Source organism: Paraburkholderia sp. 31.1 (assembly GCF_014397645.1).
In the GTDB taxonomy this organism is placed as follows: domain Bacteria; phylum Pseudomonadota; class Gammaproteobacteria; order Burkholderiales; family Burkholderiaceae; genus Paraburkholderia; species Paraburkholderia tuberum.
Map to the genome: position 1 here is coordinate 1 of NZ_VZQN01000032.1, position 57,671 is coordinate 57,671.

Sequence of the window (57,671 nt, forward strand, 5' to 3'; positions counted from 1 at the left end):
TGGAAGCACGCCAAGCATCACTGGCGCCGCTTCGTCACTTGGACCAAGGAAACCATCGATGCCGAGGTCAAAAAACTGCTCGACGGATTCGGCTCAGATTTTCAAATCAGATTTTCGTGAACACTTAGGAATGTGCCGATTTTTATGGGGAATCGTGCAATTGCAGGTGCAGGCGCCCGGCGCAGGGCATGGCATTCGACGCGTGACGCAGCCTCGTTGCAAAGGTGAATGATTGATAAATTCATCTTATCCGGAAGCGTGGGCGGCGCATGTCAGCGAAGGGCGGAGGGTTGATTCAGAGGTGCGGCCCATAACACTCACGCTGTGGCTTACAGGCCCGCACAAAAAAGCCGACCCGCGAGAGTCGGCCTTTGCGTATCAGTCGAAAGACTCAGGGGCGACCGCGCCCCCCTCAATCACCAGATGTGCTGCATCGTTGCCCGGCGCGAAGAAGCGCCAGTCCTCGTCATCTTCAACGCCGTCCGGGACCACCACAAGGCGATACCCTCGCGAGAACGAAACGACGATGCCGCCTGCGTCATCTGCCGATGCATCCTCGACCCTGATAGGCCCTTGCCCTACGAGTATTTCATGCAAGCGCCGGGCCGTGGCGTGCGCCTTTTCATCCGAGCCCCGCAGATCCTCTCTCGTCGCTACGGTGAAGCCCTCTCGTTCGAGCTGCCAGGCACATTGCACATGAAGCGCCCACGCTCCATCCTCCCGACTTCTTCCCCTAAGTGTGTACCGTCGCTGTGGGCCAAATTGCATAGTGACCATGTCTCCCGCATGGCTAACCCAGCTCACATCAAGCCCGACGAGCACAGCAAGCCGCCCCGCAATTTCTGTCCTTGTATCAATCATCACCACCTCCAAACATGTGCTGCCCCCGCTCCAACATTTCGTGATACCCGAGGCCTTGCTTACTGATATCGTCATGGAGTTGCCTAGCCTGATTTTTATTCAGCCCCAGCGCCTTTACAACAGCCTTGAACTGCTTGTTTTGCGCCTGATTGTTGCGAGGTGTTCCCTCACTACCCGCGACCTGCATGGCGTCCACATTAGGCATGTCCGGCTGATAGTCGAACGGCTGCGCATCGCCAGGCAGCGTTGATGCGCCTCCATCGCCAGCCCTGGTTGCGCGCGCAGCGGCCAACCGGGCTTGCGAGGTGGCCGGATCATACTGGACGGACAGAATGCGTTCGCCGTCCGGGTGACTGCCGGTCCTCGCTACGGGATTCCTCAACGGCGTGCTGCTGTAGGGTGACGGAAACAGGCCATTACGCGGGCCTTTGATGGCAAGCAAGTTGCCCCGGCGAACCTCTTCGAGAAGAGCAAGAATGACCCACCAGCCATCGGTGTCAGGGTTCCGGTCCCGTACACCATGAAAAAACAGCCAGTGACAGCCAATGAGATCCTTGACCAGCTTCCGGTCCTCCTGCCACGTCCTACCATTCAGTTGGGCAATGTCAAGAAATTCCCTGGTCTCTGCCTTGGCCCTCTGAAGGTCTGCGGTCTTGCCGAGGCACGCCTTGTAGTGCCATTCGTCGCAGATGACATAACGGGCACCCGGTGGCCGCTGGCAGAACAGCTCCACGGAGTGCATCTCAAATACGGACTGGGACATAGGTGTGTCGATGATCTATCTGAAGTCGCTGCCGGGGTTGACAGCAGTCAGATGAATACCTTGTGACAGGCAGTCCGTACATGGGCGACAGCCCAAAATCTCCGCGGCTTTCGATGAAACAGAAAAAAGCGCTTCACGAATCTTCGGTACTTCGAACGGAGCGGCATCCGGAAAATGCCCAACCTTGTCCATCAGCGCGACTATGCGTAACATCACCCCCGCCAACCTCACTCCGCCTTCATGTTCCCCCTCAAATACCTCACCGGCTACCCCGCACCGCTGCAAGACAAGGTGAGAAAGCTGATCGCCGCCGATCAGCTCGGCTCCTACGTCGCGCAGAAGTACCCGAGCACGCACGAGGTGCAAACCGACCGCGCGCTCTACGAGTACTGCGCGGAACTCAAACGCGAACACCTGCGCAGCGCGGATCAGATCGACAAGGTCACGTACGACAGCAAACTCGACGTGATGCGTCACGCGCTCGGCCTGCACACGAGCGTTTCGCGCGTGCAGGGCAGCAAGCTGAAAGCGAAGAAGGAAATCCGCATCGCGTCGTTATTCAAGGCCGCGGCGCCGGAGTTTCTGAAGATGATCGTCGTGCACGAACTCGCTCATCTGAAAGAAAGCGACCACAACAAAGCGTTCTATCGTCTGTGCGAGTTCATGCAGCCGGGTTACCAACAGATCGAATTCGATCTACGTCTGTATCTGACACATCGCGATCTGGCGAAGAAGACCGTGTGAGGTACGCCGCGCGGCGGGCGCGGCAGGCGCGACAGGCGCGACAGGCGCGACAGGCGCGACAGGCGCGACAGGCGCGACAAACGGAGCTGACTTCAAGCCGCCAGTTCCGCGGCATCCTCCACCATCGACGCCGTCAACAACACCGGAATCGACTTCGACGTCGGCGTACCCGCGCCATCGGCGACCGAGGAGAGCGGCACCAGCGGATTCGTCTCCGGATAATAAGCGCCGAGGCAGCCGCGCGGAATGTCGTACTCGACGAGCAGAAAACCGTCCACGCGTCGCTCGATGCCATCGGCCCACACGCTCGTGATATCGACGCGCTGACCAGCCGCGAACCCGAGCATCGCGAGATCGTCCTTGTTGGCGAACAGCACGCGCCGCTGTCCGTAGACGCCGCGATAGCGATCGTCGAGACCGTAAATCGTCGTGTTGTACTGATCATGTGAGCGGGTGGTCATCAGCGTCATCAGGCGTTCGCCATGTTGCTTCTTCGCCTGATGAATCGGCGTGTCGAGCGCGATCGCGTGGACGATGAACTGTGCCTTGCCGCTCGGCGTTTTCCAGATGCGATCGCGCGATGCGACGCCGAGATGGAAGCCGCCCGGCTTCTTCAGACGCTCGTTGTAGTCGTCGAAACCGTCGATCACCTTCGCGATGCCCTCGCGAATCAGCGCGTAGTCGGCCGCATGGGCGAGCCAGTCCACCTTGCCGCTGCCCAAACTCGCATGCGCCATGCGCGCGACGATCGCCACTTCGGAAAGCAGATTGTCCGACGCCGGCTTGTTCATCCCATACGAGATGTGCACCATGCTCATCGAATCCTCGACGCTGACGCCTTGTGCCACGCCGTTCTGAACATCGATCTCGGTGCGTCCGAGCGTCGGCAGGATCAGCGCGTCGCGGCCATGCACGAGGTGGCTGCGATTGAGCTTCGTCGTCACGTGCACGGTCAGATCGCATGCGCGCATCGCGTCCCACGTGCGCGGCGTGTCCGGCGTCGCGATCGAGAAATTGCCGCCCAGCCCGATGAATACCTTCACCTTGCCGTCGAGCATCGCCTGAATCGTGTTGACGACGTCGAGTCCGTGCTCGCGCGGCGGCGCGAAGTCGTAGGCTGCGCCGAGCTTGTCGAGAAACGCTTCAGTAGGCTTTTCTTCGATACCGACCGTGCGGTCGCCCTGCACGTTCGAGTGGCCGCGCACCGGGCACAGCCCCGCGCCGCGCCGGCCGATATTGCCGCGCATCATCATCAGATTCGACAGCAGCTGTACCGTCGCGACCGAGTTCTTGTGCTGCGTGAGACCCATGCCCCAGGTCGAAATCACCGCGCGGCCCTTCACGTAGATATCGGCGAGCTTCAGCACCTCGTCGAGCGGCACGCCTGCCTCGGCGACGATCGTGTCCCAGCGCTCGGCGCGCAGATCGTCGGCGAAGGCAGCGAAGCCGACTGTGTGCTGGGCGATGAAGCCGAAGTCGAGCACGCGCTCGAGGCCCGACACGAGCGCTTCGTCATCCAGTTCGAGCACGCGTTTGGCGACGCCCTTGATCAGCGCGAAATCGCCGCCGACCTTCGGACGGATGAATGCCGAGCTGATTTTCGTGCTGCCCATCGTCAGCATTTCGACCGGATGCTGCGGGCTCGCGAAGCGTTCGAGGCCGCGCTCCTTCAGCGGATTGATCGACACGATCGTGGCGCCGCGCTTCGCGCATTCGCGCAGCTCGCCGAGCATGCGCGGATGGTTGGTGGCCGGATTCTGGCCGAAGATCAGCAGCGTATCCGCGTGTTCGAAGTCATCGAGCGTGACCGTGCCCTTGCCGATGCCGACCGTGTGCGGCAGGCCACGGCTCGTCGCCTCGTGGCACATGTTCGAGCAATCGGGAAAATTGTTGGTGCCGTACATGCGCACGAACAGCTGGTACAGGAACGCGGCTTCGTTGCTCGCGCGGCCCGAGGTATAGAACGCGGCGCGGTCAGGATCGTCGAGACGCTTCAGATGGCTCGCGATCAGCGCGAATGCGTCGTCCCAGCCGATCGGCACATAGCGGTCGCGCGCGGCGTCGTAGACGAGCGGATCGGTCAGGCGGCCGTGCTGCTCGAGTTCGAAGTCGGATTGCGTCATCAGCTCCGTGACGCTGTGCCGCTCGAAGAACGCGGGCGTCACGCGCTTGCCGGTGGCCTCGGCGGCCACGGCCTTCACGCCGTTTTCGCAGAACTCGAATGTCGACGCGTGCTCGCGATCCGGCCACGCGCAGCCGGGGCAGTCGAAGCCGTCAGGCTGGTTCTGCTTGAGCAGCGTGCGGTAGTTGCCCCCCGCGACCTTTTCCTTGAGCAGGTTGATGGCGACATACTTCAGCGCGCCCCAGCCAGCGGCGGGGTGCTTGTACGGCTCGATGCGGGCTTCGGCTTGTGTTTCGTTCTTCATGACGTGGCGGTGGAAAGATTCGACAGGGTTTGCAGACCAATGCCGGAGATCGTACTGTGTTCCACAAACTACGTCGGATACAGAAAATCGGAAAGAATAGGAGTACAGTTGCGCAACGATGCCTGAAGCCGCCCGAATCCAGCCGAATCGCATGAAGCTCTACGAAAAACTCGCCGACGAAATCACCGAAGCCGTGCGCCGCGGCGTGTTCGCGGCCGGCGAGCGGGTTGCGTCGGTGCGTCAGGCGAGCCAGCAGCACGGCGTCAGCATCAAGACGGTGCTGCACGCGTATGCGCTGCTGGAAAGCCGCGGCATCGTCGAGAGCCGGCCGCAGTCGGGCTATTTCGTGCGCGATGCGGCCGCGCGGGCGCCCGCCGCGGCCCGCGCGGGCCGCAAGTCCGCGCCGCCGCCGGTGCCCGCGACGGTCGATGTGAGCCGGCTCGTGCTGTCGACGCTACGCAGCATCCGCGCGCACGACGCCGTGCCGTTCGGCTCGCCGTATCCCGATCCGTCGCTGTTCCCGTGGCGGCGCATCAACCAGTACGCCAACGCGATCGCGCGGCGGCACGCGAGCTGGAATCTGATCGACGATCTGCCGCCGGGCAACCCCGAGCTGATCCGGCAGATCGCGCGGCGCTATGCGGAAAACGGTCTGCCGGTCGATCCGGGCGAAATCGTGATCACGCTCGGCGCGACCGAGGCGATCAACCTGAGCCTGCAGGCGGTCGCCAAGCCGGGCGACACCGTCGCGGTCGAGTCGCCGACCTACTACGCGATGCTGCACGCCATCGAGCGCCTCGGCATGCGCGCGATCGAGGTGGCGACGCATCCGGTCGACGGCATCGACATCGACGCGCTCGCGAAGGCGATCGCGCGGCAGAAGATCGCCGCGTGCATGGTGATGCCGAATTTCCAGAATCCGCTCGGTTTCTGCATGTCCGACGAGCGCAAGCGGCAACTGGTCGAACTGCTGGCCGCGCACGAGATTCCGGCGATCGAGAACGATGTCTACCAGGAGCTGTATTTCGGCGACACGCGGCCGTCGACGCTGAAGACCTTCGACACCCAGGGGCTCGTGCTGCACTGTGCGTCGTTTTCGAAAAGCCTGACGGCGTCGTACCGGATCGGCTGGGCGCTGCCGGGGCGCTATCGCGCGCAGGTCGAGAAGCTCAAGTTCCTGAATACGCTGACGACGCCGTCGGTGCCCCAGATCGCGGTCGCCGATTATTTGCGTCAGGACGGCTACGACCGCCATCTGCGGCACCTGCGCCGCGTGTACCGGCAGCAGGCGAGCATCATGAGCGCGCTGGTGCTGCGCTTTTTCCCGGTCGGCACGCGCGTGTCGACGCCGCGGGGCGGCTACGTACTGTGGGTCGAGTTGCCCGTTGCGATCGATTCGATGCGGCTTTATCAGGCGGCGCTCGAACGCGGGATCACGGTCGGGCCGGGGATGATGTTTTCGACGCGCAACGATTTTCGGCACTTCATCCGGCTCAACTACAGCTATCCGTGGACCGCGCAGGCCGAAGCGGCGTTGAAGACGCTCGGTGAGCTGGCTACGGCGATGGCGTGACAGACGCTACGGCGATGCAAAACGACACATCACGACAGGTAGACCGACATGGATGACGACGACATCGACCCGCAACTCGCCGCGATACTGGCGCAGCTATGGCGCGCGCATCGCGAGACACCCTGGCGCGCGTGGTCGCTCGCGAAGCTGTCGAAGCAGGCCGGCGTGCCGATGAGCAGCTTGCGGCGGCAATTGACGGCGCTCTCGGGAAGCGGTCTCGCCGATACGATGTTCCACGACGATGGCACCGGAGCCGCGTCGCTGAGCGAAATCGGCGCGCAGCTTTGCGCGGAGCTGTTCGGCACGAGCGAGGGCGGCGAGCCGTCGGCCGCCGGCTGAGCGTCCCGGCGCAACTGCCGCCGGCGCGCAATTGCGCGTCATGCGCCGCCCCCGCCGCCGCGACCGGGCGCCGGGCATCCGCCGCCGAACCAAATGGGCCGTCGCAGTCTGCCGCGGCCGGCCCAGCGTCGAGCCGCTGCGGCGCCTGCGGGCCACGAACAGACGGCGCCCGCACTGCAGTCGCCCGTCGTACCGGCATCAACCGATGCTGGCACGCCACCCCGGAGCCGTCCGCACGCGATGCGTGGCAGATTTTCGCGCTGGACTTAGCGTAAACCCCGGTGTGCCGCGTACACTAACTTGCCGATGTTGGGTTTGGGGGGCGCAACTATGCTTTGCGAAGCAACATCACGTGGCACGACGACAGCTGCGCCGGAGGGCGCCCGCTACCGGCCGGAACGGGCCGAGGAGGTACTCGCGTCCGAGCGCAGCGTGTTGCGGCTGATCACCCGCAACACGCCGCTGCCCGAGCTGCTCGACGAAGTCTGCCGTCGCGCCGAGGCGCTGCTCGGCGACGGCGCGTGCTGCTCGATCCTGCTGCTCGACCCGGACGGCGTGCATGTGCGCGTCGGCGGCGCGCCGTCGCTGCCGCCCGCGTACAGCGCCGCGATCGAGGGCGCGGCGATCGGTCCGCGCGTCGGCTCGTGCGGCACGGCGATGTTCGAGCGGCGTCTGGTGATCGTCGACGACATCGAATCCGATCCGCTGTGGGAAAACTTCCGCGATTTCGCGTTGCCGCACGGCTTGCGCGCTTGCTGGTCCGTGCCCTTCGAAAACGACGCGGGCATCGTGCTCGGCGCGTTCGCCGTTTACTACCGCGCCACCCGCTGTCCGACCCCCGAGGAAGAGGCGATGCTGCGCGACATCGGCAGCAGCGTCGGCCTCGCAGTCCATCAGGACGCGATGGCGCAGCGCCTCGCGCATAGCGAGGAGCGTCACCGGCTGGTCGTCGATCATCTCAGCGAGGGCATCGTCGTGCAGTCGCGCACGGGCATCGTGCTCGCCTGCAATCCGAGTGCGCAGCGCATGCTGCACGTGACACCGGAGGTCGTCGGCAGCAGCATGCGGACCGTGATGACACGCGCGTTCGGCGAGGACGGCTCGGTCATCGGCGAAGTCAACCGTCCGGTCTCGCAGGTCTTTGCGACCGGCAAGCCGATGCTCGGCGTGACGGTCGGCCTCGAACTGATCGGCGGCGAGGTCGTGTGGATCACGCAGAACGTCGTGCCGATCCTGCGGCCCGGCGACAGCGAGCCGGACTCCGTGCTGATTTCGTTTTCCGACATCGGGCCGGTGCGCGAGGCGCAGCGCCAGCTGAAGTACCTCGCCACGCGCGATTCGCTGACCGGCCTCTACAACCGCGCCTACCTGACCGAGCGGATGCGCGACCTGTTCGCGCCGCGCGCCGCCGGCCACCATGACGGCGAACTCACCAGCGTCGCCGTGCTGTTCGTCGATCTCGACAGCTTCAAGAAGGTCAACGACACCGCCGGTCACGAAGCCGGCGACGCCTTGCTGTGCAGCGTCGCCGAACGGCTGTCGGCCTGCGTCGGGTGCGGCGACACGCTGGCGCGCGTCGGCGGCGACGAGTTCGTGATCGTCGCCAGTGCGTACGGCAATACCGGCGAGCTGATCGGCCTCGCGCACCGCATTCTGGACATGATCGCGGTACCGTTCGCGGTGGCGGGCAACGAGTACTACCTGGGCGCGTCGATCGGCATCAGCCTGTTTCCCGAAGACGGCCAGGACGTCGCGACGCTGATGCGCAACGCCGATTCGGCGATGTATCACGCGAAGCAGCGGGGCCGCAACAACTTCCAGTTCTTCACCGCCGAGCTGAACCAGCATCTGCAGCGGCGTTTCACGATCGAACAGTCGCTGCGGCGCGCGCTCGCGGCCAACGAGCTGAGCCTCGTGTACCAGCCGATCGTCGATAGCCAGAGCGGCCGCACGATCGGTGCGGAAGCACTGCTGCGCTGGTACAACAGCGAGCTCGGCAACGTGTCGCCGGGCGAATTCATTCCGGTCGCCGAGGATGCCGGGCTGATCGTCGAGATCGGCGACTGGGTGCTCGAGCACGCCTGCCAGCAGGTCGCGCAGTGGCGGCGCTCGCTCGCGCCGCATCTGGTCGTCGCGGTCAATCTGTCGCCGCGGCAGTTCAACGACGGGCTGCTCGAGCGCATCGAACGTTCTCTTGCGCAGTCCGGGCTCGAACCGGCCGCGCTCGAACTCGAGATCACCGAGCGGTTGCTGATGAGCGACAGCGATACCGTGCTGCCGATACTGAGCGCGCTGAACGCAATGGGCGTGCGCGTCTCGGTCGACGATTTCGGCACCGGTTATTCGTCGCTGTCGTACCTGAAGCGCTTTCCGCTGCATAACCTGAAGATCGACCGGTCGTTCGTCGCGGGGCTGCCCGATCATCGCGATTCGGTCGCGATCACCCAGGCGGTCGTCGCGATGGCGCACTCGCTCGGCATGAACGTGACCGCCGAGGGCGTCGAGACCGCCGAGCAGGCGGCGTTCCTGCGCGCGATCGATTGCGACAAGCAGCAGGGCTATCTGTACAGCCGGCCGGTCGGCGCGAGCGCGTATGCGCGCACGCTGTACGACGCGCAGTTGATCGGCATGGCGAAGGCGTCCTGACGCGATTGTTCAGATTGCCGAACAAGTGACTTCGCGTTGCCGCTATTTATCGGCGGCGACGCACTCCCTAAAATTCCCCCATCGAAACATTATTGGTGCGCGGTGCCGAAGCGGCGCCCCGCGTTTGGGGGTCGTGATGTCAGAGTTGATCAGAAACCAGCTTTACCGGCCAGCGGTCGTACTGCCGATGGTCGCGCTGATGCAGGTGATGGTGTCGCAGGACTTCAATCTCGGCCAGGTCGGCTGGGTGTTCGCGGCGCGCGGCGCGCAGGCCGCGCTGCAACGTTCGCGCGAGTTGATTTGCGCGGTTCATTGCCACGCCTGAGATTTCCCGCGCAGCATACGCAGTAATCCCAACTGATTGGCGCCGCCTCGCGCGGCGCGTGGGAAGACCGGCCGTCGCCAAAGCGCCCGCGCAATCAGACATGACATGGAAGCGCGTGGCACTAAGCGTAAGATGCTACGACCTGCACCCAGCCGGGGAGAGTTGCCATGCCACAGCACTTCGACGCAGTCGTGATCGGTACCGGACAAGGCGGTTCGCCGCTCGCCGTGCGCCTCGCTCAAAGCGGGCGCCGCACCGCGGTAATCGAACGCGCGGAGTTCGGCGGCACTTGCGTGAACGTCGGCTGCACGCCGACCAAATCCTATGTGGCGAGCGCCCGCGCGGCGCACGTTGCGCACCATGCGGCGGAGCTCGGCGTGCAGGTGGGTTCGGTCGGCGTCGATCTGGCGGCCGTGAAGGCGCGCAAGGACCGGATCATCGGAGAGTCGCGCAGCGGCGTCGAAAAATGGCTGCGCGGCACGGAAAACATCACGGTGTTCGACGGCCACGCGCGCTTCACCGGCGCGCGCACGCTCGCTATCTGCGGGCGCGACGGGGAATTGCTGAACGAGTTCAGCGCGTTCGAAATCTTCATCAACACCGGCACGCGCGCCGTCGTGCCGCCGCTCGAAGGCATCCAGCGGATTCCGTACTACACGAACTCGACGCTGCTCGAACTGACCGTGTTGCCGGATCATCTGGTGATCGTCGGCGGCAGTTATATCGCGCTCGAATTCGCGCAGGTGTTTCGCCGCTTCGGGAGCCGCGTCAGCGTGCTGGTGCGCGGCGAGCGCGTGTTGAACCGCGAGGATGCCGATTTCGCGGAGTCGGTGCAGAAGGTGCTCGCGCGCGAGGGCGTCGAGTTTCATTTCGGCGTGCAGCCGACGCGCGTCGAGCCGCATGCGCATCACGCGAACGACGTGTGCATCGGCTTCGAGCAGAACATCCCGGCCATGGAGGCGTCGCACCTGCTGTTGGCCACCGGCCGCCGGCCGAATACCGACGACCTCGGCCTCGACGTCGCCGGCATCGAGACCGACCGGCACGGCACGATCATCGTCGACGGCCAGTTGCGCACCAGCGTGCCGGGCGTTTGGGCGATCGGCGACGTGAACGGTCGCGGCGCGTTCACGCACACGTCCTACGACGACTACCGGATCGTCGCGGCGAACCTGCTCGACGGCGGCGCGCGCAGCGTCGACACGCGGATCATGACGTATGCGGTGTTCGTCGACCCGCCGCTCGCGCGCGTCGGCATGTCGGAGGAGGAGGTGCGCAACAGCGGCCGCGAAGCGCTGATCGCGACGATGCCGATGTCGCGCGTGGGCCGTGCGCGCGAGCGTGGCGAGACCGACGGCTTCATGAAGGCGCTCGTCGATGCGAACAGCAAACAGATACTCGGCGCGGCAATTCACGGCATCGAGGGCGACGAGGCGATCCATACGTTCGTCGACATCATGACGGCAGGCGCGCCGTATCCGACTTTGCAATACGCGATGCACGTGCATCCGACCATCAGCGAACTGGTGCCGACGCTGCTCGATGGGCTCAAGCCGATGCAATGAACTGCCTTGACGCTGGCGCGACACGCTGATGACAAGCTCGCTCAAACCCGCACGTAACAGCGGCAATCTTTTCGACCTCGTCGCGCAGTTGGGGACGACGCCCGAGGAGCAGGTCGACGCGCTCGTCGAGCGGGGCGGCGTGACGATCGAGCGGATCGTCTCGACCGGGCAGGCGAGTTCGCCCGGCTTCTGGTACGACAGCCCGCGCGCCGAATGGGTCGTGCTGCTCACCGGCGCGGCGATGCTCGAATTCGACGGCGACCCCGAGCCGCATCGGATGAAGCCCGGCGATCACGTGCTGATCGAGGCGCATTGCCGCCACCGCGTCGCATGGACGAGCGACACCGAGCCGAGCGTGTGGCTCGCCGTCCATTACCCGTGAGCCGCGGCGGATCGAGCCATCCGCGCGTCCGGCTCTCGCGCATCGACAAATCCTCACACCATCACCGATAATCGGCAGCGGCGCGGCCCGCGCGCAAGGCGAAGGCGGGCTGTGCGCCCCACCGCATTGATCTTCGGGACTCGCATGGGCAAGGGACGCGTCGAAGCCTTCAGCGATGGCGTAATCGCCATCATCATCACGATCATGGTGCTCGAACTGAAGGTGCCCGAAGGCCACGATCTCGCGGCGCTGCGCCCGGTCGTACCGGTGTTCTGCGCATACGTGCTGAGCTTCGTCTACGTCGGCATTTACTGGAACAATCACCATCACATGTTCCATGCGGTGCAGAAGGTCAACGGCAAGGTGTTGTGGGCGAACCTGCATCTGCTGTTCTGGCTATCCCTCTTGCCGGCCGTGACGCACTGGGTCGGCGAAAACCATCTGGCCGCGTGGCCGACCGCGATGTACGGCATCGTGCTGTTCATGGCGGCGATCGCGTATTTCATCCTGACGCGCACGCTGATTTCGCAGCATGGACACGACTCGACGCTGGCCAAAGCGCTCGGCAACGACTTCAAGGGCAAGGTCTCCGTCGTCATTTACCTGACCGGCATCGGGCTCGCGTTCGTCGTGCCGTGGGCGTCGGCCGTGCTGTACGCGCTCGCCGCCGCGTGGTGGTTCGTACCGGACCGTCGCATCGAACACGTGCTGGAGGCCTGAGCATGCTGCTCGCGCTGAAGCTCGTGCTGGTGCCGGCCTTTCTCGCCGCGCTGACGGCGGCCGCGCGCGTCTGGGGGCCGTCGGTCGCGGGATGGCTCGCGGGACTGCCGGTCGTCGCCGGACCGATCATGCTGCTGCTCGCAGTCGAGCGCGGGCCGGCGTTCGCGGCGCAGGCGTCGGCGGCGTCGGTTGCGGCGATCGCCGCATCCGAGGCATTCAATCTTGCTTACGGATGGAGCTGCCGACGCTTCGACTGGCCGCTCGCACTGGTCGCGGGCATGGCCGGCTGGCTCGGCGCGGGACTGCTGATCGTGCGGATGCCCGGCTCGCTTGGGTGGGCGCTGCCGGCGGCGTGCGCGGCCGTCGCGGTGTCGCAGAGCTGCTTGCCGCGCGCGACGGGCCATGTGCCGGCGGCACGCGTCGGGCGCGCGGATCTGGCCGTGCGGATGCTCGCGGGCGCATTGCTGACGCTCGCGGTGACGGCTGCCTCGGCATCGATGGGCGCGGCGTGGAGTGGCGTGGTGTCGGTGTTCCCGCTGCTCGGCATCGTGCTCGCGGTGTCGGCGCAGCGTGCGCATGGCGCGGACTTCGTGGCGCTCTTGATGCGCGGCATGGTGGTCGGGCGCGGCTCGTTCGCGGCGTTCTTCGCGGTGACGGCGATGCTGCTGCCGCAGTACGGTGTGGCGACGGGGTTTGCGTGCGCGGCGGTGGTGTCGGTCGTCGTGCAGGGGTTGACGCGGCGCATGCTGGCTGGGCAGCGCCGTGCCCAGGCGGCGGCGCGAGAGTTGGCGCAGCCGCAGACCGAGTGAGACTGCGCATGGCTTCACATCGCTCACCTTCGACCGCTACCCGCATCGGGCTCATCTCGGATACGCACAACCTCGTGCGTCCCGAAGCGTTGCGCTATCTCGACGGCTGCGACGCGATCATTCACGCGGGCGATATCTGCAACCCGGAGGTGCTCGACGCGCTCGCGCGGATCGCGCCGCTGATCGCGGTGCGCGGCAACAACGATACCGGTGACTGGGCCGCGTCTCTACCGACGCATGCGCGGCTGACGATCCAGCAGGTGACGATTCTGGTCGTGCACGACATCGCCGAGCTGGGCTGCGTGCCGCAGCACGATGGCATTCGCGTCGTGGTGAGCGGCCACTCGCACAAGCCGTCGATCGCCGAGCGCGACGGCGTGCTGTACGTCAATCCTGGCAGCGCGGGGCCGCGGCGCTTCAGGCTGCCGGTGTGCGCGGGCACGCTGACCGTCGAAGGCGCGCAGGTTGGCGCGACGTTCGATTCGCTGTTGACGTAAAAAAGCGGGCCGGCGAATGTCGCCGGCCCGCTTCAGAAACTACGCCTGACGTGATGACTGCGCAGGTCAGGCACGCGCGGTCGCAGCCGCCGCGAACCGTTCATCCATCTCCTCGGCCTCGCGCTCACCGCGCAGCACCGCGTGCGCTTCAGCGCGCGTCGCGACGCACGGACCCGAGCCGAGCAGCGGCTTGCGCGCGGTTTCGCGCAGCGCGAGCACCGACACGATGCCGATCAGCGATGCGCCCATCAAGTAGTACGCGGGCATCATCAGATTGCCGGTCCGGTCGACGAGCCATGCGGTCACGAGCGGCGTCGTGCCGCCGAACAGCGACACCGAGATATTGAAGCCGATCGCGAGCGCGCCGTAGCGGATCCGGGTCGGGAACAGCGCCGGCAGCGCCGACGGCATCACCCCGGTGAAGCACGACAGCAGCACGCCGAGAATCATCAGACCGCCGAACACCGGCAGCACCGTGCCCATCCGAATCAGCAGCAGCGCGGGAATCGACAGCGCGAACAGACCGACGCAGCCGAGCAGCATCACGGGCTTGCGGCCGATCGCATCGGACAGACGGCCGGCGGCGAGCGTCATCGGCATCATCAGGATCATCACGAGCAGCACGAGGAACAGACCGTGCGTTTCGTTGAAGTGCAGCGTGGCGGACAGATAGCTCGGCAGATACGACAGCGCCATATAGTCGGTCACGTTGAAAATCAGCACGAGGCCGACACACAGCAGCAGCGGCTTCCACTGCTGCACGAGCAGCTGGCGCAACGACTGGCTGGGCAGCGCGCGGTCCTCGGCTTCGCGCTCTTCGGCCTGTTTCTTGAACGCGGGCGTTTCCTCGAGCTTCATGCGGATGTAGAGACCCACCAGGCCGAGCGGTCCGGCGATCAGGAACGGTACGCGCCAGCCCCAGGACAGCAGCGCGTCGTTCGACAGCGTCGCCGTCAGCAGCGCGACCGTGCCCGCGCCGAGCACGTAGCCGATCAGCGTGCCGAACTCGAGAAAGCTGCCCATGAAGCCGCGGCGCTTGTCGGTCGAGAATTCGGCGATGAAGGTCGCGGCGCCGCCGTATTCGCCGCCGGTCGAGAAGCCCTGCACGAGGCGCGCAAGCAGCAACAGCGCCGGCGCGAGAATGCCGATCGTCGCGTAGTTGGGGATCAGGCCGATCGCGAAGGTGCCCGCGGCCATCATGATCATCGTCATTGCCAGCACGCGCTGACGGCCGATGCGGTCGCCGAGCGGCCCGAATACCATGCCGCCGATCGGCCGCACGAGAAACGCCGCGGCAAACGTGCCGAAGGTCGCAATGAGTTGCGCCGAAGGGCTCGACGAGGGGAAGAACACCTTGCCGAGCGTGACCGCGATGTAGCTGTATACGCCGAAATCGAACCATTCCATCGCGTTGCCGAGCGCCATGGCGCCGACGGCCCGTTTCAGGAGGGAGTGATCGACGACGGTGATGTCGTCGAGGGAAAGACGCTGTTCCGGTTTGTGATGTCGCCAGAAGCCGTTGCTGGAAGCGGTCAAGGTTGAAACTCCAATGACTGCGACGAAACTCGTGATGCGTTCCGCCACGGTTTTGCTGGGAAGTGTAATTTCGTGAGCAAGGCGAGGCTATTCGCGGCACCGGTTATCCGGCGGCGCAACGGATGGCGAAAAAAAGCAAACGCCCGTGCCTCGCGGTAAGTTCGCGAAAAAACACTCGACTAGATTGTGCTGACTGTTGCACCTGCGTGGCCGTGGAAGGGGGGCAGATGCATGAGGGACGCGGGGCTGGCGGGAAACTGACCCATGCGCCACTGAAGGCTTGAAACGAAAAAGGCCGGTCTTGAATTTTCCGCTTTAGGCGGGGAAACGACCGACGAGCCTTCTTGTTTAAAAACAGTTCAATTCAGGATGGCGCGTGCGCGGAAAAACACACGATGAACCAACTTGAAAGAACACGAATGAAGGTGAATTGCTGCTGAAACGAGGGCACATGTTAGCACGATGCCAGAGGATCATGCAAATCGGCGGTGCGAGGCAGAGCCCCCAATGGGACTCGATCCGTTGCGGGACGGGAGATCTGGCGGGGTCGGAACGGCCCTGAAAAACGGACCGCTTAGAACATTGGCGAGCGCTTTTTGAGGCGAAGACGACGCGAGCGGCGGGCGCGATGCGCGGCCGATGTTGGTGCGAAAAAAATCCGCGCTCGCGGCGCGGACTTTCAGGCGTGTGTTGGCTCGGTTTGGGCGACGCGTTGTGTCGTGTCGTCCTCGACGAGGCAAGCTCAGGCCGACGGCGGCACGTAGCCCGACGCGGTATCCGCGCCTTCGCCGAAGAAGAACTTTTCGGTCTGCTTCATCAGGTACTGCCGCGCGCGCGGATCGGCCATGTTCAGGCGGTTTTCGTTGATCAACATGGTCTGCTGCTTCAACCAGCTCTGCCAGGCTTCCTTCGAGATACTTTCGTAGATCCGCTTGCCGAGTTCGCCCGGCAGCGGCGGGAAATCGAGGCCTTCGGCTTCCTTGCCGAGCTTCGCGCATTGAACCATACGAGTCATGCTGTGCTTCTCCTGTAATCGATGTGGGGCGGGCAGACGCCGGTTCGGATCAGATGGGGGCGATCACGAAGTACTCAAAGCTGTTTCATCAGCACGAGCGATTTGCGCTGCCAGTTATAGAGTCGGCGGCGGTCTTCGGGCAAGTCGTCGACCGTAACCTTGACGAAGCCGCGCTTCAGGAACCAGTGTTCGGTGCGCGTGGTGAGCACGAAAATGCGCGTGAGGCCGCGTGCCCGCGCGCGCTGTTCGATGCGTTTGAGCAGGCGCTCGCCGTCGCCGGTGCCTTGAGCTTCGGGCGCGACGGTCAGGCACGCCATTTCGCCGATGCGCTCCTGCGGATACGGATACAGCGCCGCGCAGCCGAACAGCACGCCGTCGTGCTCGATCACCGAGAAATGGTCGATATCGCGTTCGATCTGGTGACGGCCGCGCCGTACCAGCGTGCCGTCTGTTTCGAGCGGCTCGATCAGCGCGAGAATGCCGCCGACGTCGTCCGGCGTTGCTTCGCGCAGGCTTTCGAGGTTTTCGTACGAGATCATCGTGCCGACGCCATCGTGCAGGAACAGTTCGAGCAGCAGGCTGCCGTCGAGCGCGTACGGGATGATGTGCGCACGCGGCACGCCACCGCGGCAGCCGCGGATCGAATGCTTCAGGTAGAACGCGGCGTCGCCAGTCACTTCGCCGCTTTCGTGCAGCTTGTAGGCGTCGTCGAGCGACAGTTCGCGGATCAGCTCGGTGCCGCTTTCGCCGGTTTCCATCAGGCCCGGCGTTTCGGTCAGGAACACGATCTTGTCGGCGCGCAGCGCGATCGCCGCGGCCGAGGCCACGTCTTCCATCGACAGATTGAATGCCTCACCGGTGGGCGAGAAGCCGAGCGGCGACAGCAGCACGAGCTTGCGGCTCGCAAGCGAGTGTCGGATCGAATCCGCGTCGATCTTGCGCACGAGGCCCGTGTGCTGGAAGTCGACGCCGTCCAGAATGCCGACGGGGCGCGCCGTCACGAAGTTGCCCGATACGACGCTGATGTGCGCGTGCGCCATTGGCGTGTTCGGCAGACCCTGGCTGATCGCGGCTTCGATGTCGAGACGCACTTCGCCGGCCGCCTCCTTCGCGGACTCGAGCGCGCGCGCGTCGGTGATGCGCATGCCGTGTGAAAACTCCGATTCGACGCCGTGCAGGCTCATCTGCTCCTCGACCTGCGGGCGCGAGCCATGCACGAGCACGATCTGGATGCCCATTGCCTGCAGCAGCGCGATGTCGGACACGAGCGCATTCAGCAGCCCTTGATGCACCACTTCGCCGCCGAAACCCACGACGAATGTCTTGTTTCGGAACGCGTGGATATACGGGGCGACGGAACGCATCCAGTCGACGAATTGCGCGTGCTGGGCGAGGGTTTCCGGCGAGTCGGCGGGGGCCGGGACGCTCGCGGGCGCGGGGACGAGGTCGGTTTGGGAATTCATGCCGGGGATTATAATGCGCCCCCATGTCGAATGTACCCAAAAGTCCCGCTGGGGCGAACGAGAAACCGGCGTCGGCCGGCGAGCCGGCCAACCCCGGCGACACGATGCGCCGGCCAGCGCAGGATGCGAGACCCGATCAGGCGCGTGACGCGCGTCGGGGGGCGGGCGCGTCTGCGCGAAAGGTGCCGCCTGAAGGGGGCGGTGCAGGTCGAAAAGGTCGCGAAGAGCACGCTGGCGCGCGTGACGAACGGCGCGGTGAATCCCGCGATGAATCGGATGACGCGTCTGGTGCGAAGCGGGGCGGTGGGGCTCGTGGCGAGCAGCGTCACGGATCGCGCGACAAACAATCGGGCGAGCCGCGCAAGGAACAACCTCGCGCGCCGCGCGAAGCGCGGCCGTCGCGGGTCGTCGAGCCGAATCCGATTCCACCGGTCACGTTCCCCGAAGCGCTTCCTGTCTCCGGTCGTCGCGACGAGATCGCGCGGGCGATCGCGGAGAATCAGGTCGTGATCGTGTCGGGCGAAACCGGCTCGGGCAAGACCACGCAGTTGCCGAAAATCTGCCTCGCGCTTGGCCGTGGTTTCGGTGCCGGCGGCAATGGTCTGATCGGCCATACGCAGCCGCGCCGGATCGCCGCGTCGGCGACCGGGCGCCGTATCGCCGAAGAACTCGGCACGCCGTTCGGCGAAGTGGTCGGCTATAAGGTGCGCTTCAACGACAACCTCGCGCCGGGCGCATCGGTCAAGCTGATGACCGACGGCATTCTGCTTGCGGAAACGCAGACCGATCCGCTGCTGAATGCCTACGACACGCTGATCATCGATGAAGCACACGAGCGCAGCCTCAACATCGATTTTCTGCTCGGCTACCTGAAGGAGATTCTTCCCAAGCGTCCCGACCTGAAGCTGATCGTCACCTCGGCGACGATCGACGCCGACCGTTTTGCGCGTCATTTCGGCAGCGACGACAAACCCGCGCCGGTGATCGAAGTGAGCGGCCGGATGTATCCGGTCGAGGTACGTTACCGTCCGGTCGTCGAGGACAGCCCGGCGGTCAAGGCGGCGCAAGGGACCTCGGGTGCAACCTCGTCTGGCCGCGAGCGCCCGAAGACGCAGCGCGAGACTGATCGTGATCTGATGGAGGCGATCGTCGACGCCGTCGACGAACTGTGCCGCGAAGGCCCCGGCGACGTACTGGTGTTCCTGCCCGGCGAGCGCGAGATTCGCGACGCCGCCGAGGCGCTGCGCAAACATCATCCGCCCCACACGGAGATCCTGCCCCTGTTCGCGCGGCTCTCGGCCGCCGAGCAGGAGCGCGTGTTCCGCGCGTCGAACGCGCGCCGCATCGTGCTCGCGACCAACGTCGCCGAAACTTCGCTGACGGTACCCGGCATCCGCTACGTGGTCGACACCGGCCTTGCGCGCGTGAAGCGCTACTCGTATCGCAACAAGGTCGAGCAGTTGCAGGTCGAGTCGATTTCGCAGGCCGCCGCGAACCAGCGCGCAGGGCGTTGCGGCCGGGTCGCCGATGGCATCTGCATTCGTCTGTATGAGGACAGCGACTTCCAGGGCCGCGCGCGCTTCACCGATCCAGAAATTCTGCGCTCGTCGCTTGCTTCGGTGATTCTGCGCATGAAGTCGCTGCATCTGACGGCGATCGAAACCTTCCCGTTTATCGAACCGCCGCCGGGCCGTGCGATTTCCGATGGCTACCAGTTGCTCAACGAGCTCGGCGCCGTCGACGACGACACCCACCTGACGCCGCTCGGCCGCGAACTCGCGCGACTGCCGCTCGATCCGCGCGTTGGCCGCATGATCCTCGCCGCGCGCGACCAGCAGGCGCTGAAGGAAGTGCTGATCATCGCGAGTGCGCTGTCCGTGCAGGACCCGCGCGATCGCCCGATCGAAGCGCAGGAGCAGGCGGACCAGGCGCATCGCCGGTTCGCCGACGAGCGCTCCGAATTCCTGCAGTGGCTGAAGATCTGGAACTGGTTCGACGAAGCGATCGCGCACAAGAAATCGAACCGGCAGCTGCAGGACGAGTGCCGCAAGAACTTCCTGTCGCAACTGCGGCTGCGCGAATGGCGCGACGTCCACTCGCAGCTGCTGACGGTGGTGCGCGAGCACGGCTGGCGGCTGAACGAAGCGGAGGCAACATTCGAGCAGATCCATCTGGCGCTGCTGACCGGTCTGCTCGGCAACATCGGCCTGAAAGCCGACGACGAGCCGTACTACCTCGGCGCGCGCGGCATCAAGTTCTATTTGTGGCCCGGCTCGGCGCTCGTGAAAAAAGCAGGCAAGTGGGTGATGGCCGCCGAGCTCGTCGAAACGAGCCGTTTGTACGCGCGCTGTATCGCGAAAATCGAGCCGGAGTGGGTCGAGAAGGTCGGCGCGCATCTGCTCAAGAAGTCGTTGTCCGAGCCGCATTGGGAAAAGCGCGCGGCGCAGGTGTCCGCGTTCGAGCGCGCGATGCTGTACGGCCTGCCGATCTATCACCGGCGGCGCGTTGCATTCGGCAAGCAGGACCCGGCGCGGGCGCGCGAGCTGTTCATTCGCGGTGCGCTCGTCGAAGGTGAGTTCGACACGAAGCTTGCGTTCTTCGCGCACAACCGCAAGTTGCTCGCCGACATCGAGCAGCTCGAGCACAAGTCGCGCCGCCAGGACGTGCTGGTCGACGACGAATTGATCTACGCGTTCTACGATCAGGCGCTGCCGGACGGCATCCATACCGGCGCCGCGTTCGAGCGCTGGTATCGCGACGAGGTCGAAAAGAGCGGCCAGGCGGAGGACAAGCTGCGGCTGTTGTATTTGTCCCGAGACGATCTGATGCGGCACGAGGCGGCGGGTGTCACGACGGATCTGTTCCCTAAGCGGCTGACGATGGCGGGCATCGAGATGGCGCTGACCTACCACTTCGAGCCGGGCACGCCGCGCGACGGCGTGACGCTCGCAGTGCCGCTGTACGCGCTGAACCAGGTCGACGCGCGCCGCTGTGAGTGGCTCGTGCCCGGGATGCTGAAAGAAAAGGCGCAGTTGCTGCTGAAGTCGCTGCCGCAAAAGCTGCGTCGGCATTGCGTGCCGCTCCCCGAGTATGCGGCGGGCTTCGCCGAACGGCACGGCGCACAGCGCTTCGGAGGAGGAGGCTTGCTCGAGGCGCTGATCGCCGACCTGCGCGAGCAGACCCAGGTCGCGATGAAGCAGTCCGACTTCAAGCTCGAGACGCTGCCCGCGCATCTGTTCATGAACTTCAAGGTCATCGACGAACATGGCCGGCAGCTCGCGATGGGGCGCAATTTGTCGCAACTGCGCGCCGAGCTCGGCGCTCAGGCGCAGCAGCATTTCCAGAAGCTCGTTTCGGGCGCGGCGGGCGCCGCCTTGGCCGACGCGGGCGGCGGCGGTGTTGCGGCACCTGCACGCTCTCAAGATTTGGCTCAGAGTGGCGCGTCGCGCGGCAAGGGCGCGGCCGCGCCGCAACCCGCGACACCCGAAGGCGTACCAGCCACCGCTCTGTATGAAAACCTGACCACGTGGAATTTCGGCAAGTTGCCCGAGTTGCTCGAAATTCGCCGTGGTGGTCAGACGCTGTTTGGCTACCCGGCGCTCGTCGACCGTGGCACCCATTGCGACGTCGAGGTGTTCGATTCGCCGGAAGAAGCCGCGCGGATTCATCGGGCGGGCTTGCGTCGGCTCTTCGCGCTGCAGTTGAAGGAGCCGATCAAGTATCTGGAGAAGAATCTGCCGGGCCTGCGCGAAATGGCCATGCAGTTCATGCCGCGCGGCACGCAGGAGGAACTGCGCGATCAGCTGATCGACACCGCACTCGACCGCGCGTGTCTGCAGGATCCGCTGCCCTACGACGATGCGAGCTTCCATGTCCGCCGCGACGAAGGGCGTAGCCGCCTCACGTTGCTCGCGCAGGAAATTTCGCTGCTGGTCGGTCAGATTCTTGGCGAATACGCGAGCCTGACGAAGAAGCTCCTGCAGGCGAAGCCATTCGCGGCCGCGTACACCGATCTGCAGAATCAGCTCGATGCGCTGATCGGCAAGCGTTTTGTCGTCGATACGCCATATGCCCAACTCGCACATTTCCCGCGTTATCTGAAGGGGATGGCGCTGCGTATCGACAAGCTGCGCGCGGACGCCATACGCGACGCGCGCCAGTTCGCCGAATTCCAGCCGCTGCTGCAGCACTATCAGCGCGCGGTGTCGCAGCGCGGCGGCGTCGTGGATCCGCGGCTCGCGGAATTCCGCTGGCTGCTCGAAGAATTGCGCATCTCGCTGTTTGCGCAGGAGTTGCGCACCCCGATGCCGGTTTCGGTGAAGCGCCTGCACAAGGTGTGGGAGTCGATGCAGCGCTAAAGCCAGGGCGCTCGCTCGCGGACGCTGGACACTGGGTGTGCACCGCGGCCGATGAGCGGGCCCGCGCACCGGTGCGCGCGGGGTACACCGAGCGTCCTCTGAGCGCCGTCGCGGCCGGACTCGGTCCGATACGTTCGCTCGAGCTGATTTCACCAATGCATCCCCGCGCCGATCGATGCACCGAACTGTCGGCGAGAGTCGGTGCTGCCTTGGACCTTGTAGATCCATTTGCCGGTGTCCGACAACTGCGACACGCTGATTGCGAGCGCAGATTGACCGCCGTACGTGCCACCCGCCATGGCGACCATGCCGTGTCCCGGCAGGACCGCTTGCGGCAAAGCTGCCATTGCGAGCGCCGATGCCGTGCCCCCGTAGCTGTCCCGACGGGCGGAGCGGATCTGGTCGTCGGTATAGCGATTCGACGCGCTGATCGCGCCGCTCACGCTTTGCTGCAACTGATCGACGTTGACCGCGTCGGTGCCTCGCACGCCGGCCGCGACGTTGGCGATCTGGCGTTCCTGGCCCGCCGCGCCAACCGATACCGTGTTCGCTCGGTCGGCGACGGAGCCCTGGCCTAACGCCACCGAGTTGTCGGCGCTCGCGCTGGCTGCGGCACCGACCGCCGTCGCGTTGTTGCCGCTGGCGATGGCGTTCGCTCCGATGCTTGCCGCGTTGGTGCCGCTTGCTTGTGCATTCGCTCCGACGGCAATCGCGTTCGTGCCGGCCGCCTCTGCGTTCGCACCCTCGGCGACCGTGTTGACGCCGCTCGCCCGCGCGTTCGCCCCGGCCGCAATCGCGTGCGCGCCGGACGCCTGCGCGCTCTCAGTCGCGCTATCGCCTGCCGCGCTGAACAACGCGTCGGCCGTGCCGATCGTCGCGTTATTGATCGCGCCTTCAAGCGCCGCGTTCAGCTGACCGAGGTTGACCGCGTCGGACGCCTGTACGCCGTCCGCGACGTTGTGGATGACGGTGCCCTCCGTGGTATCGCCGCCGAGCGTAACGCTGTTCCGGTTGATGCTGCCGTCGGCGTTCGTGTCGTACATGACCGCGCCGTCGAGCTTCGCTGCGGTCGCGCTGCTCTGGTCGCTCACCGCTTTCAGCTGGGCGACGTTGACCGCATCGGTGTCGGCGGTGCCAGCCGCGACGTTGGTGATCTGGCGCTCGTTGCCCGTTGAACCGACCGACACGGTACCCGCGCGATCGGCGATCGAGCCCTGGCCGAGCGCGACGGAGTTTGCAACTAGCGCGCTCGAGTTAGATCCGAGCGAAAGTGCGTTGTCGGCGGCTGCGCTGGCACCGGAGCCGAGCGCGAGGGCGCCGGCGCCGTTCGCCGTGGCGTTGGAGCCGAGCGCCGTCGCACCGGAGCCGTAGGCCGACGCTGAGGCGCCCAGCGAGGTCGCGTCGGCCGTGCCGGCGATGGCGCCCGCGCCGATCGCGGTCGAGTCGGTTGCGCTGGCGCTGGCGCTGGTGCCGAATGCGGTTGCGTTGCTGCCCATAGCGCTGGCGTTGCTGCCCGCGGCAAGCGCGTGCGTGCCGTCTGCGAGCGCCTCGTTGGAGCCGTCGACCGGGTCAGCAGCGCTGAAGTAATGCAGCGCGCTGCTTTGAGCGAGTGCATCGACCTTGTTGTCGACCGCGCTCAACTGGCTCACGTTGACCGCGTCGGTGGGCGCGGCGCCCGCGGCGACGTTGGTCAGGCGACGCTCGTTGTTCGCCGAGCCGAGCGAGACTTCGCCCGTCGCGCTGGAGGCCGCGATCGGGGTGGCGCCCGTTCCCACGGGCACAAACGCGCTTTGCGACAGGTCCGTCGTGGTGCTGGCGTTGGCGCCTAGCGCGACGCTATTGTCGGCGCTCGCGTTTGCGTTGCTGCCGAGCGCGATCGCGCCGGCTCCCGCGGCCGTTGCGCCGAAGCCGATTGCGCTGGCGTAGGCGCCGCGTGCCTGCGCGGCAACGCCGAGGGCGATGGCGCCGACGCCGCTGACGACGGCATTACTGCCAAGCGCGACGCTCGAGTCCGCGAGCGCCGAGGCCCATGCTCCGGCGGCGAGCGAGTTGGCGCCTCCGGCCTGCGCGACATAGCCGAGCGCGGTCGATCCGACGCTGGTTGCCGTGGATAGGGAGCCAAACGCGGAGGCGGCCGAGTCCGCCGCTATTGAACCGGAGCCCGCTGCGACCGAGTCGACGCCAAGCGCCGACGCGTTCAGACCGACCGCGGTCGCGCGTTCCGCTTGCGCATTCGCATAAGGCCCGAAGGCGCTCGCGCCTTCGCCTTGTGCGGAAGAGGAGAGGCCCATGGCGACGGCGCTATCGCCCTGTGCCGTGGCGTTCGCCCCTAACGCGATCGCGCCGTCGTTTTGCGCGTTCGCCTGCGAGCCGACCGCCAGCGATGAGTTGCCGCTTGCGGTGGCCTGTGCACCTATCGCGACCGCGATGTCGCCGGGCGCGCTGGCCGTGCCTACCTCGACGGAATCGACGCCGGCGCCTGTCGCTTCCGTGACATAAAGGGCCGCCGCCGCTATTGCAACACCCGCGGTACTTCGAACCGTCCGGGCGATGCTTTTCTGGCGCGCGGAAGCACGGTGTGTTTGCAGGCAGGCAGTTCGCGGCGCTGCGACTTTTATTTGAGACGTGGTATGGCGAATTATCGAAATATTCTTGTTCATCAATTAAAAATCCTCCGCATTATTGTAGTTAGTGGCACGTAGTTAGTGGCACGTAGTTAGTGGCACGCAGCGCGTATTCCGACTTTGACGTGAAGTTATTGCCTGGTGGGTTTGAAAATATTGAAAATACAAAAACGCCGGTCATTGGTAAGGCTTGCGTTATTTGGCCGAGCGCGCGTCAGCCCGGCGATGTACGCTCGGGATTCATGGGGGAGGCGCTACCGGGGTGGCGCGTATGGAGAATTCTCCGATGTCCGCGTGCAATTCAGATATCAGCAAACTCCGAAATTCAATTGAGCTAAAAAATATATTAATACGGCTAGGTTTTTATTGATAAGGAAAGAGGAGTATTCTTATTGTTCCCGCTAATCATTTGCGCGATTTTAACGTGTGGCTGATGCATGATTGACCCTGACAGGGAGAGCACATTGATTCCTCACTCGAAAACCCGCGGCGCGAGCATCAAACCGGACGTGGCAGACGAAACCTCCCGCACGCGGCCGCGCTTCATCGCACCCGTCATTTTTCGGTCGTCGCCAGTGACTTACGTCAACCGCCCGGACCGGCAAACGTTTTACAATGACCGTTGTTCTCCGAAGCGAGTTTTCATGCGTAAATTTTTTCTTCCCGGCTTGAGTGCCACGTTCGCCGCGACCGCGGCGCTGGTCGCCGCCGCAGGCTTTTTTTCTCCAGCGGCGCACGCCAATAACGTGATCGTGCTCAATTCCGGCGAGGCCACGCTGAGCCTGATCGACGAGAACAGCCACCAGGTCATCGGCACCGTGCCCACGGGCAAGGAACCGCATCACCTGATGGCCACGCCGGACAATTCCTCGCTGATCGTCGCCAATTCGGTGTCGAACAGCCTGATGTTCGTCGATCCGAAAACGGGGCAGTTACAGCGCTGGGTCGAGAACATCGAAGATCCCTATCAGATCGGTTTTTCGCCTGATCGCAAGTGGCTCGTCACTACGGGACTGCGGCTCGATCGACTCGACATCTATCACTACGACAACCAGAAAAACCAGATGACGCTGGCTTCACGGCTGCCGCTCGCGGTGATGCCGAGCCACATGGCGTTCTCGAATGACAGCAAGACGGTGTTCGTCTCGCTGCAGATCTCGGGCGAGCTCGCCGCCATCGACCTGCCCACGCAAACCGTCAAATGGAAGATGAAGGTCGGCAAGGTGCCCGCGGGTCTGTGGATGACGCCGGGGGAAAAGTACCTGCTCGTCGGCATGACCGGCGAGGACTGCGTCGCCGTGGTGGACTGGCGCAACCAGAAGGTCGTCAAGACGATTCACACGGGCAAGGGCGCTCACAATTTCCGCTCGCTCGCCGACGGCAAGCATGTCGCGGTGTCGAACCGCGTCGCTAGCACGATCAGCATCATCGACGAAGACACGCTCACCAACGTCGGCGACATCACCGGCCTGATGCCGGGACCGGACGATATGGAACTTTCCGCCGACAAACGCTATCTGTGGGTGACCTTCCGCTTCGCGAAGCACGTTGGCATCATCGATCTCAACACGCGCAAGCTGATCCAGACCATTGAGGTGGGCCGCTCGCCGCACGGCATCTATTTCTTCGACCGCGCGCCGGTGACGGCGCCGAACGGCGCTTGAGGGGCCTGAAGGCGCCCGACAGTGCCTGAGGGCAACAGGGCAGAGCCAGGACGCCACGAGCCACCAAGGATGAAGTAACAGGCCAGCATCATGTTCCATCTGATTTTCTCCTCACTCGACAGCTTCGTTTCAGCCGCGCAGACGTGGCTGTACGTCGACGTGGTGCAGCCGCTGCTGTTCCGGTTCAATCTGATGGACTACGACGAGGACACCTACGACAGCCTGTACTGGGTCATCGTCGGTGTGCTCGAGGTGCTCGCGATGTACGCGATCCTGCGTCCGCTCGAGGCGCTGCGCCCGGTCGAGCAATGGGAGAACCGCAAGGCCGTGCGCGTCGACGTGCTGTACACGTGGATCGCCAAGCTCGGCATTCTGAACCTGTTCTTTTTCTTCGCGCTGCAACCGTTCTTCGACAACGTGCAAGGCTGGCTGCGGCTGCACGGCATCGCGAACCTGAACTTCGACAACCTGTGGCCCGGCGTGACCACGCAGCCGCTCGTCACGTTCGTCATGTATCTGCTCGTACTCGATTTCGCCGGCTACTGGTATCACCGCTGGCAGCACCGCGTCGGCGTGTGGTGGGAGCTGCATGCGGTACACCATAGTCAGCGGCAGATGTCGCTGTGGTCCGACGATCGCAACCATCTGCTCGACGATCTGCTGCAGGCGTCGTTCTTCGCGATGATCGCGCTCGCAATCGGTGTGCCGCCGTCGCAGTTCGTCGTGCTGGTTGCGATCACGAATCTCGCGCAAAGCGTGCAGCACGCGAACATCCGCCTGTATTACGGCTGGCTCGGCGAGCGGCTGCTCGTCAGCCCGGCGTTCCACCGCCGTCACCACGCGATCGGGTACGGTCATGAAGGGCTCAAATACGGTTGCAATTTCGGCGTGCTGTTCCCGTGGTGGGACATGTTGTTCCGCAGCGTGTCGTGGAGCCGTGATAGGGAGCCGACCGGTATCAGCGATCAGCTCGAAGGCCGCCGCTATGGCGATGGATTCTGGGAGCAGCACTGGTTCGCCTTCGTGCGCATCGCGCATCGCCTCGTATCGAAGCGCCGCGCACCCGGCAACGACACCGCTGCCGTTTGAGTCGGTCCAGAGTCCGTTCTGAGTCCATTGCGGATCCATTCGAGCGCGCACTCCGCCGCGCTGCTCGCTTCCGCCGGCGGCGCGTTCCTTGGTTTATGCTGTGCACGTTCGAGCGCACCCTCCAGTGCCCCAGCATGCCTGGCCCGGGCGCGGCGCGATTCTCCCGTCCATCGTTTCGTTCGCAGGCACTGGCTCGCATGAATGATCTGTTGCGCTCGTTTGGGCGCGCACTCGCAAGCGCGTTGCATCCGCGCATGCTCTGGCTGACCTTCAAACCGTTTATCGTCGCGACGGTCGGCTGGGGCGTACTCCTGTGGTTCTTCTGGCAGACGCTGACCGGCGCGACCCGCACCTGGCTCGACGACTGGTCTTTCACCGCCACGCTTTATCATCTGTTCGACGTGCTCGGTTTTTCGACGCTGCACGCGGTCATCGCGCCGTTCATCGTGATTGCGATGGCGATCCCGCTGATCGTCGTCACGGTGCTGCTGCTGATCGCCATGCTGTCGATGCCGGCCGTGATCCGCTTTCTCGCGGCCCGCCAGTTCGCCGGGCTGGAGATGCGCCGCGGCGGAACGTGGTACGGTAGCCTCGGTCAAGCGCTCTGGACCACGCTGCTGTGTCTGGCGCTGCTGATCGTCACGTTGCCGCTGTGGCTCGTGCCGCCGTTCTTCGCGTTGATTCCGCCGCTGCTGTGGGGATGGCTCACGTATCGCGTGATGACCTACGATGCGCTCTCGTTGCATGCGACGCGCGACGAGCGGCGCGAACTGGTGCGGCGCCACCGGCTGCCGTTGCTGCTGATCGGTATCGTGAGCGGCCTGCTAGGTTCGCTGCCGACGCTGTTGTGGGCGTCGTCGGTATGGCTGATTGTGCTGTTCCCCGTGATCACGACGGTGACGATCTGGATTTACGCGTTCATCCTCGTGTTCTCGGCGCTATGGTTCGGCAACTACTGCCTGCGCGCGCTGCAGCGCATGCGGGCGGAAGCGCCTGGTGGCGCGCGTGAGGTCGCGCCGGTTCCCTATTGATCAAACGAAAGAGGCGGCAATGGCATTTGGCGTCATCATCATCGGCGATGAAATCCTCTCGGGCAGACGCGTCGACAAGCATCTGCCGAAGGTCATCGAGTTGCTCCGCGGGCGCGGGCTGTCGCTCGGCTGGGCGGAGTACATCGGCGACGATCCGGAGCGCATCACGGCGACGCTGCGGCGCACGTTCGCGTCGGGCGACATCGTGTTCTCGACGGGCGGTATCGGCGCGACACCGGACGACCACACGCGCCAGTGCGCGGCGGCCGCGCTCGGCGTGCCGCTCGAGCTGCATCCGGAAGCCGCGAAGCTGATTCAGGAGCGTATCCGCGACATGTATCCGGCGAACTCGCCGGCGCCGCTCGATCTGAACTCGCCCGAGAACCGGCATCGCCTGAATATGGGCACGTACCCGCAGGGCGCCGACATCATTCCGAACGGCTACAACAAGATTCCGGGCTTTTCGATCCGCCAACACCATTTCGTGCCGGGTTTCCCGGTGATGGCCTGGCCGATGATCGAGTGGGTGCTCGACACGCGGTACGCGCATCTGCATCACACGACGCCGCACGCTGAAAAATCGCTGCTGGTGTTCGAGTTGCCGGAGTCGCGCGTGACGCCGCTGATGGAGAAAATCGAGCGCGATTTTCCGGGCGTGCGGGTGTTCAGCCTGCCGAGCGTCGGGGATGCGGAGCGCGGCGGCGTGTATGCGCGGCATCACATCGATCTGGGTGTGAAGGGTGAACCGGAAGCCGTCGCCGCGGCGTTCGTGAAGCTGCGAGAGGGGGTGCATCTGCTCGGTGGCGATATCGTCGAGCCTGAAGCGGCGGCGGCAGCGGCGGCAGCAGCCGCGGGTAAGCCGTGAAGCTGAGCGGGCCCTCAATACGATTCAGGTAAGTAGTCAGGACACGGCTGCGCTGACGAAGTTTTATGCGGCGTTCTATCACGCGCTGTGGGCGCCGAGCGTATTCAGCGATTCCAACGGCCAATATATCGACGTCGACCAGCAGGTCCATACGGTTAGCGCGGGCCACGCGGCGCAGTACACCAGCTTTTCGGGCTGGGACATCTATCGCTCGCTGATTGCGCTCAAAGCCACGCTGTTTCCTCAGGAAACCAGCGATATGGCGGCGCGGTCGCTAGTCAACGATGCGGATCAGTGCGGCGCGATTCCGCATTGGGTCAACGACAACGTCGAGGATGGCGTGATGCCCGGCGACGCCGGCTCGCTGATCGTGGCGGGCGCCTATGCATTCGGCGCGCGAGCGTTCGATACCTCGGGCGCGCTGAAGCACGTGATCAAGATGGCCAACGTTCCCGGAACGGCGTGCAATGGCGTGACCACGAACGGCGGCCGCGCCAGTTATCTGCAGTTCGGCTACATCACGAATGGCGAATGGGGGCAGGCATCGTCGACGCTCGAATACGCGAGCAGCGATTTCGCCATTTCGCAGTTTGCCGGCCAACTGGGCAATTCAACGATCCAGAAGATGCTGCTGAGCCGCTCGGCCTATTGGCAGAACCTGCTCAACACGTCGCTGCCGCCGCCTCTGATCGCCGCGCGCAACTCGGACGGAAGCTGGATTGCGCAGACGCAGAGCAGCACCGACAACTACGTCGAAGGCAATGCCGGGCAGTACATGTGGATGGTGCCGTTCAACCCCGGTCGGACCGTTTGCGCAACTGGGCGGCAACACGGCGGCGGTGTCGCGCCTGAACGCGTTCTTTACGGTGTTCGAACGCGGGGATGAGCCTGCCCAACTTCTATATGGGCGACGAACCGACCTTCGAGGTGCCATGGCTATATAACTGGGCGAGCGATGGCGGTGGAGCAGACCATCGCGATGCCGCCGGGCGAGCTCGTGGCGAGCGTCACGCTGCCGAAACAGGTCAGCGCGGGCAAGTTGCACGTGTTCGGGATTTCGGCCGCGCCCTGAACACAATGGAGCGCCGCGCGCGCGGCGCTCGACAAAACAAGCGGTCCGCGCCTGAGGGTCAGGTTGGCGCGAACCGCGACATCGCAGTGTCACAACCCGCGCCGACGATGCAATCAATGCGTGGTCGGCGCGAACCGTTTCAATCGGCGTGCTTCAGCGCCGCGCCACGGGCTTCCGCAGATGCGGGCAGTGCGCCACGCGCCATCAGGCTCCGATCCACGGCAAGCCGCGAAAACACCATCCCGACACCGTCTTCCGATGCCCCTGGCCGTCCTTGTCGCCTTCGAAGCCTTCCAGCAGGTCATACGCCTTCGTGAAGCCGGCCTGGGTCGCGGCGATCGCGGCGAGCTTCGAGCGCGCGGCGCTGCGGCACAGGAACAGCACCGGCGTGTCGGGCGAGGCGACCTTCGCGAGTTGCTGCACGAACTCCTGATTGGGCACCGCGCCCGGATAGCGCGTCCATTCGACATGCGCGTATTGGCCATCACCGATCACCGGCCGGCCGACCCAGTCGAGCTCGGCGCGGGTACGCACGTCGACGAGACGCGTGCGCGGATCGAGTTCCAGCAGTTCGAACGCCTCGGCCGGCGATACCGCGCCCGCGTAGGGCAGTTGGTTCTCGGTGCGGCGGGCGTCCGCCTTCGCGTAAAGCTGTTCGAGCGTGCTCATGAGCGTCAATCTCCTTCGGACCAAATGATCATTCTAGCGCGCTGCAGGCAGCGCACAGACCTGTGTAGACTGGACGGCGCCGGGCAGTCGCGGGCGCCGTCCTAACCTCGATGCGCAAATATGGTGCATTTCTGCTGAATGCACCAAAATGGTAGTGATCGTCATTTCCAAAGCAGTGAATGCGCGAAATTGGTGCGTTGCGATGCCCGCACGTTTGTTTGCGAGGCTGCTCGCGCCTCGTGCGTGGCCGGCAAACGTAAGCAGCGTAATGGTGTGCGCCGGATTTGCGCATACGAGGCCCAGAGGTGGCACACTATCTGCTTTATTGGTGCCGATCGATTTATCCCGGCAGAATTTTCCGCCCGCGACGCCATATAAGTGGACGTTCCGGGATGGGTCAGCTAGATTGGGCGGCGGCTGAATCCGCCGAAATTGTTAATCAGGAGATAGGTTATGAGTAAATCCGTGGCCGACGTCATTCAACTCGTCAAGGACGAAGACGTCAAGTTTGTCGACTTCCGTTTCACCGACACGCGCGGCAAGGAACAACACGTTTCGGTGCCGGTGTCGGCATTCGATGAAGACAAGTTCGAAAGCGGCCATGCGTTTGACGGATCGTCGATTGCCGGCTGGAAGGGCATCGAAGCATCGGACATGTTGCTGGTCCCGGACGCGAACACGGCCTTCATCGACCCGTTCTACGAAGAATCGACCCTCGTGCTGACCTGTGACGTCGTCGAACCGGCTGACGGCAAGGGCTACGAGCGCGACCCGCGCTCGCTCGCGAAGCGCGCCGAAGCGTACCTGAAGAGTTCGGGACTCGGCGACACCGCGTACTTCGGTCCGGAACCGGAATTCTTCATTTTCGACTCGGTCCAGTGGAACACGGATCAGTCGGGCTGCTTCGTGAAGATCGGTTCGGAAGAAGCACCGTGGTCGTCGGCGAAGGAATTCGAAGGCGGCAACACCGGCCACCGTCCGGGCACCAAGGGCGGCTACTTCCCGGTCGCGCCGGTCGATTCGTTCCAGGACATCCGTTCGGAAATGTGTCTGCTGCTCGAACAGATCGGCATTCCGGTCGAAGTGCATCACCACGAAGTGGGGGGCATGGGCCAGAATGAAATCGGCACGAAGTTCTCGACGCTGGTGCAGCGCGCCGACTGGACGCAGCAACTGAAGTACATCATCCAAAACGTCGCGCACACGTACGGCAAGACGGCAACGTTCATGCCGAAGCCGGTCGTCGGCGATAACGGTTCGGGCATGCACGTTCACCAGTCGATCTGGAAGGACGGCACGAACCTGTTCGCGGGCAATGGCTACGCAGGTCTGTCGGAATTCGCGCTGTTCTACATCGGCGGCATCATCAAGCACGCTCGCGCGCTGAACGCGATCACGAACCCGGGTACGAACTCGTACAAGCGTCTCGTGCCGCACTTCGAAGCGCCGGTCAAGCTCGCTTACTCGGCTCGCAACCGTTCGGCATCGATCCGAATTCCGCACGTCTCGAACCCGAAGGGCCGCCGTATCGAAACGCGCTTCCCGGATCCGCTGGCGAATCCGTACCTGTGCTTCTCCGCGCTGATGATGGCGGGTCTGGACGGCGTGCAGAACAAGATTCACCCGGGCGAAGCCGCCGACAAGAACCTGTACGACCTGCCGCCGGAAGAGGATGCAAAGATCCCGACCGTGTGCGCGGGCCTCGACCAGGCTCTCGACTCGCTCGACGCGGACCGCGAGTTCCTGACGCGCGGCGGCGTGTTCACGGATGCGATGCTCGACGCGTACATCGAACTGAAGACGACGGAACTGCAGCGTTATCGTCAGGCGGTGCACCCGATCGAATTCGAAATGTATTACTCGCTGTAAGGGGGCCATGGCGCTTCGCCCTTCACCCGGCGAAGCGCTTTGCCCGACGCTCGCGATCGGTCACAAAGGGACGGCGGCGCCGTCCCTTTTTCGTTAGGCCGTACGCAAGGCCGGCCGCGCGCGGGCAACACGGCATTCGGTGAAGCACAATAAAGCAGCACTCCTGATTTATCACCATCTCCTACCGGCCAGACTGCAAGATGGTTCTCAAGAATCTGATCAAGGCAAGGAAAGGACACGAACAGACGCTGTCGGACGACATGCAGCTCGTGAGTTCCGGCTTGCTGCCAGGCTTCGAGGCGCTGCCGACCGTCTTGCTGGTGCTCGAGAAGCGCACGCTGCGCGTCGCGTTCGCGAATCCGTCGGCGGAGTCGATGCTGGAGATGTCTCGCAAGCAACTCACGCAGATGGCGTGGCCAGACATCTTCTCGAACGCGGACGAACTGGTCGCGACGATCACCGCGATCGCCGCACACCGTTTTCACGCGACGCATCTGGACGCCGTGCTCGAACGTCCCGGCCACGAGCCGCTGCACGTGCATGCGATCGTCGGTTTTCTGGAAAGCGCGCAGGACTACGTGTTGCTCGAACTGTTCGAGAACGAGCGGCATCTGCGCACCGACCGCGAAGAGCGCATCAACGACCTGACCGCCGTCAACAAGCATCTGATCCGCAATCTCGCGCACGAAATCAAGAATCCGCTGGGCGGCATTCGCGGCGCCGCGCAACTGCTCGAGTTCGAACTCGGCGAACGTGAGCGCGACGAGTTGCGCGAGTACACCCAGGTCATCATCAAGGAGTCGGACCGTCTGCAGACGCTGGTCGACCGCTTGCTCGAACCGCACCGGCATCCGCATATCGTCGGCGACGTGAATGTTCACGAGGTGTGCGAGCGCGTGCGTCAGGTGATTCTCGCGGAGTTTCCGCGCGGCCTGACGATCGAGCGCGACTACGACGTCAGCGTGCCGGATCTGCGCGGCGACAAGGAGCAGCTGATCCAGGCGCTGCTGAACATCGTGCGCAATGCGGCCGAGGCGTTGCGCGAGCGGATCTCGCAGGGCGATGCGCGCATCGAATTGCGCACGCGCATCGCGCGCAAGGTCACGATTTCAAAACGCCTGTGCAAGCTGGCATTGGACTTGCATATCATCGACAACGGCCCAGGCATTCCCGAAGAGATTCGCGACCGCATTTTCTATCCGCTCGTGTCGGGGCGCGAGGACGGCAGCGGTCTCGGTCTCACGCTAGCGCAGACCTTCGTGCAGCAGCACGAAGGTCTGATCGAGGTGGACAGCCGGCCGGGCCATACCGAGTTTCAGATTCTGCTGCCGCTCGACCTCTAGATAACACAAGCACCTCAAGACTTCTGACCGACCTATATGAAGCCGATCTGGATAGTAGACGACGATCAATCAATTCGCTGGGTGCTCGAGAAAGCGCTGGCGCGCGAGAACTTCGCGACGCGCAGCTTCGCGAACGTGCGCGAAGCGTCGGCCGCGCTCGATCACGACAGCCCGCAGGTGCTGGTCTCCGATATCCGCATGCCCGGCGGCTCCGGGCTGGAGCTGCTGCAAACCGTACGCGACAAGGTGCCGGGCTTGCCGGTCATCATCATGACCGCGTTCTCGGATCTCGATAGCGCGGTCGCCGCATTCCAGGGCGGCGCGTTCGAGTATCTGGCGAAGCCGTTCGACGTCGACAAGGCCGTCGAGCTGATTCGCCGCGCGGTCGACGAAAGCATGCGCGGCGAGCAGACGTGGGACGACCGCGTCGCCGAAGCGCCCGAGATGCTCGGCCAGGCGCCAGCGATGCAGGACATGTTTCGCGCGATCGGCCGCCTGTCGCATTCGGCGGCCACCGTGCTCATTACCGGCGAATCAGGCACCGGGAAGGAACTGGTCGCGCGCGCGCTGCACCGACATAGCCCACGCGCGAACGGCCCCTTCATCGCGTTGAACACGGCCGCGATTCCGAAGGATTTGCTGGAGTCCGAACTGTTCGGTCATGAGCGCGGGGCGTTCACCGGCGCGCAGGCGATGCGCCAGGGACGCTTCGAGCAGGCCGAGAACGGCACGCTGTTTCTCGACGAAATCGGCGACATGCCGTTCGATCTGCAGACGCGTTTGTTGCGCGTGCTGTCGGACGGGCAGTTCTATCGCGTGGGCGGCCACAATCCGTTGCGCGCGAATGTGCGGGTGATCGCGGCGACGCACCAGAATCTCGAATCGCGCGTGCGGCAGGGACTGTTTCGCGAGGACCTGTATCACCGTCTGAACGTGATCCGTCTGCGCTTGCCCGCGTTGCGCGAGCGCAACGAGGATATCCCGCTGCTGACGCGGCATTTCCTGCAAAAGAGTGCGCGCGATCTCGGCGTCGAACCGAAGCGCGTGTCCGAGGAGGCGCTCGCGTATCTTGCGTCGCTGCCGTTTCCGGGCAACGTGCGGCAACTCGAGAATCTCGCGAACTGGCTCACGGTGATGGCGCCCGCGCAGACGATCGAAACCAAGGATCTGCCGCCCGATCTCGGTCCCGCGCACGGCAGCGGGAGCGAGCCTGGTGCGGGCGCCGCTGCCGGCGCGGATGGCACCGTGGCGACCAATGCGGGAATCGCGGGCGGCGTGCCGCTCGCTGGCACGAACGGCGGCGCGCTCGTGCATCCGGGTGGGGCGGCCGGCGCGTCGGTCGCCACCGCGCTGAGCGCATGGGAAGGCGGCTTGCGCACCGAAGTCGCGCGCATGCTGCGCGAAAACGCGGCCGACGTGATGGACGAACTCGCGCGCCGCTTCGAAGCGGCCGTGATCCGCGAGGCGCTCGACTTCACGCGCGGCCGCAAGGTCGAGGCGGCCGAGCGGCTCGGCATCGGGCGCAATACGATTACGCGCAAGATTCAGGAGCTCAATCTGGAGCCTTGACACGCTCGTTCTGAGCGATGCTGCATGGCAGGCGAGGGCGGCTCAGGCCGCCTTCGTCGTTGTTGCATCGCGCCCCGCGGCAAACCGTCAACCACCGCGCACGAGGCATAATCAACGCTGTTCCGATCCAACAGCCGACGATGCCAGCTTCTTCAGCTTCTCCCGCCCCGTTCGAGTGGCCGCTTTGCCCCGATCCTTTCCTGTCGCTCGAAGAGCTGTACGACGCTGACGCACTCGCATGGGTCGACGCGCAGAATGCGCGCACCCGCGTGGCGTGGTGCAGTGGCGAGTCGTTCGACGCGCTCAGACGGCGGCTCGCCGATGCCTATCTGCCGCGCGAGCGTCCGGTGATTCCCGATCGCTGGAAGGACTGGGCCTACGATTTGTGGCAGGACGAGCGCAATCCGCGCGGTCTCTGGCGACGCACTGCGTGGGCCGCATGGCGCAACGGCGCGCCGGTGTGGCAGAACCTGCTCGACTTCGACGCGCTCGGCGCGGCCGACGGCACGCCGTGGGTGTGCGTCGATCTCGATATCCTTTATCCGGACGGCGACCGCGCGCTGATCACGATGTCGCCGGGCGGTTCGGATGCGCTCGTCGTGCGCGAGTTCGATCTCGACGCGCGGCGTTTCGTCGACGATGGCTTCGCGATTGCGAAGGCGGGCAAGCACACGGTGTCGTGGATCGATCGCGATACGCTGTACGTCGGCTGGGACAATGGGCGCAAGACGCTGACGCGCTCCGGTTATCCGCGCGACGTGCGGCGCTGGACCCGCGGCACGGCGCTCGCCGATGCGCCCGTCGTGTTTCGCGGCGAGTTTGGCGACATCGGCGTGGAGGCGCATTACGATCCGGTCGATCGCCGGCATACGGTGACGAGCAGCGTCGACTTTTTCGATTCGCACACGTATTACCTCGACGACGCTAGCGACGCCTGGCATCGTTACGAAGTGCCGTCGCACGTCGCGGTGGGGGCGTGGCAGGGCTGGCTGTTGCTCGAGCCGCGGCTCGATTGGGAGTGCGAGTGGGACGGCAATCTCGCGCGCTATCCGGGCGGCGCGCTGCTCGCGATTCGCGAGGACGCGTTTCTGCGCGGCGAGCGCGACGTGACGCCGCTCTTCACGCCGACGCCGCTGACCTCGGCCTGCGAGTGGTCGCATACGCGCCATCATATGATCGTGTCGTATCTCGACGACGTGCGCGGCAAGACGCTGATCTGGACGCCGTCGCGGCGCGAGGACGGCACCTGGCAGTGGCGTGAGCGCGTGTTCGCGTCGCGCGGCGATGCGCAGGTCGACGTGTCGCCGGTCGAGTCGACATTGAACGACGAGGTGTTTGTCGACACCGACGATTATCTGCAACCGCCCGCCTACTGGCTCTCCGATCTCGCGCTCGAGGAGCCCGGCGAATGGGAGTTGCTCGACCGCTGGCCGACGCAGTTCGACGCGACGCGCGTCGCGGTGACGCGCGGACATGCGGTATCGGCCGATGGCACGCGCGTACCCTACACGGTGATTGGGCCGAAGCAAGCGCCGTCATCGCCGGGCGATGAAAGCCCGACGCGCCCCTGTCTGCTGAGCGGCTACGGCGGCTTCGCGATTCCGCTGCTGCCGAGCTATCTGACGGGGCAGGGTATCGGCTGGCTCGAACGCGGCGGCGTGTACGTGGTCGCGCATATTCGCGGCGGCGGCGAGTTCGGCACGCACTGGCACACGGCGGCGCAAGGCGAGCATCGCCAGCGCGCGTTCGATGATTTCATCGCGGTCGCCGAGGCGCTGATCGCGACCGGCGTGACGAGCGCCGCACAGCTCGGCATTCAGGGCGGCAGCAACGGCGGTTTGCTCGTGGCCGCCTGCATGGTGCAGCGGCCGCAGCTATTCGGCGCGGTCGTCTGCGAGGTGCCGTTGCTCGATATGAGCCGCTATCACCTGCTGCATGCGGGCGCCTCGTGGATCGACGAGTACGGCGACCCCGACGAACCCGATGAAGCGCGTGCGCTCGCCGCGTATTCGCCGTATCACAACCTCGCGGCGGGTGTCGCGTATCCGCCGGTGCTATTCACGACGTCGACCGCCGACGATCGCGTGCATCCCGGCCATGCGCGCAAAATGGCCGCGCGCATGCAGGCGCTGGGCGCGCAGCACGTGTGGTATCGGGAGAATACGGAAGGCGGCCACGGCGGCTCCGATGAGTTGGAGCAGGCCGAGCATGATGCGATGGTGTTCGGGTTCTTGTGGGGTGTGCTGGGCGGCGCTTGAAGCAATAGGGACGCGAGGCAGCGCTGCCTCGTTTCGTCGCTGTATGCCGGATCAGCCCAGCTGCGCGAACACTGGCGCGTGATCCGACGGCTGCTCCCACTTGCGCGGCACCTTGTCGATGTCGCACGCCGAGCAGATGTCGGCCAATGCCTTCGACAGCAGGATGTGATCGATGCGCAGTCCCGCGTTGCGACGGAACGCCATCATCCGGTAGTCCCACCACGAATAGATTTTTTCCTGCTGCTCGAACTGGCGGAACGCGTCGAGCAGACCGAGGCCGATCAGCCGCACGAACGCCGCGCGTTCCTCGGGCGACACCAGATTCTGACCTTCCCATGCCTTCGGATCGTGCACGTCGCGGTCGTCTGGCGCGATGTTGTAGTCGCCGAGCAAGGCGAGCTTCGGATGCAGCGTCATCTCGGTGGCGAGCCAGTCGTGCAGCGCGTCGAGCCAGCGCAGCTTGTACGCGAACTTGTCGGTGCCGGGCGCCTGGCCGTTGGGGAAATACGCGGAGATGATGCGCACGCCGTCGATGGTTGCCGCGATCACGCGCTGCTGCGGGTCCTCGAAACCGGGGATGTTGCGCACGATGCTGCTTTCGTCGACGTTCAAACCTTCGCGCACCAGAATGCCGACACCGTTATAGGTTTTCTGACCCGCGTACCAGCTTCGATAGCCGACCGCCTCGAGTTCGGCGCGCGGAAATTTTTCGTCGGGAAGCTTCAGTTCCTGCAGGCACAGCACGTCGGTGCCGCTGCTCGCGAGCCAGTCGATGACGTGTTGCTGGCGGACTTTGAGGGAGTTGACGTTCCAGGTGGCGATTTTCATCAGTTGCACAACTTGTTGATTTTCAATAAATATTGACTTGATGTGGTCGTGATATACGTATCGATATACCATTTCGCGAGTGGTGTTCCGCGAGTGGTGTTCCGTTACTCAGGAGTCACACGCCATGCCAGTCCGGCCTCGCAGCCTATATGATACGGCCTGTCACGCCGGGGGCGCGGGTTCGAGTCCCGTCCACTCCGCCGGACAAAGCCCGTTCATGGGAACTTGAACGGGCTTTGCTTTTGGCCCATCACCAGGCCGTCAGCTCGGGCCGGTCGAGCGTGGGCTTTCGCCGCTGTCCCGGTTGTTGAACTCCCGCCCGTGAAACAGGCGCTATTCGGTAGGAACGGGAACCCGGATGCACGCAACCCGCCGTGCATCACCTTGCTGGGAAACCGCTTGCGGTTGCGCATCGCCGCATGCGTCGATCGCGGCGGGGCAGCGCGTGCGGAACGCGCATCCCGACGGCGGTTGCAAGGGCGACGGAATCTCGCCTTGAAGCAGCAGATGCCGTCGCGCGCGCTCGACGGTCGGGTCGGGAACCGGTACGGCCGACAGCAATGCACGGGTATAGGGATGCGCAGGTGCCGCGTACAGCGCGCGTTTTTCGCCGAACTCTATCACGCGCCCCATATACATCACCATCACGCGATGGCTGATTGCTTTCACCACGGCCAGATCGTGTGCGACGAACAGCAGCGACAACGACAGTTCGCGTTGCAAGTCGCGCAATAGATTAACGATTTGCGCTTGAATCGACACGTCGAGCGCGGACACCGGTTCATCGCAGATCACGAGTTGCGGCTCGCTGATCAATGCCCGTGCAATTCCGACGCGCTGACATTGCCCGCCCGAAAACTCATGCGGATAGCGCCGCAGATGCTGCGCATTCAGGCCGACACGTTCGAGGATGGTCAGCACGCGAGCGCGCACATCGGCGCGCGCGACATCGGGCCGATGCGTGATCAACGGCTCCGCGACGATCTGCTCGATCGTCATGCGCGGATCGAGCGACGCGAGCGGGTCCTGAAAGATCATCTGCACGTCGCGCCGCAAGATGCCGAGATCGCGCTTCGCGCCTTGCACGGTTTCGACGCCGTGAAGCTTGACGCTGCCGCCCGACGCAGGCGCAAGACCGACGATCGCGCGCGCGAGCGTGGACTTGCCGCAGCCGGATTCACCCACCAGCCCGACGGTTTCGCCGCGCCGTACATCGAACGACACGCCGTCCACAGCGCGCAGCGTGGCCTTGCCAGACCACGGTAATTTGCCGCGCGGCACGCTGAAATGCACCTTCAGTTCGTTCACCGACAGCAGCGGTTCGGTACTGTTGCAAGCGGAATGCTGGTTCATCGAACGGCCCCCAGAATGGCTGAAACCGGACGGTGGCACGCGCGCAATGCACCCGCCAGATCGCTACGCGCATCGAGCGACGGCACTGTGGTGCGGCAAGTATCGTCTGCAAACGAACAACGCGGTGCGAACGCGCAACCCGCGCCGATTTGCCCCGGCAAAGGCGGATTGCCCGGAATGGTTTGCAATGGGCGGTCGTCGTCGTCGGTGATGCGCGGCAGCGCGTTCAGCAGGCCGATCGTGTACGGATGGGTCGGCGCCGCGAACAGCGCGCGCGCGTCTGCCTGCTCGACCGTACGCCCTGCATACATCACCATCACGGTATCGCACAAACCGGCGACCACGCCCATGTCGTGCGTGATGAGGACGATTGCCGTGCCGCGCTCGCGATTCAGTTCGCGCAGCAATTCGATGATTTGCGCCTGAACGGTGACGTCGAGCGCGGTAGTCGGTTCGTCGGCAATCAAAATGTCCGGTTCGGACAGCAACGCCATCGCAATCATCACGCGCTGCCGCATACCACCGGAAAACTCATGCGGATACATGCCGATGCGGCGTGCGGCATCGGGAATCCGCACCGTGTCGAGCACCTCGATGGCACGCCGACGCGCTTCGCGACGCGACAGCTTCTTGTGCAATTGCAGCGATTCCGTCATCTGCCGTTCAATGGTCAAAAACGGATTGAGCGCCGTCATCGGGTCCTGAAACACCATGCCGATCCGGTTGCCGCGAATCCTGTTCAGCGCTGCGTTGTTCATCGTCAGCAGATCGCCGCCGTCTTCGCCACGATACAGTGCGGTGCCCGACACGCTGCCGTTCGACGACAGCAAACCGAGCAGCGCCATCACGGTCTGACTCTTGCCCGACCCCGATTCGCCGACGATGCCCAGCGTGCTGCCCGCGTCGAGCGAAAACGACACGCGTTGGACCGCATCGACCGGCGGTCCTTCGCGGCGCGTGAAGCGCACACTCAGGTCCTTCACTTCGAGTAGCGCCATGTCAATGATCCTTGGGGTCGAGAGCGTCGCGCAAACCGTCGCCGACGAAGTTCACGCAATACAGCGTCACGCACAGCATGACGGCAGGGCAGAGCAGCAGCCACGGCATCGATTCGAGTTTTTGGGCGCCGTCTTCGATCAGCACGCCCCAACTCGTCATCGGCTCCTGGACGCCGAGTCCGAGAAACGACAGCACCGATTCCGTCAGCACGATCGACGGCACTGTGACCGTGGCATACACCACCACCACGCCGATCAGGTTCGGCACGATATGCCGCGCGATGATGGCGCGGGTGCTGACGCCAGTCGCACGCGCCGCGTCGACGAATTCGCGCGAACGCAGCGACAGCGTCTGACCGCGCACCACGCGCGCCATATCGAGCCACGAAAACGCGCTGATGGTCAGCACGACCAGATAGAACGCGCGGCCGAACAGCGTCATCATCATGATCGCGATCAGCATGTACGGAATCGCGTACATCACGTCGACGACGCGCATCATAACGGCATCGACGCGTCCGCCCATGAAGCCGGCTGTCGCGCCCCACGCGACGCCGATCAGTCCGGACACCAGCGTGCCGAGCAACCCGACTTCGAGCGATACGCGCCCGCCCACCAGCGTGCGCGCGAGCAGGTCGCGACCGAGTTCGTCGGTACCGAACAGATGCATGCCGAGCCACGACGGCGGCAGACTGATCGATCCCCAGTCGCTGTCGACCGGATTGTTGGGCAGAAACAGCGGCCCCGCAAAGCATGCGACGACGATCAGCAGCAGGATCACGAGACTTGCAAATGCCGCGCGATTACGCAAAAAGCGCATGCCGGCAATCGCGAACGGTCCGCGCGAAGCCTTCGTGACGATGCCGCCGGGCAGACAGCCGCCTGCGGACGCCGCATCGGCCGGCGGCGCGACGAACGCACGCGCGGCCAGGTTGAATCGACGTATCTTCATGTCAGTACCGGATGCGCGGATCGAGCCATGCGTAAGCAAGATCGACCAGCAGATTGAACAGGACCGCGAATGCCGTAATCAATGCGACCAGACCGAGCACCAGCGTGTAGTCGCGATTGATCGCGCCGTTCACGACCAGTTGCCCGAGACCGGGCAGCGCGAATACGGATTCGGTGACGACCGCGGCGGTGATCGACGAAATGCACAGCGAGCCGAGTAGCGATACGACCGGCATCAGCGCCGGTTTCAGCGCATGACGCAAGACGATGGTGCGGCCGGCCAGACCTTTCGCGCGCGCGGTCCTGATGAAATTGCCGGACAGCACTTCGATCATGCTGCCGCGCATCACGCGCGCAATCGTCGATACGTTGATGATCACGAGCAGTACGATCGGCAATACGCGGTAGTGCCAGTCGCCGTCACCCCAACCGCCGGCGGGCAGCAGACCATGCTCGCCGCGCTTGATCAGGATCGCGAAGACCCACACCAGCACGGGGCCGAGGATGAATGGCGGCACCACACTGCCGAGATTGCCGAGCAGCATCACGCCGTAGTCGATCACGCCATTGCGGCGCACCGCCGCAACCGTGCCGAGCGCCACACCGATCACCAGCGCGATCGGCACCGAAATGCCGCCGACGCCGAGGCTGACCGGTAGGGCTTTCCACACCAGTTCGCTGACCGACCAGTCCGTGTAGCGGAACGACGCGCCGAGATCGCCGTGCAGCAGCGAGTCGAGGTACAGCAAATACTGCTTCCACAGCGGCTGATCGATGTGGTATTTCGCGTCGAGATTGGCAAGCACGGCCGCCGACAGATGCTTCTCCGAATCGAACGGGCCGCCGGGCGTCAGGTGCAGCAGCAGGTAGCACGCGGTGATCACGGCGAGAATCGTCGGGATCGCCCATAACGCGCGGCGCAATGTATAAGCCAGCATGGCAAGGCTCCTTGCGCTCAGTGCTTGATGATGTACATGTCCTGCGACTGCCGCTGATCGACGTAGTTGGTCGGCGAATAGCCGCCCACATACGATTTCACGAGCCGCACCGCCGAGTACTGGAACATCGGAATCAGCGGATAGTCGTTCATCGCGATGTCGTGCGCCTGCGTTAGCATCGCGGTGCGCTTCGCTTCGTCCATCTGCTGGTTCGCCTGATCGATCAACGCATCGACCTTCGGATTGCAGTAGTGCTGGTCGTTCTGCACGCTGTTGCAGCGGATCAGGTCGAAGAACGACATCGCGTCGTTGTAGTCGACGAACCAGCCGTCGCGCGACGCCTGCACCTTGCCGTCGTGGCGCATTTTCAGCAGCACGCGATTCTCGACGTTTTCGAGCTTCACGTTGACGCCGAGCTTGGTGCGCCATTCCGACGTCGTGAATAGCGCGACCTTCTTGTGCAGGTCGTTGGTGTTGTATGTCAGCGTGAACGTCAACGGCTTTGCAGCGGAATAGCCCGCCTGTTTCAGCAGGTCTCGCGCGGTTTCGATGCGTTTCGCCATCGGCCACGCGGCCCAGTCGGGCTGGAATTGCGCCGCGCCTTGCGTGCCTTTTGCAATCAGGCCGTACAGCGGCAACTCGCCGCTTGCGGTCAGTTTAGACGTCAGCAGGTTGCGGTCGATCACCATGGACAGCGCCTCGCGCACGCGCTTGTCCCTGAAGGCCGGGTCGGCGTTGTTCAGCGAGTAGTAGTAGCTGGCGATAAACATCCCGGTCTTCAGTTCGGAGCCGAACTGCTTGCTGACCTGGTTATAGATGCCGGACGGAATCGAATACGTGTAATCGAACTGGCCGGCCTGATACATCCGCATTGCCGTTTCGTCGCTTTCGATCGGCAGATAGGTGACTTTCGTGATCGCGACCTTGCTCGCATCCCAGTACTTGTCGTTCTTCACCATCACGAGACGGTTGCCCGGTTGCCAGTCGCTCAACGCATACGCACCGTCGCTGACCATGTGGCCGGGACGGGTCCATTCGTCGCCGTACTTCGCGACCGTCGCGCGGTTCACCGGCGCCATCGTCGACATTGCGGTCAGTTGCGGAAAGAACGCGGTCGGGTCTTCGGTCTTGACCTCTACCGTGTACGGATCGACCGCGCGCACGCCGAGACTGGAGAGCGGCGCCTTGCCCGCCAGAATCGCCTTCGCGTTCTTCACGAACTCGACCAGGATCGTGTATTTCGAGCCGGTCTTCGGATCGACCACGCGTTGCCATGAATAGACGAAATCGGCGGCCGTGACCGGCTCGCCGTTACTCCAGCGCGCGTTGTGGCGCAGCTTGAAGATCCATGTATCGGGCGCGCTGCGGCTCCACGATTGCGCGACGCCCGGCACGACCGCACCGTCGGCGGCGATTCGCGTCAAGCCTTCGAACAGGTCGAGGCCGATGGTATTAGCGGCCCAGGATTCGATATGCGCGGGGTCGATCGATTCTGCCTCGACGGGTGTTTGCCGCGTCAGTTCCTGGGTGGCTGCGAGCGTGACGCCGGGCGGGATCGTCACGGCGTGGGCGGGAGAGAGAAGGGCGAGCGCCAACGCGGCCAACGCCGCCCGAGTGGCGTGAATCGGTTTCATTGCGTATTTCAAGTGGCATCCGAATAGCAAAAAAGCTGGCGGTGCACGAGGCACCGCCGCCAATCCTCTTCAACAACGAAGAAGAGGCAAGAGGAGACCTACGGTCCTGCGATAAAGCCCGCTGCGACGATCAGAAGCGGTAGGTCGCACCGATCTGGAAGAAGCGGCCCAGATTCGTGTACAGCGACTGGTCGTAGCCGGTGATGTCCGGCGTTGATTGCCACTCGACGTCGAACGGCGGCTGCCTGTCGAAGATGTTCTGGATGCCGCCATAGATCGTCCAGTTCTTGAAGCCGCGATACGTCATCATCAGGTTGAACTGGCTATACGACGCCACCGAACCCGTGCCACCGTCGCCGAACTCGGCTGCCACTGCGTTGGTGTACGGACCCGTGTACTGCCAGCTCAGCGTCGTGGTCATCTTGCGGTAATCCCACGTCAGGCTCGTGTTGCCCTTCCAGCGGGGATTCGACGCACCGAACGGTTGCAGCAGCGCGAGGTTGTTACCCGCGAAGTCCTGCGTTGCAGCGCCCGGGCTGTTCAGCTTGAAGTGCCACACGTACGCCCAGTCGCCCGACAGCGTGAACGTGCCGTACTTCGTGCCGACCGACTTGCGGAAGTTCATGTCGAAGCCGTCGGTATCCAGCGAGCCGAGGTTGACGAACTGTTGCGAGATGTAGCGGATCGTGCCGTCAGGATTGCGCACGACCCTCGACGGGTCGTTGGCATCCAGCACGGCATTCGGATCGTCGGTACCGATCACGCCGTCGATATGAATCTTGTAGAACGCTGCACCGATATCGGTCGACGTATCCGGCGACAGTTCGAAGCCGATGTTGTAGTTCTTGGTGTGCTCCGGTTGGAGGTTCGGATTGCCGTTGATCTGTTCCGTCGTGAAGTGCTTGGTCGGCACGCCGCTCGGGTCGTTCGGATCGACGAGGTTCTGGTGAGCCAGGTAGGTTGCCTGCGAGTTTTCGATCAGCGTCGGCGCGCGGAAACCACGGCTGTACGACGCGTACGTCGTCAGCATCTGGACCGGTTGGAAGCGCAGTGCGAAGTTCGGCGAGAACGCGCCGCCGAAGTCGCTATAGTGGTCATAGCGGCCCGCTTGCGTGAACGTCAGGTTGTGGATGATCGGAATATCGATCTGGTAATACACGGCCGCGATGTTGCGTTCGCCGTCGACGGACTGAACGTTCGCCGGCACGACGATCCCTTGCGACGAGTACGTGCGCGGGTTGATCAGCGAGCTTTCGTGACGGAATTCCGTACCGAAACCGATGCCGACCGGGCCAGCCGGCAGGTTGAACAGATTGCCGGTCGAGGTCTTCGCCGTCACGCTGTCGAGCTTCGAGATCGCCTGCTGGTAGTCGTTCTGGAACAGGCCGTTCAGACCGTTCGGCGTCGATGCCGGGTTCGCGAAGTTGTAGCCGCCGTTCGGGCCGAGGAGGTTTTCAAGCGCGGCCGTGTTGATCATGTTCGAGTACGTCGTGTCGACCGTGCTCTGCGAATGACCATAGTCCACCGACCAGTCCCAGTCGCCGGCCTTCGGCGTGGTGAACGAACCTTTCACGCCCGTCGAGGCCTTCCAGAACGTCGATACCGTGTCTGCGCGCTGCGCAATGCCCGGGAAGGTCAGGTTGATCGGCGTATCGACACCGTACGGGTTGTACGGATTCAGCGCCGACACCGTGCGGTCGAGTTGCGACACCGAGCCGGTCACTGGATTGAACACGTTCGACACGCTGCTGATGGCCGGGCTGCCGAAGTACTGGACCGTCTCGTTGCGGCTCGCCCACAGGTCGGCGTAAGCCTGTATGTCGTCGTTGATCTTGAAGGTGCCACGCACCTTCGCGTTCAGACGCGTCGTCTGTGGAATCAGCGAGTACGTGTTCGCGTTCTTGTACACGCACGATGCGCCCGCCGCGTTAGTGCTGCCCGGAGGGCATGGGCTCAACGCGGCGGTCGAGCCGTCGGGCAGTTGCCAGAATGACTGCTGATTCGGACCCAGAGGACCCGCCGACCCGCCTGGGTACTGGCTGAAGTCTTCGTTTTTGGTCATGTCGCGCTGGTCGAGCGTCGAACCGGAATCGCGATAGTAGCTGGCGGCTGCCGTCACGTTGAAACGATCCGAGTTCAGGTCGCCGAAGCCGCCGAGCACGCTGAAGTTGCCCTGAGCGTTACCCGGATGCTGTGCCTTGCCGAGCTGCCCGTCGATCTGAAGACCCTGGAAGTTCTTCTTCGTGATGATGTTGACCACGCCGGCAATCGCGTCGGAACCGTATGCGGACACGGCGCCCGTCTTCACGATTTCGATGTGATCGACGATGTTCAGCGGGATCGTGTTGACGTCGAAGAACGTGTCGGTGAAGTTCACCGCCTGTGCGTAGTTCGCGACGCGTTGGCCGTCGACCAGCACCAGCGTGTACTTCTCGGACAGACCGCGCAATGCGATCCCCGAGCCGCCCGGCGCCGTGCCGTTCATCGTGGTGGAACCCCAACTGGACGCGGAGTTGGCAGACATGCCGCGCAGGAAATCGGCCACGGTCGTGTAGCCGCTTTGCTGGATTTCCCTTGCTGTAACGGTCTGGACTTCGACGTTGCCGGTCTTGTCCGATGTGCGGATCAGCGAACCGGTGACTTCTACTTTTTCGAGCTTGCTGACGGCGGGGGGAGTCGCCGCTGGCGTGCTTGCGGCCGTCGGAACGGCCGCTGTATCAGGTTGGCTTTGTGCGTGTGCCAGCGGGACGAACGCCGCTGTCAACACCAGCTCGGCTCCGATGATTCTTTTGATGGCTGAGGCCAATCGCTTTTGTTTCACTTGCGCTCCTTCTTGTTGTTAAGGCCACTTCCGTTGAACGATCACGCAAACGCAGGCGCGAGTTGCGCGTGCGCTGCAGTGCGTTGACGTCAGCGAGTTCTTCGCTGTCCGGCGCATCCCCGCGCCGTCCCGCACATCCCGTCCAGGGTGCGTCGCCGATCGTGTCGGACGCGCGCCTTGGTCTTGAAGCGAGCGCAGCAAGAGCACGAGATATGCCATGTGTGAGGTCGCGGACCGTCCGAAAGGCCTTGAGCGGCCTCCGCAAATGCATCGAAGCGATTGATTTGCTTAGGAATTCAGAGTTACGAAAAATTGTGTCGCGCGGGTAGTGCCTGGAAATAAAGCATTCCTCGCGCGTAACAGAACGCAGGAAAGTTTCCATTAGAAAAAAATAAAGTTAGGCGGCTTATTTTAATTACGATTTGGTGCAGCTTACGCACCGTAAGAATGCTTAATTACAGAATTGGTGCATTAGATAAAAAATGCTCCATTGCAATTGAATTCCCTAATTCTGGGCGATTAATATGCCGTTGAAATGAACAGTAATAAATGTAAGAAATTGATTCGGTAAGGTTACTTCGCGCTACGCGTAGACACTTCTGGCTGGTAGCTGGTCTTCAATTGGCGCCTATTATCATACTAGATCGAAAGTAATATGAAATGTATATGTAATGAAATTGTCTATCGGTATTCTGAGATTGCACCAAAAAGCTTCAAGCGCGACTTTTCGCACCATTTCTGCAATAGGAAATTAAAGGCTTTGGCAGAATAAGTCTTGGAAAGCGGACTTACTCCAATTACAAAAACCAATTTATTTTGCTATATGCGTGCGCGGGCGCCACGCAAGCCGCGGGCATGCGAGATCTTTGTCGCGCTCGGCAAGTCCATGAAATAAAAGGCAAAGCGTCCCGTGTAAAGGACTGGCGACGTTCGTTACGGAGAAACCAGTCGCCTGACCTGGTACGGGCTTTGCATAGGTGGCGGGCCTTTAGCCGGCGACTCACAAGGCAGCCGGCATCTCGAAACCTACCGTTATTCAACGGCCGCTTGAGCCTGTACTAACCGGAGTCCGCAGTGCTGAATACCCTCATTAACTACTCGATCCAGTCGATGGGTCTGATCCCTCTCCTCGCGTTCATCTTCCTGCTCGGCATCGCGATCATCATCGAACGATTCATGTTCTTCTCGCGTGCCGTGCGTGCCGGCAAGACCCTCGAACATGACCTGAAACTCGTCGATGCAGCCAATCCCGACGATGCCGCCAAAGTGGCCGAGCACTACAAGCAGACCGTGCAAGGCGAACTCGTGAAGTCGGCGATGAAAGTGAAGGGCAAGAGTGAAGCCGTGGTCGAACGCGAGATCGAGGAAACGATCATGTTCCAGTTGCCGCGTCTCGACCGTAACCTGTGGATTCTCGACACGGCCGTGACGCTCGGCCCGTTGCTGGGTCTGCTTGGCACGATCATTGGCATGGTCGAATCGTTCAACGTGCTCGGCACCAGCGGCACCGCGAACCCGAACGGCGTGACGGGCGGCATCGGTCACGCGCTGACGGCCACCGCGTGCGGGCTGACCATCGCGATCATCTGCGTGATCTTCCTGAACTACTTCAACAAGCGTATCCGGATGACGGTCAACCAGTTCGACCTCATCAAGTCGCTGCTCGTATCGCGCTTCGCAGTCTGACGCCCGCACTCAAGGAGACGGACCATGCGAAACCATCGCAGCCATTACCTCGGCGGTGAAGAGAAAGCGCGCATCGAAATCATCCCGATGATCGACATCATGATGTTCCTGCTGGTGTTCTTCATGCTCGCGACGCTGAAGATGATCCAGGGCACAGGCATCAAGCTCGACCTGCCGCAATCGAGCACCGCCGAGCAGTTGCAGCAGACCGTCAAGCTATCGATCGGCGTGACGAAGACGGATGAAATCTATCTGGATTCGAAGCCCGTGACGCCCGACGAACTGACCGCGCGTCTGCAAGGTCTGGTTCACGACTCGAAGAAAGTAGATGTCGCGATTGCCGGCGACGAAGGCACGAGCTACAAGAATATCGTCAAGGTGATGGACCTGGTGCGCGCGGCGGGCATCAGTTCGGTTGCATTGGCCACGAACCCGACGACATGAGTTCACCGGCCATCGACATGAAAGATCCGCAAAACCGCCTGGACGGTGCACTCTGGGCATCGACGACGCCGGCGCATCACGGTCGCATGCCCATGAAGCTGGCGATCGGCGTTGCGGTGCTGGTCGAGGCGCTGGTGATTCTGGGCGTGTCGCACATGAAGTTCCAGCCGCCGCCGCCTCCGCCGCCGAAGGAGATGCGCGTGCAGATTGCGCCGCCGCCTCCGCCACCGCCGCCGCCCGAGGTCAAGAAGCTGGAGCCGCCGCCGGCGCCGCCCAAAGCGCAGCCGAAGCACGAAATACCGAAGCCGACCCCGACGCCGCCGCCGCCGCGACCGACGCCGCAGCCGGTGATCCAGCCCACGGCGAATCCGGCTCCGAACGCTCCGGCGATCGCCTCGCCGACGCCTGCGCCGGCACCCGCTCCGGCACCCGCCGCGCCGCCGGCGCCGCCCGCGCTGCATGGCGTGGTGGACGGCCGCGGTCATTGCCAGTCGGTGCAGCCGGTGATTCCGCGCAAGGCATTGACGGACGGTATTTCGGCGGACGTGATCGCGCATCTGACGATCGGTACGGACGGCAAGGTCAGCGACGTGAAGATCATGCGCGTCACGCCGCCGACGTCGGTGTTCAACGAAGCCGTGATTGCCGCAGGCAAGGCGTACAAGTGCGAGAAGAATGCCGAGCCGTATGTCGGCGAAGTTCAGTTCTCGTTCAAGACCACACCGTCCGACGACGAGTAACCACGACGAGTAACGACGACGAATAAGCTCAGCTTCGACGCGAACTTCCGGCCTTCGCAATTTACCCATCCGGCCTTCAACCCGGAACCGCGCGAGCGGTGGCTACCCGCCGCCGCCCGCGCGGTTTCGAAGCATCGCGCATCGGCTACGAGCCGATTGCGTCCAGACACGCATGATGACAACCGACAGGTTTCGAGGCCCGCGCGCGCGCGTCGTTACGGCGTTCGCGGCGCGGGTTGCGATGACGCTCGTCGCGGGGCTGCTGGTCGTGCCGTTGACGACCGCGCCCGCGTTGGCGAGGGCGTCGATCGCGCAGTACGACGCGCCGAAGTATCCGTCCGGGTTCACGCATTTCGATTACGCGGACCCGAATGCGCCGACCGGCGGCACACTGGTTTTCCAGAACTACGACGAAAGGCAAAGCTACGATTCGCTGAATCCGTTCCTGACGCGTGGTGCGCCGGCGCCGGACATCCTGCATCTGATGTTCGATACGCTGATGCAGCGCAGCTGGGACGAGCTCGCGTCGGAATACGCATTGATCGCCGACGACGTCGAGGTGGCGCCGGATGGCAAATCAGCGGTGTTTCATATCGACCCGCGAGCGCGCTTTTCGAACGGCGATCCGATCACCGCCGACGACGTCAAGTATTCGTTCGATACGCTGACCAGCCCGCAGGCATCGCCGTTGTTCAACTCGCAGTTCGCGGTGATCAGCCGCGCCACGGTGCTCGACCCGTCGCGGGTGCGCTTCGACTTCAGGCACGTGGAGCGCGACGCGCCGTTGATCGCAGGCGACCTGCCGGTTTTCTCGCGCAAGTGGGCAATGCAAGCCAACGGCACGCGCATCGCATTCGATCAGTTGACCAACGTGCCGCCGGTGTCGAGCGGCCCGTATCTGATCGAGCAGCGCAAGAACGACACGCAGATCGTCTACCGTCGCAATCCGGCTTACTGGGCCGCCGATTTGCCGTCGCGGCGCGGCATGTACCATTTCGCGCGCGTCGCGTTCAAGCTCTATCACGATCATTACACGCAGCTCGAATCGCTGAAAGCGCTCGATACCGACGTGATGGTCGAATACAGTTCCATGCAATGGGCGCGCCGTTATATCGGCAAGAACTTCGATAACGGCGCGTTGCAGCGCAAACTCTTTCCGGATCACGGCGCGCAGATGCAGGGGCTGATGTTCAACACGCGCAGGCCTATGTTTTCGGATGTGCGGGTGCGGCATGCCCTTGCACTCGCGTTCGACTACGACTGGCTGAACCGGATGACCTTCTACGGCCAGTACCGGCGCACCAACAGCTACTTCGACGATAGCCCGTTCGCCGCGCAAGGCGCGCCGACCGATGCCGAACTCGCGCTGCTCGACCCGTATCGCGCGAGTTTGCCGGCGGCCGTGTTCGGTCCAATGGTCAGGCAGGCCGACACGATTGCGCCGCACACGTTGCGCGAGAACCTGCGCGAAGCGCGCGGCCTGCTCGCCGAAGCGGGTTGGACGGTGCGCGACGGCCAGTTGCGCGACGCGCACGGCAACCCGATGTCGATCGAAATCATCGACGATCAGCCTGGCATGGATCGCGTACTGCTGGCGTATATGCGCAATCTGCAACTGCTCGGCATCGATGCGCATATGCGCGAGATAGATAGTGCGTTGTATCAGAAGCGGATCGACAACTTCGAGTTCGATATGACGACGTTCATCTATCTGCGCGTGACGATTCCCGGTTCCGAACTGGAGCGTCGTTTCAGCAGCGCATCGGCATCGCAGGTCGGCTCGGAAAACTATCCGGGCGTGAGGTCGCCGGCGGTCGATGCGCTGGTGCGCGCGGTGATGCGCGCGAGCACGCTGAACGAACTCGAAACCGCGACCCATGCGCTCGACCGCGTGCTGATCAACGGCTATTACCTGGTGCCCGAATATTTCGCGCCGGACACGCGCATAGCGTACAAAAGCGCCCTCGGCTACCCGTCGGTGACGCCGGTCAGTTTCCAGGGCGAGGACTGGATCGTCAGCTACTGGTATCGCAAGACGCCGTCCGCTGCGGCCAACACCGCCGCTGCGAAGTGAGGGGCTTATGTTTATCTACATCGTCAAACGTCTGCTGCTGATGATCCCGACGCTGATCGGCGTCGTTACGCTGACTTTCTTCGTGACGCAGTTCGTGCCGGGCGGCCCGGTCGAACAGATGATGACGCAGTTGCGTCACGGCCAGCAGCGCGGCGGCGAAGGCGGAGGCGGCGGCAGCGCGTATCACGGCAGCCAGGGCGTCGATCCGCAGCAGATCGAGCAGATCAAGAAGCAGTTCGGCTTCGACAAACCGCCGCTGACGCGCTATCTGAAGATGCTGAGGGACTACGCGCGTTTCGATCTCGGCCAGTCCTACTATCACCATCAGAGCGTATGGGCGGTGATCCGCTCGAAACTGCCCGTGTCGATCACGCTCGGCTTATGGACGGTCGTGCTGACCTACATCGTGTCGGTGCCGCTCGGGATTGCGAAAGCGGTGCGCAATGGCTCGCGCTTCGATACCGCCACCAGCGTGATGGTGCTGACCGGCTACGCGATTCCGGGCTTCGTGTTCGGCGTGCTGCTGCTGATGCTGTTTGGCGGCGGCACGTTCTGGCAGGTCTTCCCGATGCGCGGCCTCACGTCCGATAACTTCGACGAACTCAGCGCGTTCGGCAAGGTGCTCGATTATCTATGGCACATCGTGTTGCCGGTGACGGCGTCGGTGGTGGGCAACTTCGCGATCGTCACGATCCTGACCAAGAATACGTTTCTCGAAGAGATTGGTCGTCAATATGTGCTGACCGCGCGGGCGAAAGGCGCGCCCAAGCGTGACGTGCTGTGGAAGCACGTATTGCGCAACGCCGCGATTCCGCTGCTGACCGGGTTGCCCGCCGCGTTTATCGGCGCCTTCCTGAACGGCAACCTGCTGATCGAAACGCTGTTTTCGCTCGACGGCATGGGCCAACTGTCTTATGACTCGGTGATCCGCCGCGACTATCCGGTCGTGCTGGGTTCGCTGTTCCTGTTCACGCTGATTGGTCTCGTGACCAAACTCATTGCTGACGTCTGCTATGTCCTCGTCGACCCCCGCATCCAGTTCAACAGCCTGGACCGATAAGCTGCCGCCCGGCGCGTTGCCGGTGTCCGTGTCGCCTGGGCGACGCGTATGGCAGCGTTTCCGCCGGCAGAAGCTCGGTTACTGGAGCCTGATCGTGTTCGCGACGCTGTTCGTGCTGAGCCTGCTCGGCGAAGTGCTCGCGAATGACCGGCCGCTGATGGTCCGTTACGACGGCCATGACTATTTTCCGATCGTGAAGGACTATCCGGAAACGATGTTCGGCGGCGATTTTCCGACCCGCGCGAACTATCTCGATCCGTTTATCCGCAAGCAGTTGACGGAGAAAGGCAACTTCGCGATCTACCCGCCGAATCACTACCACTACGACACGATCGATTACTTCGCGACGCGGCCGTTTCCGGCGTCGCCGTCCGCGACCAACTGGCTCGGCACCGATCAATACGGCCGCGACGTGCTGTCGCGATTGCTGTACGGCTTCAGGCTGTCGGTGTTGATGGCGCTTGCGCTGACGGTGTCGGGTATCGTGCTGGGCGTGCTGGCGGGTGCGTTGCAAGGCTTTTACGGCGGCCGCACCGACCTGATCGGGCAGCGCCTGATCGAAGTATGGAGTTCGATGCCGGACCTGTATCTGCTGATCATCTTCGCGTCGATCTTCGAGCCGAGTTTGTGGCTGCTGTTTATCCTGCTGTCGATGTTCGGCTGGCTGGTGCTGTCCGACTACGTGCGCGCCGAATTCCTGCGCAACCGTTCGCTCGATTACGTTCGCGCCGCGCGCACGATGGGTTTGAGCAACTGGCAGATCATCTGGCGTCATCTGCTGCCGAACAGCATGACGCCGGTGATCACCTTCCTGCCGTTCCGGATGAGCGCCGCGATTCTGTCGCTGACGAGTCTGGACTTTCTGGGGCTGGGTGTCGCACCGCCCACGCCGAGCCTGGGCGAACTGCTTCAGGAAGGCAAGAACAACCTCGACGCATGGTGGATTTCGGTATCTGCGTTTGCCGCGCTGGTGATCACGTTGTTGCTGCTGACGTTCATGGGCGACGCGTTGCGCAATGCGCTCGACGCCCGTTCACGCGGGTCGGCGTTCGGCGGGAGGAAGTGATGAGCGACGCAACGTTGCACAAGCCTTTGCTGGAAATCGACACGTTCTCGATCCGTTTCGGCGACAAGGTCGCGGTTCGCGAACTGAACCTGACGATCGGGCGCGGCGAGCGGGTTGCGCTGGTCGGCGAATCCGGTTCGGGCAAGAGCGTCACGGCGCTGTCGATCCTGCGCCTCGTCGAACCTGCGCAGACCAGCGGCCAGATCCGTCTCGACGGCGTCGATCTATTACAGAAAACCGAGCAGCAGATGCGCGGGATTCGCGGCGCCGACGTCGCGATGGTGTTTCAGGAGCCGATGACCGCGCTCAATCCGCTGTTCACGATCGGTCAGCAGATCGCCGAAAGCCTGCGTTTGCACGAGGGTTTGTGGTCGAACGCGGCGCGCGCCCGCGGCATCGAACTGCTGCGCCGTACCGGCATTCCCGAGCCGGAACGGCGGATCGACAGCTACCCGCATCAACTATCCGGCGGACAACGCCAGCGCGCGATGATCGCGATGGCGCTCGCGTGCCATCCGCGCCTGCTGCTCGCCGACGAACCCACTACCGCGCTCGACGTCACCGTGCGTCAGCAGATCGTCGATCTGCTGATCGAGTTGCAGGAACAGGAAGCCGCCGATCGCGGCATGGCGGTGCTGCTGATCACGCACGACCTGAATCTCGTGCGCCGCTTCGCCCAACGCGTGGCGGTAATGGAAAAGGGTGTGCTGGTCGAAACCAATACGACCCAGGCGCTGTTCGCAGCGCCGCAGCATCCTTACACGCAGCGATTGCTCGACAGCGAACCGCATCGCGAGATCGGGCCGATCGAACCGCACGCGCGTCGGGTGCTCGAGGTGCAAGGCCTCGCGGTCGATTACCGGACGGCCGCGAAAGGCTGGCGCTCGCTGTTCAGCGGTTCGACGTTTCGCGCAGTGCACGACGTCGATCTGACGCTGCGTCGCGGTGAGACGCTCGGCGTGGTCGGCGAATCGGGCTCCGGAAAATCGACGCTGGCGGCGACGCTGCTCGGTCTGCAACGGCCCGCCGCCGGTCATATCCATATCGACGGCGCGCCGTTGTCGGCTTTGCGTGGCGCGAACTCGCGCCGCGCGTTGTACTCGCGGATGCAGGTGGTGTTTCAGGACCCGTTCGGGTCGCTATCGCCGCGTATGACGGTCGAGCAGATCGTCGGGGAATGGATCGAGGTGCACCGGCCGGAAATCGACGCGCGCACGCGCCGCGCGCGGGTGGGGACGATGCTCGAAGAAGTGGGCATGCCGCACGAATCGATGCTGCGCTATCCGCACGAGTTTTCCGGCGGGCAGCGGCAGCGCATAGCGATCGCGCGTGCGTTGGCGGTCGAACCGGAAGTGCTGATTCTCGACGAGCCGACCAGCGCGCTCGATGTGTCGATCCAGCAACAGGTGCTTAAGTTGTTGGCGGGCTTGCAGAAGAAGTACCGGTTAAGCTATCTATTGATCACCCATGATCTGGCGGTGATGCGTGCGATGGCGCATCGCGTGATCGTGATGAAGAACGGCCGCGTGATCGAGACGGGAGCCACGCTCGACGTGCTGCATGCGCCGTCACATCCTTATACGCAGTCGTTGCTCGCCGCGTCGATGATCGCGCCGGAGCACGACGAACCCGAGGTATTGCAATGAGCGAATCGCGCTGGGCGCAGGTCGCCCGTGCGTTGAAGAGCACCGCGGCGTTCTGGTCCTTACGGATTGTCGATGAACAGATCGACGACCACGAAGTGCGCAACGACGTCGCGCAGCCGCTGCGCACGCAGCGCGAACGCGGCGCCATGCTGACCGCGTGGGCCGGCGCGGGCGCGGGCTACGCGGCAACCACGGATCTGTCCATCGCGGGCTTGCAGGCTGCGCTCGATATCGCGACGCAACGTGCGCTGGCGAGCGCCGGCGCATCGCTGATCGACCATCGCGCGGTGTCGCGCGAAGCGCTCAGCGGCGCGTATGTCTCGCCCAATGCCGACCAGCCGCTGCCGACGCGCGGCGAATGGCTCGCGCGTCTCGCGCACGAATGCGCCGCCGCGAAAATCGACGAGCGGATCGTCGAGCGCACGGCATCCGTGCAGATCACGCGCACCGAACAGGTTTATCTGACCAGCGACGGCGCGCGAATCGACCAGCGCTTTTGCCTCGTAATGCCGGAAATGAGCGTCGCGGCGCACGCGAACGGCGACACGCAGGTGCGCACGCTCGGCGGCAATTACGGCACGCTCGCGCAAGGCGGCGTCGAAGTGCTGGACCGCTACGCGTTCGACGGCGCAGGCGTGCGGCTCGCCACCGACGCGCTGACCTTGCTGGCCGCGCCGAACTGTCCGTCTGGTCCGCGCGACCTGCTGCTGATGCCCGATCAGATGATGTTGCAGATTCACGAATCGATCGGGCATCCGCTCGAACTCGACCGGATTCTCGGCGACGAACGCAACTTCGCCGGATGGAGTTTCGTGAAGCCGGAGATGTTCGGCACTTACCGTTACGGCTCGGAACTGCTCAACGTGACATTCGATCCGTCGTTGCGCGAAGAAGCCGCGTCGTACGCATTCGACGACGACGGCACTGAAGCGCGCAAACAGTATCTGATTCGCGATGGCGTGCTCGAACGTCCGCTCGGTGGCGCGCTGTCGCAACAGCGCGCAAAGATGGCGGGCGTCGCGAATTCGCGTGCGTCGAGCTGGAATCGCGCGCCGATCGACCGGATGGCGAACCTGAATATCGAACCGGGAACCAGCACGCTGGGCGAAATGATTTCCGGCATCGAACACGGCATCCTGATGCGCACCAATACGTCGTGGTCGATCGACGATCACCGCAACAAGTTTCAATTCGGCTGCGAGTTCGGCCAGTTGATCGAAAACGGCAAGCTCACGCAAATCGTCAGGCAACCGAATTATCGCGGCATATCCGCGAATTTCTGGCGCAGTCTGAGCGCGGTCGGCAATGCCGGCACGCGCGAAGTGTTCGGCACGTCGATGTGCGGCAAAGGCGAACC

At 63.7% G+C, this 57,671-nt stretch carries 42 protein-coding genes, 1 tRNA gene and 1 pseudogene (1 of these 44 running past the window's edge); 29 read left to right on the forward strand and 15 right to left on the reverse strand.

What is annotated here, in order from left to right:
* Positions 1-378: 378 nt before the first annotated feature.
* Complete coding sequence (locus F6X37_RS23600) at positions 379-861, reverse strand: hypothetical protein (RefSeq protein WP_187612947.1); 483 nt, start codon at positions 859-861, stop codon at positions 379-381.
* On the reverse strand, positions 854-1,624 hold the full coding sequence (locus F6X37_RS23605; RefSeq protein WP_187612948.1) for a hypothetical protein: 771 nt from the start codon (positions 1,622-1,624) through the stop codon (positions 854-856). Before F6X37_RS23605 ends, F6X37_RS23600 begins: the two co-directional genes overlap by 8 nt.
* 240 nt (positions 1,625-1,864) lie before the next feature.
* Here F6X37_RS23605 and F6X37_RS23610 point away from each other — a divergent pair, with 240 nt between their 5' ends.
* Positions 1,865-2,368, forward strand: coding sequence for a M48 family metallopeptidase (locus F6X37_RS23610; RefSeq protein WP_187612949.1), 504 nt, complete (start codon positions 1,865-1,867; stop codon positions 2,366-2,368).
* 92 nt (positions 2,369-2,460) lie between these two features.
* Here the strand turns inward: F6X37_RS23610 and F6X37_RS23620 are convergent, their stop codons facing one another.
* The gene (locus F6X37_RS23620; protein WP_187612950.1) at positions 2,461-4,794 is read right to left on the reverse strand and encodes an FdhF/YdeP family oxidoreductase; all 2,334 of its coding nucleotides are present in this window, start codon (positions 4,792-4,794) and stop codon (positions 2,461-2,463) included.
* A gap of 151 nt (positions 4,795-4,945) precedes the next feature.
* Between F6X37_RS23620 and F6X37_RS23625 the strand changes: the two genes are divergently transcribed.
* The 9 genes from F6X37_RS23625 (at position 4,946) to F6X37_RS23665 (ending at position 13,650) form a co-directional block, all read left to right on the forward strand.
* Complete coding sequence (locus F6X37_RS23625) at positions 4,946-6,367, forward strand: PLP-dependent aminotransferase family protein (RefSeq protein WP_187612951.1); 1,422 nt, start codon at positions 4,946-4,948, stop codon at positions 6,365-6,367.
* Between the two features lie 48 nt (positions 6,368-6,415).
* On the forward strand, positions 6,416-6,706 hold the full coding sequence (locus F6X37_RS23630; RefSeq protein ID WP_187612952.1) for an ArsR family transcriptional regulator: 291 nt from the start codon (positions 6,416-6,418) through the stop codon (positions 6,704-6,706).
* Between the two features lie 330 nt (positions 6,707-7,036).
* Positions 7,037-9,352 carry a putative bifunctional diguanylate cyclase/phosphodiesterase gene (locus F6X37_RS23635; protein WP_187612953.1) on the forward strand — a complete coding sequence of 772 codons (2,316 nt, stop codon included), beginning with the start codon at positions 7,037-7,039 and terminating at the stop codon, positions 9,350-9,352.
* A 136-nt stretch (positions 9,353-9,488) separates the two neighbouring features.
* Positions 9,489-9,677, forward strand: coding sequence for a hypothetical protein (locus tag F6X37_RS23640; protein ID WP_062129896.1), 189 nt, complete (start codon positions 9,489-9,491; stop codon positions 9,675-9,677).
* A 167-nt stretch (positions 9,678-9,844) separates the two neighbouring features.
* Complete coding sequence (locus F6X37_RS23645) at positions 9,845-11,242, forward strand: FAD-containing oxidoreductase (protein WP_187612954.1); 1,398 nt, start codon at positions 9,845-9,847, stop codon at positions 11,240-11,242.
* 28 nt (positions 11,243-11,270) lie between these two features.
* A complete protein-coding gene (locus F6X37_RS23650) occupies positions 11,271-11,624 on the forward strand; it encodes a cupin domain-containing protein (RefSeq protein WP_187612955.1) in 354 nt (117 codons plus the stop codon).
* Between the two features lie 144 nt (positions 11,625-11,768).
* Positions 11,769-12,344, forward strand: coding sequence for a TMEM175 family protein (locus F6X37_RS23655; RefSeq protein WP_184022166.1), 576 nt, complete (start codon positions 11,769-11,771; stop codon positions 12,342-12,344).
* A gap of 2 nt (positions 12,345-12,346) precedes the next feature.
* Positions 12,347-13,153, forward strand: coding sequence for a hypothetical protein (locus tag F6X37_RS23660; protein ID WP_187612956.1), 807 nt, complete (start codon positions 12,347-12,349; stop codon positions 13,151-13,153).
* A gap of 8 nt (positions 13,154-13,161) precedes the next feature.
* Positions 13,162-13,650 carry a metallophosphoesterase family protein gene (locus tag F6X37_RS23665; protein ID WP_187612957.1) on the forward strand — a complete coding sequence of 163 codons (489 nt, stop codon included), beginning with the start codon at positions 13,162-13,164 and terminating at the stop codon, positions 13,648-13,650.
* 66 nt (positions 13,651-13,716) lie between these two features.
* Here the strand turns inward: F6X37_RS23665 and proP are convergent, their stop codons facing one another.
* The 3 genes from proP to argA all read right to left on the reverse strand — a co-directional run bounded on the left by proP (position 13,717) and on the right by argA (position 17,664).
* Complete coding sequence (gene proP, locus F6X37_RS23670) at positions 13,717-15,186, reverse strand: glycine betaine/L-proline transporter ProP (protein WP_090800879.1); 1,470 nt, start codon at positions 15,184-15,186, stop codon at positions 13,717-13,719.
* 742 nt (positions 15,187-15,928) lie between these two features.
* Positions 15,929-16,201, reverse strand: a complete 273-nt coding sequence (locus F6X37_RS23675; RefSeq protein WP_026225286.1) for an oxidative damage protection protein — start codon at positions 16,199-16,201, stop codon at positions 15,929-15,931.
* 74 nt (positions 16,202-16,275) lie between these two features.
* Positions 16,276-17,664, reverse strand: a complete 1,389-nt coding sequence (gene argA / locus F6X37_RS23680) for an amino-acid N-acetyltransferase (protein ID WP_090800877.1) — start codon at positions 17,662-17,664, stop codon at positions 16,276-16,278.
* Between the two features lie 23 nt (positions 17,665-17,687).
* On the opposite strand from argA, the gene hrpA reads away from it, so the two are divergent.
* Positions 17,688-22,022, forward strand: a complete 4,335-nt coding sequence (hrpA, locus tag F6X37_RS23685; RefSeq protein ID WP_187612958.1) for an ATP-dependent RNA helicase HrpA — start codon at positions 17,688-17,690, stop codon at positions 22,020-22,022.
* 149 nt (positions 22,023-22,171) lie between these two features.
* Here the strand turns inward: hrpA and F6X37_RS23690 are convergent, their stop codons facing one another.
* Positions 22,172-24,682, reverse strand: a complete 2,511-nt coding sequence (locus F6X37_RS23690) for a YadA family autotransporter adhesin (RefSeq protein WP_187612959.1) — start codon at positions 24,680-24,682, stop codon at positions 22,172-22,174.
* A gap of 608 nt (positions 24,683-25,290) precedes the next feature.
* Between F6X37_RS23690 and F6X37_RS23695 the strand changes: the two genes are divergently transcribed.
* The 5 genes and pseudogenes from F6X37_RS23695 to F6X37_RS37050 all read left to right on the forward strand — a co-directional run.
* Entirely contained in the window at positions 25,291-26,310 is a 1,020-nt protein-coding gene (locus F6X37_RS23695; RefSeq protein WP_187612960.1) for a beta-propeller fold lactonase family protein, read from the forward strand.
* A 90-nt stretch (positions 26,311-26,400) separates the two neighbouring features.
* The gene (locus tag F6X37_RS23700) at positions 26,401-27,399 is read left to right on the forward strand and encodes a sterol desaturase family protein (protein WP_187612961.1); all 999 of its coding nucleotides are present in this window, start codon (positions 26,401-26,403) and stop codon (positions 27,397-27,399) included.
* Positions 27,400-27,596: 197 nt separating this feature from the next.
* On the forward strand, positions 27,597-28,430 hold the full coding sequence (locus tag F6X37_RS23705) for an EI24 domain-containing protein (RefSeq protein WP_187612962.1): 834 nt from the start codon (positions 27,597-27,599) through the stop codon (positions 28,428-28,430).
* 19 nt (positions 28,431-28,449) lie between these two features.
* A complete protein-coding gene (locus F6X37_RS23710; RefSeq protein WP_187612963.1) occupies positions 28,450-29,295 on the forward strand; it encodes a competence/damage-inducible protein A in 846 nt (281 codons plus the stop codon).
* A 13-nt stretch (positions 29,296-29,308) separates the two neighbouring features.
* Positions 29,309-30,261: pseudogene (locus tag F6X37_RS37050) on the forward strand (glycoside hydrolase domain-containing protein); the annotation flags it as partial.
* 310 nt (positions 30,262-30,571) lie between these two features.
* Here the strand turns inward: F6X37_RS37050 and F6X37_RS23720 are convergent.
* Positions 30,572-31,036, reverse strand: a complete 465-nt coding sequence (locus F6X37_RS23720; protein ID WP_090800864.1) for a rhodanese-like domain-containing protein — start codon at positions 31,034-31,036, stop codon at positions 30,572-30,574.
* Between the two features lie 453 nt (positions 31,037-31,489).
* Here F6X37_RS23720 and glnA point away from each other — a divergent pair, with 453 nt between their 5' ends.
* The 4 genes from glnA (at position 31,490) to F6X37_RS23740 (ending at position 38,075) form a co-directional block, all read left to right on the forward strand.
* Positions 31,490-32,905: a type I glutamate--ammonia ligase gene (gene glnA, locus F6X37_RS23725; protein ID WP_184063875.1), complete on the forward strand. Its 1,416-nt coding sequence runs from the start codon at positions 31,490-31,492 to the stop codon at positions 32,903-32,905.
* Positions 32,906-33,105: 200 nt separating this feature from the next.
* Positions 33,106-34,248: a nitrogen regulation protein NR(II) gene (gene glnL / locus F6X37_RS23730; protein ID WP_184048104.1), complete on the forward strand. Its 1,143-nt coding sequence runs from the start codon at positions 33,106-33,108 to the stop codon at positions 34,246-34,248.
* 36 nt (positions 34,249-34,284) lie between these two features.
* On the forward strand, positions 34,285-35,817 hold the full coding sequence (gene ntrC / locus F6X37_RS23735) for a nitrogen regulation protein NR(I) (protein ID WP_187612964.1): 1,533 nt from the start codon (positions 34,285-34,287) through the stop codon (positions 35,815-35,817).
* Between the two features lie 140 nt (positions 35,818-35,957).
* Positions 35,958-38,075, forward strand: a complete 2,118-nt coding sequence (locus F6X37_RS23740; protein WP_187612965.1) for a prolyl oligopeptidase family serine peptidase — start codon at positions 35,958-35,960, stop codon at positions 38,073-38,075.
* A gap of 51 nt (positions 38,076-38,126) precedes the next feature.
* Here F6X37_RS23740 and xth read toward each other — a convergent pair whose 3' ends face one another.
* Positions 38,127-38,903: an exodeoxyribonuclease III gene (gene xth, locus F6X37_RS23745; RefSeq protein ID WP_090800854.1), complete on the reverse strand. Its 777-nt coding sequence runs from the start codon at positions 38,901-38,903 to the stop codon at positions 38,127-38,129.
* A 77-nt stretch (positions 38,904-38,980) separates the two neighbouring features.
* Between xth and F6X37_RS23750 the strand changes: the two genes are divergently transcribed.
* Positions 38,981-39,103, forward strand: a tRNA-OTHER gene (locus F6X37_RS23750).
* 133 nt (positions 39,104-39,236) lie between these two features.
* Here F6X37_RS23750 and F6X37_RS23755 read toward each other — a convergent pair.
* From F6X37_RS23755 to F6X37_RS23780, 6 genes are all read right to left on the reverse strand, one after another.
* Positions 39,237-40,256 carry an ABC transporter ATP-binding protein gene (locus F6X37_RS23755; RefSeq protein WP_184006046.1) on the reverse strand — a complete coding sequence of 340 codons (1,020 nt, stop codon included), beginning with the start codon at positions 40,254-40,256 and terminating at the stop codon, positions 39,237-39,239.
* Positions 40,253-41,254, reverse strand: coding sequence for an ABC transporter ATP-binding protein (locus tag F6X37_RS23760; protein ID WP_187612966.1), 1,002 nt, complete (start codon positions 41,252-41,254; stop codon positions 40,253-40,255). Before F6X37_RS23760 ends, F6X37_RS23755 begins: the two co-directional genes overlap by 4 nt.
* A 1-nt stretch (position 41,255) precedes the next feature.
* Positions 41,256-42,206: an ABC transporter permease gene (locus F6X37_RS23765; RefSeq protein WP_409258950.1), complete on the reverse strand. Its 951-nt coding sequence runs from the start codon at positions 42,204-42,206 to the stop codon at positions 41,256-41,258.
* A 1-nt stretch (position 42,207) separates the two neighbouring features.
* The gene (locus F6X37_RS23770; RefSeq protein ID WP_187612967.1) at positions 42,208-43,143 is read right to left on the reverse strand and encodes an ABC transporter permease subunit; all 936 of its coding nucleotides are present in this window, start codon (positions 43,141-43,143) and stop codon (positions 42,208-42,210) included.
* Between the two features lie 17 nt (positions 43,144-43,160).
* A complete protein-coding gene (locus F6X37_RS23775; RefSeq protein WP_187612968.1) occupies positions 43,161-44,777 on the reverse strand; it encodes a peptide ABC transporter substrate-binding protein in 1,617 nt (538 codons plus the stop codon).
* 130 nt (positions 44,778-44,907) lie between these two features.
* Positions 44,908-47,598, reverse strand: a complete 2,691-nt coding sequence (locus F6X37_RS23780; protein WP_187612969.1) for a TonB-dependent receptor plug domain-containing protein — start codon at positions 47,596-47,598, stop codon at positions 44,908-44,910.
* Positions 47,599-48,672: 1,074 nt separating this feature from the next.
* Here F6X37_RS23780 and F6X37_RS23785 point away from each other — a divergent pair.
* The 8 genes from F6X37_RS23785 to F6X37_RS23820 all read left to right on the forward strand — a co-directional run.
* Positions 48,673-49,284 (forward strand): MotA/TolQ/ExbB proton channel family protein, encoded by a 612-nt coding sequence (locus F6X37_RS23785; protein ID WP_184063922.1) that lies wholly within the window; start codon positions 48,673-48,675, stop codon positions 49,282-49,284.
* A 24-nt stretch (positions 49,285-49,308) separates the two neighbouring features.
* Complete coding sequence (locus F6X37_RS23790; RefSeq protein WP_090800842.1) at positions 49,309-49,728, forward strand: ExbD/TolR family protein; 420 nt, start codon at positions 49,309-49,311, stop codon at positions 49,726-49,728.
* Entirely contained in the window at positions 49,725-50,468 is a 744-nt protein-coding gene (locus tag F6X37_RS23795) for an energy transducer TonB (RefSeq protein WP_187612970.1), read from the forward strand. Before F6X37_RS23790 ends, F6X37_RS23795 begins: the two co-directional genes overlap by 4 nt.
* A gap of 175 nt (positions 50,469-50,643) precedes the next feature.
* Positions 50,644-52,542 carry an extracellular solute-binding protein gene (locus F6X37_RS23800; protein WP_187613010.1) on the forward strand — a complete coding sequence of 633 codons (1,899 nt, stop codon included), beginning with the start codon at positions 50,644-50,646 and terminating at the stop codon, positions 52,540-52,542.
* A gap of 7 nt (positions 52,543-52,549) precedes the next feature.
* Positions 52,550-53,602, forward strand: a complete 1,053-nt coding sequence (locus F6X37_RS23805; protein ID WP_184067479.1) for a microcin C ABC transporter permease YejB — start codon at positions 52,550-52,552, stop codon at positions 53,600-53,602.
* Positions 53,556-54,668 carry an ABC transporter permease gene (locus F6X37_RS23810; RefSeq protein ID WP_090800836.1) on the forward strand — a complete coding sequence of 371 codons (1,113 nt, stop codon included), beginning with the start codon at positions 53,556-53,558 and terminating at the stop codon, positions 54,666-54,668. The genes F6X37_RS23805 and F6X37_RS23810 overlap by 47 nt, the downstream gene beginning before the upstream one ends.
* A complete protein-coding gene (locus F6X37_RS23815; RefSeq protein WP_187612971.1) occupies positions 54,668-56,314 on the forward strand; it encodes an ABC transporter ATP-binding protein in 1,647 nt (548 codons plus the stop codon). Before F6X37_RS23810 ends, F6X37_RS23815 begins: the two co-directional genes overlap by 1 nt.
* A protein-coding gene (locus F6X37_RS23820; protein WP_187612972.1) for a TldD/PmbA family protein crosses the window boundary here: on the forward strand, positions 56,311-57,671 show its 5' portion. Its footprint extends 79 nt past the window's final position; 1,361 of the gene's 1,440 nt are visible here — the first part of the coding sequence; it begins with the start codon at positions 56,311-56,313; its stop codon lies off the right edge, out of view. Before F6X37_RS23815 ends, F6X37_RS23820 begins: the two co-directional genes overlap by 4 nt.

What these genes read in the sequence shown, in the direction of transcription:
- F6X37_RS23600 (WP_187612947.1), bottom strand. Translation starts at nt 861, where the DNA reads ATGATTGATACAAGGACAGAAATTGCGGGGCGGCTTGCTGTGCTCGTC.
- F6X37_RS23605 (WP_187612948.1), bottom strand. Translation starts at nt 1,624, where the DNA reads ATGTCCCAGTCCGTATTTGAGATGCACTCCGTGGAGCTGTTCTGCCAG.
- F6X37_RS23610 (WP_187612949.1), top strand. Translation starts at nt 1,865, where the DNA reads ATGTTCCCCCTCAAATACCTCACCGGCTACCCCGCACCGCTGCAAGAC.
- F6X37_RS23620 (WP_187612950.1), bottom strand. Translation starts at nt 4,794, where the DNA reads ATGAAGAACGAAACACAAGCCGAAGCCCGCATCGAGCCGTACAAGCAC.
- F6X37_RS23625 (WP_187612951.1), top strand. Translation starts at nt 4,946, where the DNA reads ATGAAGCTCTACGAAAAACTCGCCGACGAAATCACCGAAGCCGTGCGC.
- F6X37_RS23630 (WP_187612952.1), top strand. Translation starts at nt 6,416, where the DNA reads ATGGATGACGACGACATCGACCCGCAACTCGCCGCGATACTGGCGCAG.
- F6X37_RS23635 (WP_187612953.1), top strand. Translation starts at nt 7,037, where the DNA reads ATGCTTTGCGAAGCAACATCACGTGGCACGACGACAGCTGCGCCGGAG.
- F6X37_RS23640 (WP_062129896.1), top strand. Translation starts at nt 9,489, where the DNA reads ATGTCAGAGTTGATCAGAAACCAGCTTTACCGGCCAGCGGTCGTACTG.
- F6X37_RS23645 (WP_187612954.1), top strand. Translation starts at nt 9,845, where the DNA reads ATGCCACAGCACTTCGACGCAGTCGTGATCGGTACCGGACAAGGCGGT.
- F6X37_RS23650 (WP_187612955.1), top strand. Translation starts at nt 11,271, where the DNA reads ATGACAAGCTCGCTCAAACCCGCACGTAACAGCGGCAATCTTTTCGAC.
- F6X37_RS23655 (WP_184022166.1), top strand. Translation starts at nt 11,769, where the DNA reads ATGGGCAAGGGACGCGTCGAAGCCTTCAGCGATGGCGTAATCGCCATC.
- F6X37_RS23660 (WP_187612956.1), top strand. Translation starts at nt 12,347, where the DNA reads ATGCTGCTCGCGCTGAAGCTCGTGCTGGTGCCGGCCTTTCTCGCCGCG.
- F6X37_RS23665 (WP_187612957.1), top strand. Translation starts at nt 13,162, where the DNA reads ATGGCTTCACATCGCTCACCTTCGACCGCTACCCGCATCGGGCTCATC.
- F6X37_RS23675 (WP_026225286.1), bottom strand. Translation starts at nt 16,201, where the DNA reads ATGACTCGTATGGTTCAATGCGCGAAGCTCGGCAAGGAAGCCGAAGGC.
- argA (WP_090800877.1), bottom strand. Translation starts at nt 17,664, where the DNA reads ATGAATTCCCAAACCGACCTCGTCCCCGCGCCCGCGAGCGTCCCGGCC.
- hrpA (WP_187612958.1), top strand. Translation starts at nt 17,688, where the DNA reads ATGTCGAATGTACCCAAAAGTCCCGCTGGGGCGAACGAGAAACCGGCG.
- F6X37_RS23690 (WP_187612959.1), bottom strand. Translation starts at nt 24,682, where the DNA reads ATGAACAAGAATATTTCGATAATTCGCCATACCACGTCTCAAATAAAA.
- F6X37_RS23695 (WP_187612960.1), top strand. Translation starts at nt 25,291, where the DNA reads ATGCGTAAATTTTTTCTTCCCGGCTTGAGTGCCACGTTCGCCGCGACC.
- F6X37_RS23700 (WP_187612961.1), top strand. Translation starts at nt 26,401, where the DNA reads ATGTTCCATCTGATTTTCTCCTCACTCGACAGCTTCGTTTCAGCCGCG.
- F6X37_RS23705 (WP_187612962.1), top strand. Translation starts at nt 27,597, where the DNA reads ATGAATGATCTGTTGCGCTCGTTTGGGCGCGCACTCGCAAGCGCGTTG.
- F6X37_RS23710 (WP_187612963.1), top strand. Translation starts at nt 28,450, where the DNA reads ATGGCATTTGGCGTCATCATCATCGGCGATGAAATCCTCTCGGGCAGA.
- F6X37_RS23720 (WP_090800864.1), bottom strand. Translation starts at nt 31,036, where the DNA reads ATGAGCACGCTCGAACAGCTTTACGCGAAGGCGGACGCCCGCCGCACC.
- glnA (WP_184063875.1), top strand. Translation starts at nt 31,490, where the DNA reads ATGAGTAAATCCGTGGCCGACGTCATTCAACTCGTCAAGGACGAAGAC.
- glnL (WP_184048104.1), top strand. Translation starts at nt 33,106, where the DNA reads ATGGTTCTCAAGAATCTGATCAAGGCAAGGAAAGGACACGAACAGACG.
- ntrC (WP_187612964.1), top strand. Translation starts at nt 34,285, where the DNA reads ATGAAGCCGATCTGGATAGTAGACGACGATCAATCAATTCGCTGGGTG.
- F6X37_RS23740 (WP_187612965.1), top strand. Translation starts at nt 35,958, where the DNA reads ATGCCAGCTTCTTCAGCTTCTCCCGCCCCGTTCGAGTGGCCGCTTTGC.
- xth (WP_090800854.1), bottom strand. Translation starts at nt 38,903, where the DNA reads ATGAAAATCGCCACCTGGAACGTCAACTCCCTCAAAGTCCGCCAGCAA.
- F6X37_RS23755 (WP_184006046.1), bottom strand. Translation starts at nt 40,256, where the DNA reads ATGAACCAGCATTCCGCTTGCAACAGTACCGAACCGCTGCTGTCGGTG.
- F6X37_RS23760 (WP_187612966.1), bottom strand. Translation starts at nt 41,254, where the DNA reads ATGGCGCTACTCGAAGTGAAGGACCTGAGTGTGCGCTTCACGCGCCGC.
- F6X37_RS23765 (WP_409258950.1), bottom strand. Translation starts at nt 42,206, where the DNA reads ATGAAGATACGTCGATTCAACCTGGCCGCGCGTGCGTTCGTCGCGCCG.
- F6X37_RS23770 (WP_187612967.1), bottom strand. Translation starts at nt 43,143, where the DNA reads ATGCTGGCTTATACATTGCGCCGCGCGTTATGGGCGATCCCGACGATT.
- F6X37_RS23775 (WP_187612968.1), bottom strand. Translation starts at nt 44,777, where the DNA reads ATGAAACCGATTCACGCCACTCGGGCGGCGTTGGCCGCGTTGGCGCTC.
- F6X37_RS23790 (WP_090800842.1), top strand. Translation starts at nt 49,309, where the DNA reads ATGCGAAACCATCGCAGCCATTACCTCGGCGGTGAAGAGAAAGCGCGC.
- F6X37_RS23795 (WP_187612970.1), top strand. Translation starts at nt 49,725, where the DNA reads ATGAGTTCACCGGCCATCGACATGAAAGATCCGCAAAACCGCCTGGAC.
- F6X37_RS23800 (WP_187613010.1), top strand. Translation starts at nt 50,644, where the DNA reads ATGACAACCGACAGGTTTCGAGGCCCGCGCGCGCGCGTCGTTACGGCG.
- F6X37_RS23805 (WP_184067479.1), top strand. Translation starts at nt 52,550, where the DNA reads ATGTTTATCTACATCGTCAAACGTCTGCTGCTGATGATCCCGACGCTG.
- F6X37_RS23810 (WP_090800836.1), top strand. Translation starts at nt 53,556, where the DNA reads ATGTCCTCGTCGACCCCCGCATCCAGTTCAACAGCCTGGACCGATAAG.
- F6X37_RS23815 (WP_187612971.1), top strand. Translation starts at nt 54,668, where the DNA reads ATGAGCGACGCAACGTTGCACAAGCCTTTGCTGGAAATCGACACGTTC.